Source organism: Streptomyces guryensis, from assembly GCF_021261325.1.
Lineage (GTDB): Bacteria > Actinomycetota > Actinomycetes > Streptomycetales > Streptomycetaceae > Streptomyces > Streptomyces guryensis.
In genome coordinates, this window is sequence record NZ_JAJSBI010000010.1 from 56,604 (window position 1) to 112,020 (window position 55,417).

The 55,417-nt window shown below is 70.5% G+C and carries 59 protein-coding genes (2 of these 59 only partly in view); 39 read left to right on the plus strand and 20 right to left on the minus strand.

The window, feature by feature from the left end:
• From LJ657_RS20855 to dhaM, 3 genes are all read right to left on the minus strand, one after another.
• A protein-coding gene (locus LJ657_RS20855; protein WP_232650265.1) for an ATP-binding protein crosses the window boundary here: on the minus strand, positions 1-430 show its 5' portion. The gene continues 26 nt to the left of window position 1, outside the view; the window shows 430 of its 456 coding nt (coding positions 1-430); its start codon is at positions 428-430; its stop codon lies beyond the left edge, outside the window.
• 76 nt (positions 431-506) lie between these two features.
• The gene (locus tag LJ657_RS20860; RefSeq protein ID WP_232650267.1) at positions 507-809 is read right to left on the minus strand and encodes an HPr family phosphocarrier protein; all 303 of its coding nucleotides are present in this window, start codon (positions 807-809) and stop codon (positions 507-509) included.
• A complete protein-coding gene (dhaM, locus tag LJ657_RS20865; RefSeq protein ID WP_232650268.1) occupies positions 793-1,185 on the minus strand; it encodes a dihydroxyacetone kinase phosphoryl donor subunit DhaM in 393 nt (130 codons plus the stop codon). Before dhaM ends, LJ657_RS20860 begins: the two co-directional genes overlap by 17 nt.
• Before the next feature lie 61 nt (positions 1,186-1,246).
• On the opposite strand from dhaM, the gene LJ657_RS20870 reads away from it, so the two are divergent.
• The 8 genes from LJ657_RS20870 (at position 1,247) to LJ657_RS49360 (ending at position 10,872) form a co-directional block, all read left to right on the plus strand.
• A complete protein-coding gene (locus tag LJ657_RS20870; RefSeq protein WP_232650270.1) occupies positions 1,247-2,026 on the plus strand; it encodes an IclR family transcriptional regulator in 780 nt (259 codons plus the stop codon).
• 338 nt (positions 2,027-2,364) lie between these two features.
• Positions 2,365-3,135 carry an MIP/aquaporin family protein gene (locus LJ657_RS20875; protein WP_232650271.1) on the plus strand — a complete coding sequence of 257 codons (771 nt, stop codon included), beginning with the start codon at positions 2,365-2,367 and terminating at the stop codon, positions 3,133-3,135.
• The gene (gene dhaK, locus LJ657_RS20880; RefSeq protein WP_232650273.1) at positions 3,132-4,130 is read left to right on the plus strand and encodes a dihydroxyacetone kinase subunit DhaK; all 999 of its coding nucleotides are present in this window, start codon (positions 3,132-3,134) and stop codon (positions 4,128-4,130) included. The genes LJ657_RS20875 and dhaK (LJ657_RS20880) overlap by 4 nt, the downstream gene beginning before the upstream one ends.
• 176 nt (positions 4,131-4,306) lie before the next feature.
• Entirely contained in the window at positions 4,307-4,954 is a 648-nt protein-coding gene (gene dhaL / locus LJ657_RS20885; RefSeq protein WP_232650479.1) for a dihydroxyacetone kinase subunit DhaL, read from the plus strand.
• Positions 4,951-6,636 carry a phosphoenolpyruvate--protein phosphotransferase gene (locus LJ657_RS20890; protein ID WP_232650275.1) on the plus strand — a complete coding sequence of 562 codons (1,686 nt, stop codon included), beginning with the start codon at positions 4,951-4,953 and terminating at the stop codon, positions 6,634-6,636. The genes dhaL (LJ657_RS20885) and LJ657_RS20890 overlap by 4 nt, the downstream gene beginning before the upstream one ends.
• 18 nt (positions 6,637-6,654) lie before the next feature.
• Positions 6,655-7,647 carry a dihydroxyacetone kinase subunit DhaK gene (dhaK, locus tag LJ657_RS20895; protein WP_232650276.1) on the plus strand — a complete coding sequence of 331 codons (993 nt, stop codon included), beginning with the start codon at positions 6,655-6,657 and terminating at the stop codon, positions 7,645-7,647.
• A gap of 67 nt (positions 7,648-7,714) precedes the next feature.
• A complete protein-coding gene (gene dhaL / locus LJ657_RS20900; RefSeq protein WP_232650278.1) occupies positions 7,715-8,368 on the plus strand; it encodes a dihydroxyacetone kinase subunit DhaL in 654 nt (217 codons plus the stop codon).
• A 470-nt stretch (positions 8,369-8,838) separates the two neighbouring features.
• A complete protein-coding gene (locus LJ657_RS49360) occupies positions 8,839-10,872 on the plus strand; it encodes a sensor histidine kinase (RefSeq protein ID WP_232650279.1) in 2,034 nt (677 codons plus the stop codon).
• A 408-nt stretch (positions 10,873-11,280) separates the two neighbouring features.
• Here the strand turns inward: LJ657_RS49360 and LJ657_RS20910 are convergent, their stop codons facing one another.
• Positions 11,281-11,919, minus strand: coding sequence for a hypothetical protein (locus LJ657_RS20910; protein WP_232650281.1), 639 nt, complete (start codon positions 11,917-11,919; stop codon positions 11,281-11,283).
• 399 nt (positions 11,920-12,318) lie between these two features.
• Here LJ657_RS20910 and hemL point away from each other — a divergent pair, with 399 nt between their 5' ends.
• The 8 genes from hemL (at position 12,319) to LJ657_RS20950 (ending at position 20,518) form a co-directional block, all read left to right on the plus strand.
• Entirely contained in the window at positions 12,319-13,635 is a 1,317-nt protein-coding gene (gene hemL / locus LJ657_RS20915; protein ID WP_232650282.1) for a glutamate-1-semialdehyde 2,1-aminomutase, read from the plus strand.
• 38 nt (positions 13,636-13,673) lie between these two features.
• Entirely contained in the window at positions 13,674-14,321 is a 648-nt protein-coding gene (locus LJ657_RS20920; RefSeq protein ID WP_232650480.1) for a histidine phosphatase family protein, read from the plus strand.
• 172 nt (positions 14,322-14,493) lie between these two features.
• The gene (locus tag LJ657_RS20925; protein WP_232650284.1) at positions 14,494-15,774 is read left to right on the plus strand and encodes a polysaccharide deacetylase family protein; all 1,281 of its coding nucleotides are present in this window, start codon (positions 14,494-14,496) and stop codon (positions 15,772-15,774) included.
• Positions 15,775-15,840: 66 nt separating this feature from the next.
• Positions 15,841-16,464 (plus strand): TlpA family protein disulfide reductase, encoded by a 624-nt coding sequence (locus tag LJ657_RS20930; RefSeq protein WP_232650285.1) that lies wholly within the window; start codon positions 15,841-15,843, stop codon positions 16,462-16,464.
• Between the two features lies 1 nt (position 16,465).
• A complete protein-coding gene (locus LJ657_RS20935; RefSeq protein WP_232650287.1) occupies positions 16,466-17,236 on the plus strand; it encodes a cytochrome c biogenesis CcdA family protein in 771 nt (256 codons plus the stop codon).
• A 3-nt stretch (positions 17,237-17,239) separates the two neighbouring features.
• Positions 17,240-19,006 carry a cytochrome c biogenesis protein ResB gene (gene resB, locus LJ657_RS20940; RefSeq protein ID WP_232650288.1) on the plus strand — a complete coding sequence of 589 codons (1,767 nt, stop codon included), beginning with the start codon at positions 17,240-17,242 and terminating at the stop codon, positions 19,004-19,006.
• Complete coding sequence (gene ccsB / locus LJ657_RS20945; protein WP_232650289.1) at positions 19,003-20,100, plus strand: c-type cytochrome biogenesis protein CcsB; 1,098 nt, start codon at positions 19,003-19,005, stop codon at positions 20,098-20,100. The genes resB and ccsB overlap by 4 nt, the downstream gene beginning before the upstream one ends.
• 25 nt (positions 20,101-20,125) lie before the next feature.
• Positions 20,126-20,518, plus strand: a complete 393-nt coding sequence (locus tag LJ657_RS20950) for an SRPBCC domain-containing protein (RefSeq protein WP_232650291.1) — start codon at positions 20,126-20,128, stop codon at positions 20,516-20,518.
• On the opposite strand, the gene LJ657_RS20955 is transcribed toward LJ657_RS20950, so the two are convergent.
• The 4 genes from LJ657_RS20955 to LJ657_RS20970 all read right to left on the minus strand — a co-directional run bounded on the left by LJ657_RS20955 (position 20,505) and on the right by LJ657_RS20970 (position 23,388).
• Positions 20,505-21,470, minus strand: coding sequence for an isopenicillin N synthase family dioxygenase (locus LJ657_RS20955; RefSeq protein ID WP_232650292.1), 966 nt, complete (start codon positions 21,468-21,470; stop codon positions 20,505-20,507). The genes LJ657_RS20950 and LJ657_RS20955 overlap by 14 nt on opposite strands.
• Positions 21,463-21,957 (minus strand): nucleoside deaminase, encoded by a 495-nt coding sequence (locus tag LJ657_RS20960; RefSeq protein WP_232650294.1) that lies wholly within the window; start codon positions 21,955-21,957, stop codon positions 21,463-21,465. Before LJ657_RS20960 ends, LJ657_RS20955 begins: the two co-directional genes overlap by 8 nt.
• A 117-nt stretch (positions 21,958-22,074) precedes the next feature.
• Complete coding sequence (locus tag LJ657_RS20965) at positions 22,075-22,974, minus strand: transglutaminase-like domain-containing protein (RefSeq protein ID WP_372487942.1); 900 nt, start codon at positions 22,972-22,974, stop codon at positions 22,075-22,077.
• A 105-nt stretch (positions 22,975-23,079) separates the two neighbouring features.
• Complete coding sequence (locus LJ657_RS20970; protein WP_232650297.1) at positions 23,080-23,388, minus strand: hypothetical protein; 309 nt, start codon at positions 23,386-23,388, stop codon at positions 23,080-23,082.
• A gap of 371 nt (positions 23,389-23,759) precedes the next feature.
• Between LJ657_RS20970 and LJ657_RS20975 the strand changes: the two genes are divergently transcribed.
• Positions 23,760-24,062: a hypothetical protein gene (locus tag LJ657_RS20975; protein WP_232650299.1), complete on the plus strand. Its 303-nt coding sequence runs from the start codon at positions 23,760-23,762 to the stop codon at positions 24,060-24,062.
• Positions 24,059-24,412: a hypothetical protein gene (locus LJ657_RS20980; RefSeq protein WP_232650301.1), complete on the plus strand. Its 354-nt coding sequence runs from the start codon at positions 24,059-24,061 to the stop codon at positions 24,410-24,412. Before LJ657_RS20975 ends, LJ657_RS20980 begins: the two co-directional genes overlap by 4 nt.
• A 214-nt stretch (positions 24,413-24,626) precedes the next feature.
• Here LJ657_RS20980 and LJ657_RS20985 read toward each other — a convergent pair whose 3' ends face one another.
• Entirely contained in the window at positions 24,627-25,604 is a 978-nt protein-coding gene (locus LJ657_RS20985) for a quinone oxidoreductase family protein (protein ID WP_232650302.1), read from the minus strand.
• A 135-nt stretch (positions 25,605-25,739) separates the two neighbouring features.
• On the opposite strand from LJ657_RS20985, the gene LJ657_RS20990 reads away from it, so the two are divergent.
• Both LJ657_RS20990 and LJ657_RS20995 read left to right on the plus strand, forming a co-directional pair.
• Positions 25,740-26,075, plus strand: coding sequence for an ArsR/SmtB family transcription factor (locus LJ657_RS20990; protein ID WP_232650303.1), 336 nt, complete (start codon positions 25,740-25,742; stop codon positions 26,073-26,075).
• 60 nt (positions 26,076-26,135) lie between these two features.
• Positions 26,136-26,765, plus strand: a complete 630-nt coding sequence (locus tag LJ657_RS20995) for a hypothetical protein (RefSeq protein ID WP_232650304.1) — start codon at positions 26,136-26,138, stop codon at positions 26,763-26,765.
• A gap of 51 nt (positions 26,766-26,816) precedes the next feature.
• On the opposite strand, the gene LJ657_RS21000 is transcribed toward LJ657_RS20995, so the two are convergent.
• On the minus strand, positions 26,817-27,215 hold the full coding sequence (locus tag LJ657_RS21000) for a PLD nuclease N-terminal domain-containing protein (RefSeq protein WP_232650305.1): 399 nt from the start codon (positions 27,213-27,215) through the stop codon (positions 26,817-26,819).
• Positions 27,216-27,449: 234 nt separating this feature from the next.
• Between LJ657_RS21000 and LJ657_RS21005 the strand changes: the two genes are divergently transcribed.
• From LJ657_RS21005 to LJ657_RS21020, 4 genes are read left to right on the plus strand one after another with little or no spacing between them, the layout of a single operon-like run.
• A complete protein-coding gene (locus tag LJ657_RS21005; protein WP_232650306.1) occupies positions 27,450-27,596 on the plus strand; it encodes a hypothetical protein in 147 nt (48 codons plus the stop codon).
• A 58-nt stretch (positions 27,597-27,654) separates the two neighbouring features.
• A complete protein-coding gene (locus LJ657_RS21010; RefSeq protein ID WP_232650307.1) occupies positions 27,655-29,106 on the plus strand; it encodes a menaquinone biosynthesis decarboxylase in 1,452 nt (483 codons plus the stop codon).
• Positions 29,103-30,005, plus strand: coding sequence for a menaquinone biosynthesis prenyltransferase MqnP (gene mqnP, locus LJ657_RS21015; RefSeq protein ID WP_232650308.1), 903 nt, complete (start codon positions 29,103-29,105; stop codon positions 30,003-30,005). The genes LJ657_RS21010 and mqnP overlap by 4 nt, the downstream gene beginning before the upstream one ends.
• Positions 30,006-30,059: 54 nt before the next feature.
• A complete protein-coding gene (locus LJ657_RS21020) occupies positions 30,060-30,626 on the plus strand; it encodes a Uma2 family endonuclease (RefSeq protein WP_308117069.1) in 567 nt (188 codons plus the stop codon).
• On the opposite strand, the gene LJ657_RS21025 is transcribed toward LJ657_RS21020, so the two are convergent.
• Positions 30,617-31,222, minus strand: a complete 606-nt coding sequence (locus tag LJ657_RS21025; RefSeq protein WP_232650310.1) for a rhomboid family intramembrane serine protease — start codon at positions 31,220-31,222, stop codon at positions 30,617-30,619. The genes LJ657_RS21020 and LJ657_RS21025 overlap by 10 nt on opposite strands.
• Before the next feature lie 92 nt (positions 31,223-31,314).
• Between LJ657_RS21025 and LJ657_RS21030 the strand changes: the two genes are divergently transcribed.
• The 7 genes from LJ657_RS21030 to LJ657_RS21060 all read left to right on the plus strand — a co-directional run bounded on the left by LJ657_RS21030 (position 31,315) and on the right by LJ657_RS21060 (position 36,169).
• Positions 31,315-31,998 carry a UbiX family flavin prenyltransferase gene (locus LJ657_RS21030; protein WP_232650311.1) on the plus strand — a complete coding sequence of 228 codons (684 nt, stop codon included), beginning with the start codon at positions 31,315-31,317 and terminating at the stop codon, positions 31,996-31,998.
• A gap of 59 nt (positions 31,999-32,057) precedes the next feature.
• The gene (locus LJ657_RS21035; RefSeq protein WP_232650312.1) at positions 32,058-32,513 is read left to right on the plus strand and encodes an Lrp/AsnC family transcriptional regulator; all 456 of its coding nucleotides are present in this window, start codon (positions 32,058-32,060) and stop codon (positions 32,511-32,513) included.
• 76 nt (positions 32,514-32,589) lie between these two features.
• Entirely contained in the window at positions 32,590-33,753 is a 1,164-nt protein-coding gene (mqnE, locus tag LJ657_RS21040; RefSeq protein ID WP_232650313.1) for an aminofutalosine synthase MqnE, read from the plus strand.
• A 109-nt stretch (positions 33,754-33,862) separates the two neighbouring features.
• Positions 33,863-34,510: a UdgX family uracil-DNA binding protein gene (locus tag LJ657_RS21045; protein ID WP_232650314.1), complete on the plus strand. Its 648-nt coding sequence runs from the start codon at positions 33,863-33,865 to the stop codon at positions 34,508-34,510.
• 16 nt (positions 34,511-34,526) lie between these two features.
• Complete coding sequence (locus LJ657_RS21050; RefSeq protein ID WP_232650315.1) at positions 34,527-35,051, plus strand: GNAT family N-acetyltransferase; 525 nt, start codon at positions 34,527-34,529, stop codon at positions 35,049-35,051.
• Between the two features lie 120 nt (positions 35,052-35,171).
• Complete coding sequence (locus LJ657_RS21055; protein WP_232650316.1) at positions 35,172-35,480, plus strand: DUF4229 domain-containing protein; 309 nt, start codon at positions 35,172-35,174, stop codon at positions 35,478-35,480.
• Between the two features lie 38 nt (positions 35,481-35,518).
• On the plus strand, positions 35,519-36,169 hold the full coding sequence (locus tag LJ657_RS21060; protein WP_232650317.1) for a TetR/AcrR family transcriptional regulator: 651 nt from the start codon (positions 35,519-35,521) through the stop codon (positions 36,167-36,169).
• Here the strand turns inward: LJ657_RS21060 and LJ657_RS21065 are convergent.
• On the minus strand, positions 36,164-37,018 hold the full coding sequence (locus tag LJ657_RS21065; protein WP_232650481.1) for a MaoC family dehydratase: 855 nt from the start codon (positions 37,016-37,018) through the stop codon (positions 36,164-36,166). The two genes, LJ657_RS21060 and LJ657_RS21065, sit on opposite strands and share 6 nt — an antisense overlap.
• Positions 37,019-37,312: 294 nt before the next feature.
• On the opposite strand from LJ657_RS21065, the gene LJ657_RS21070 reads away from it, so the two are divergent.
• The 5 genes from LJ657_RS21070 (at position 37,313) to kstD (ending at position 44,275) form a co-directional block, all read left to right on the plus strand.
• Positions 37,313-39,262, plus strand: a complete 1,950-nt coding sequence (locus LJ657_RS21070) for an AMP-dependent synthetase/ligase (protein WP_232650318.1) — start codon at positions 37,313-37,315, stop codon at positions 39,260-39,262.
• Positions 39,263-39,519: 257 nt separating this feature from the next.
• Positions 39,520-41,436: an AMP-dependent synthetase/ligase gene (locus tag LJ657_RS21075; protein WP_232650319.1), complete on the plus strand. Its 1,917-nt coding sequence runs from the start codon at positions 39,520-39,522 to the stop codon at positions 41,434-41,436.
• A 77-nt stretch (positions 41,437-41,513) separates the two neighbouring features.
• Positions 41,514-42,014: a RipA family octameric membrane protein gene (locus LJ657_RS21080; protein ID WP_232650320.1), complete on the plus strand. Its 501-nt coding sequence runs from the start codon at positions 41,514-41,516 to the stop codon at positions 42,012-42,014.
• Positions 42,011-42,310, plus strand: coding sequence for a DUF7701 domain-containing protein (locus LJ657_RS21085; RefSeq protein WP_232650321.1), 300 nt, complete (start codon positions 42,011-42,013; stop codon positions 42,308-42,310). The genes LJ657_RS21080 and LJ657_RS21085 overlap by 4 nt, the downstream gene beginning before the upstream one ends.
• Before the next feature lie 180 nt (positions 42,311-42,490).
• Positions 42,491-44,275, plus strand: a complete 1,785-nt coding sequence (kstD, locus tag LJ657_RS21090; protein WP_232650322.1) for a 3-oxosteroid 1-dehydrogenase — start codon at positions 42,491-42,493, stop codon at positions 44,273-44,275.
• Here the strand turns inward: kstD and LJ657_RS21095 are convergent.
• From LJ657_RS21095 to LJ657_RS21105, 3 genes are read right to left on the minus strand one after another with little or no spacing between them, the layout of a single operon-like run.
• Positions 44,272-44,973, minus strand: coding sequence for a class I SAM-dependent DNA methyltransferase (locus tag LJ657_RS21095; RefSeq protein ID WP_232650323.1), 702 nt, complete (start codon positions 44,971-44,973; stop codon positions 44,272-44,274). The genes kstD and LJ657_RS21095 overlap by 4 nt on opposite strands.
• A 56-nt stretch (positions 44,974-45,029) precedes the next feature.
• Entirely contained in the window at positions 45,030-45,326 is a 297-nt protein-coding gene (locus LJ657_RS21100) for an AzlD domain-containing protein (RefSeq protein ID WP_269786761.1), read from the minus strand.
• Between the two features lie 14 nt (positions 45,327-45,340).
• Entirely contained in the window at positions 45,341-46,024 is a 684-nt protein-coding gene (locus LJ657_RS21105; protein ID WP_232650325.1) for an AzlC family ABC transporter permease, read from the minus strand.
• A 92-nt stretch (positions 46,025-46,116) separates the two neighbouring features.
• On the opposite strand from LJ657_RS21105, the gene LJ657_RS21110 reads away from it, so the two are divergent.
• A complete protein-coding gene (locus LJ657_RS21110) occupies positions 46,117-46,683 on the plus strand; it encodes a helix-turn-helix domain-containing protein (RefSeq protein WP_232650326.1) in 567 nt (188 codons plus the stop codon).
• 100 nt (positions 46,684-46,783) lie between these two features.
• Here LJ657_RS21110 and LJ657_RS21115 read toward each other — a convergent pair whose 3' ends face one another.
• Positions 46,784-46,987, minus strand: a complete 204-nt coding sequence (locus LJ657_RS21115) for a cold-shock protein (RefSeq protein ID WP_003992177.1) — start codon at positions 46,985-46,987, stop codon at positions 46,784-46,786.
• A gap of 306 nt (positions 46,988-47,293) precedes the next feature.
• Here LJ657_RS21115 and LJ657_RS21120 point away from each other — a divergent pair, with 306 nt between their 5' ends.
• On the plus strand, positions 47,294-48,142 hold the full coding sequence (locus tag LJ657_RS21120; protein ID WP_232650327.1) for a menaquinone biosynthetic enzyme MqnA/MqnD family protein: 849 nt from the start codon (positions 47,294-47,296) through the stop codon (positions 48,140-48,142).
• A 66-nt stretch (positions 48,143-48,208) separates the two neighbouring features.
• A complete protein-coding gene (locus LJ657_RS21125; RefSeq protein WP_232650328.1) occupies positions 48,209-49,984 on the plus strand; it encodes a serine/threonine-protein kinase in 1,776 nt (591 codons plus the stop codon).
• Between the two features lie 12 nt (positions 49,985-49,996).
• On the opposite strand, the gene LJ657_RS21130 is transcribed toward LJ657_RS21125, so the two are convergent.
• The 4 genes from LJ657_RS21130 to LJ657_RS21145 all read right to left on the minus strand — a co-directional run.
• On the minus strand, positions 49,997-51,067 hold the full coding sequence (locus tag LJ657_RS21130; RefSeq protein ID WP_232650329.1) for a sugar ABC transporter substrate-binding protein: 1,071 nt from the start codon (positions 51,065-51,067) through the stop codon (positions 49,997-49,999).
• Between the two features lie 130 nt (positions 51,068-51,197).
• Positions 51,198-52,496, minus strand: coding sequence for a type I phosphoribosyltransferase (locus LJ657_RS21135; protein ID WP_232650330.1), 1,299 nt, complete (start codon positions 52,494-52,496; stop codon positions 51,198-51,200).
• Positions 52,486-54,516, minus strand: a complete 2,031-nt coding sequence (locus tag LJ657_RS21140; RefSeq protein ID WP_232650331.1) for a hypothetical protein — start codon at positions 54,514-54,516, stop codon at positions 52,486-52,488. The genes LJ657_RS21135 and LJ657_RS21140 overlap by 11 nt, the downstream gene beginning before the upstream one ends.
• Before the next feature lie 113 nt (positions 54,517-54,629).
• Positions 54,630-55,417: the end of a sigma-70 family RNA polymerase sigma factor gene (locus tag LJ657_RS21145; protein ID WP_232650332.1), read on the minus strand. It continues 1,012 nt past the right edge of the window; 788 of the gene's 1,800 nt are visible here — the last part of the coding sequence; the start codon falls outside the window, past its right edge; it ends in the stop codon at positions 54,630-54,632.

Here is a 55,417-nt window from a genome sequence, read left to right on the forward strand (position 1 = left end):
ATCTGGTGGTCCTGTCGGGGTAGCGGGATATTCCGTGTCGTTTGGAGAGGGTCGCGACGATGCCGGTCCCGCGACCGTTTTCGTTGTGTTCGGCGGGGTGGGGGCCGTCGGGCGACGGGCGTCGTTGAGGTACCGGCCCCGCGTCGGTGACCTCGATGCGGAGCGCGCGGCAGTCGCCGTCCTTTGGCATGGACAGCCGCAAAACTGCCGGTGGCAGTGCGTGGACGATCGCGTTGGTGGTCAGCTCGGAGATCATCAGGAGGGCGTCGTCGGCTGTCGGGGCGGGCACGCGCCACTGGGCGAGGACGGTGCGTGCCCGTCGGCGTACGGCCGAGACGGCCTCCGGGATGTGGGGCAGTGCGCAGACGTGCTCGGCCCGTGAGGGCGGGGCCGGATCGGCGTCAGGTGTGCTCGTGGCGGAGGCGCTCATCCTCGGCCACCTCCACTGGTCCTTGCTTCTCATGGCGGAAGCGGTGGCGGGTTCCGTGCCGCTGGTGGCGGTCGGGTTACTCGGCGGTGGCGAGGATCTGGGCCAACGCCGTGACGGCCTCTTCGGCGTCGTGGCCTTCGGCGCGGACGGTGACGGTGCTTCCGACCGTGGCACCCAGGCCCATGACGGCGAGGACGCCGGTCGGGTTGACCGTCCGGTCCTTGTACTCCAGTTGTATGGCACTGGTGAAGCCCGCTGCGGCGCGGGCGAGTTGGCCTGCGGGCCGGGCGTGGAGGTTGGCGGGCAGGACGACGGCCGTCTCGTGCGTGGACTCGGTCGTGGCGCTCGTGGTGGTCGTGGAGTCAGAGCTTGTGGACATGGCGGGCCTCCTTGGCGGCGTCGGCGACGGCCTTCAGGTCGGCGCCGGATGCGGCGGTGACGACGGCTGCGACTGCTCCTTCGACGAAGGGCGCGTCGACGATCAGCACGTCGGCGCGGGGATGGTCTTCCAGGACGGTGCGGGCGGTGAGGACGGAGCTACCGAGGTCGGGCAGGACGACGACGCCCTGACCGCGGTCGACGCTGCGGATGGCGTCGAGGACGAGGTCGTAGCTGGTGCCGATCCGGCCGTCGTCGGTGCCTCCGGCGGTGGCGAGGGGGACGGAGTCGGAGCCGATCTGCTCCACCAGCAGGCGAAGGCCCGCGGCGAGCTCGGCGCTGTGGGACACGAGTACGATGCCGACAGATGCGCTCATGAACAAGTACCGTAGATGTCGGAACGTTGTTCATCAATAGTGAACGAGGGAGAAGTTTTCGATGGTTCAGGCGGTGCAGCGGGCGGTGCAGATTCTGCGGGAGCTCGCGTCCACCGGTCCCCGGCTCGGAGTGACCGAGCTGGCCGACCGCCTGGGCGTGGCCAAGCCGACCGTGCATGCGCTGCTGCGCACGCTGGAGGTCGAAGGGCTGGTGGTGCAGGACCGGGACAGCTCGAAGTACCAGCTGGGCCCGCACCTGGTGCAGCTCGGCAACGCCTACCTGGACACCCAGGAGCTGCGGACCCGCTCGCTGACCTGGGCGGACCAGCTCGCGAACCGGACGAATGAGGCGGTCTGGGTGGCCGTGCTCACTGGCGACCACGTCCTGGTGGTGCACCATGCCTTCCGGCCTGAGGGGGCTGTGCAGATCCTCGAAGTGGGCGCCAGTATCCCGTGGAGCACGTGTGCCCTGGGCAAGGCCATCGTGGCCTTCCTTCCGGCCGGCGAGCGTGAGCGGCTGCTGGCGGGTGAGCAGGCGGTGCTCACCGGCGCCAGCATCACCGACCCGGAGGAACTGGCGGGTCAGTTGAAGGAGGTCCTGAGGACGGGTTACGCATTCGAGGACCAGGAGTCCGCCATCGGCGACGCGGGGATCGCCTCTCCCGTCTTCGACCGCTCCGGCGGGGTGGTCGGTGCTCTCGGCATTGTCGGCCCCGTCGAGCGACTGCTGGCTGAATCAGCACGTCAGGAGCTTGCGGTCGCTGTCCGGGAGACCGCCCGCAACCTCTCCCGCGACCTGGGCGCCCCCCGCGGGGCTGCCGCACGCGCCACCCTGACCTGACCTGACCTGACCGTGCAATTCCACGGCGGTCCGCCGCTTCCCCGTCCGCCCCTGATCCAGGCCCCTCGGCACGCCGCCGCGGGGCCTTCTTCGTGTCGATGGAACGGGAGTGTCTGCCGAACCTCTTGACAGGCCGGAAACGTGGCCTTAATTTCCGGAACAACGTTCATCGATGATGAACGGGTTGCCAGCCGGACGACTCAATCCGCCCGGCTTCCCCCTGAGCGGCCGCCAGGTTGCCCCGACCCTGATCAATCTGGCGGCCATCTCCCTTCACAGCCCGCTCCCCGCGGAGGAGGTGAGACGCCCAAGCCGCCGCTCGGCGCTGGGCGCCTTTCATGGAAGAAAACACCTATCCACAGAAGCTTGTGGCCGAGATGCTGGGTACCGCGATGCTGGTGTTCATCGGCGTCGGTTCGGTCCCCGCAACGCTCATCGTCAACGGCAAGGCCCCGTTCACCTTCGCCGACCTGGGCATGATCTCGCTGGCCTTCGCCACGGTCGTCATCGCGATGGTCTACGCGATCGGCCACATCTCCGGCTGCCAGATCAACCCGGCCATCACCCTCGCGCTCGCCGCGACGAAGAAGATGCCCTGGCGGGACGTTCCCGGCTACATAGCCGCCCAGGTCGTCGGCGCGATCCTGGGCACCCTGGCGATCGTCGGGGTGCTCGGCCACCAGGCCGTGACGGTCGGTCTGGGTATCGCCTCCTACGGCGGTCAGGTCAGTGCCGGCCAAGCCTCCTTCGCCGAAGCCGTCGGCACGGCCATCCTCGCTTTCGTCGTCTTCGGTGCCATCGACCGCCGCTCGGCCGGCGGCTTCGCCGGACTCGCCATCGGCCTGGCGGTGTTCGCCATCATCATGGTCGTCGGACCCGCCACCAGCTCCGCGATCAACCCCGCCCGTGTCGTCGGGCCCATGCTGGTCGGCCAGTTGTTCAACGGCACGGTCCACTGGAACCAGCTGCCCGTCTACCTGATCGCCGATGTCGTCGGCGCGGTCGCCGCCGGTTTCCTCTACGTCGCCCTGAACGCCCGCCGAGGCATCACCACCGTCACCGAGGCAACGACCGAGCCGGTCGCCGCCGCTGAAGGAGCCCTGTCATGAAGAAGCTGATCAACGCCCCTGAAGCGGTACTGGCCGAGGCGCTGTCCGGGATCGCCGCCGCCCACCCCGCACTGAAGGTCGACGCGGAGAACAAGGTGATCGCCCGCGCCTCGGCTACGAAGCCGGGCAAGGTCGCCCTCGTCTCCGGTGGCGGTTCGGGGCACGAGCCTCTGCACGGTGGCTTCGTGGGACGGGGCATGCTGGACGCGGCCTGCGCCGGTGAGGTGTTCACCTCGCCCGTGCCCGGTCAGATGGCGGCCGCGGCCCGGGCCGTGGACGGTGGCTCCGGGGTGCTGTTCGTCGTGAAGAACTACACCGGTGACGTGCTCAACTTCCAGATGGCCGCCGAGTTGGCCGCTGAGGACGGCATTACGGTGGAGACCGTCCTGGTCGACGACGACGTCGCCGTCCAGAACTCCACCTGGACCGCGGGGCGCCGCGGCACCGGTGCCACCGTCTTCGTCGAGAAGATCGCCGGAGCCCTCGCGGAGCAGGGCGGCAGCCTTACCCAGGTCGCCGAGATGGGCAAGCGGGTCAACGCCGCTTCGCGGTCCTTCGCTGTGGCGCTGACCGCCTGCACGGCCCCCGCCTCCGGCAAGCCCGGGTTCGACCTGCCCGAGGACGAGATGGAGGTCGGCGTCGGCATCCACGGCGAACCCGGACGGCGCCGGGAGAAGCTTCGCCCGGCCAGGGAGATCGTGGCGACCGCCCTGGACGCCATCCTCGGTGACCAGCCCCTCGACGCCGGTGACGAGACCATCGTCATGGTCAACGGCCTGGGCGGCACCCCGCTCATCGAGTTGTACGTGGTCTTCAACGAGGTTGCCGTCGCACTGGCGGACAAGGGCGTGGTCATCGCCCGCAACCTCGTCGGCAACTACGTGACCAGCCTGGACATGGCGGGTGTTTCTCTCACCGTGTGCAAGGCCGATGCCGACATGCTGTCCCTGTGGGACGCACCCGTGAACACCCCGGCGCTGCGCTGGGGCATCTGAACCGAGCCGGGGGCGGGGCCACGCGCGACGCGAGGGCCGGGGCCGGGGCCTTCCCGCTGTCCGCCCGCCCGGACCGCACCCCTCGCGTCTTCCCCCGCCCCCGGCTCACCCGACTTCCGACCAGCCCCGTACCGACACCGCCGATCAGCCCCGTACCGACCCCGAACGGAGATCCCGTGGACACCGACCTCGCCCGCACGTGGGTGCAGGCCATCGCAGCCGCTGTGGACCAGCACAAGGACCACCTCACCCAGCTCGACTCGGCCATCGGCGACGCCGACCACGGCACCAACATGCACCGCGGCTTCTCCGCCGCCGTCACGGCCCTGGCCGACTACGAGCCGGGCACCGTCGGGGCCGTACTGGTCAAGACCGGCACCACCCTCATCTCCACCGTCGGCGGCGCCTCCGGACCGCTCTACGGCGGAGCCTTCCGTGCCATCGGCAAGGCCCTGGACACCACCACCGCCGACGCACCACAGGTCGCCGCCGCGCTGGCGGCCGGCCTTGCGAGCATCGAGAAGCTCGGTGCGGCCGCACCTGGCGACAAGACCATGATCGACGCTTATGCCCCCGCGCTGGCCGCCTTCCGGCAACAGGCCGACGCCGGGGCCGACTTGGGCGCTGCGGCCGTGGCCGCCGCCGACGCCGCCGAGGAGGGCATGCGCGCCACCGCCCCGATGCAGGCCCGTAAGGGCCGTGCCTCCTACCTCGGTGCCCGCAGCATCGGTCACCAGGACCCGGGGGCCACCTCCACCGCCCTGGTCTTCCGCGCCCTCGCCGAGACGCTGGGCTCCCGCGCCGAGTCGCTGGGGGCCCGATGACCGACCGCCGCACCTACACCGGGTATGCCGCCGCACCCGGCATAGCCCTCGGCGTCGTCCACCGCACCGACCGGCCACTCACCAGAGCGGTGTTGCCCCACCGCGTCGGCGGCGATCCCACGCAACAGATCACGGACGCCTTCGACGCCGTCGCCGCCCGCCTGCTCGACCTGTCCACCTCGCTGCGCGAACAGGGCAAGGACGAACAGGCCGACATCATGGAGGTCAACAGCTACATCGCCCAGGACCAGGATCTGCGTGACCAGGCCGTCAAGAGGGCGAACGACGGCGAGCCGGTACCCGTCGCCGTCCGCCAGGCCATCGACACCTACGCCGGAACCATCGCCGCCCTGGACGACCCCACACTCGCCGAACGCGCCGCGGACGTCCGGCAGGTGGGCCGCCGCGTCCTGGCCCACCTCCACGGCGAGACCGGCCCCGCCCCCGACCAGCCGCTTGTCCTGATCGCCCACGAGATCGGCGCCGCCGACCTGCTGGAACCCGGCCTGACGGTGACAGCCGCCATCTCCGTGACCGGCGGCCCGAACTCCCACGCCGCCATTGTCGCCCGCTCGCAGGGCATCCCCTTCCTCCTGGCCGTCGATCCCCAGCTCCTCGAACTGCCGGACGGGCAGGAGATCCTGCTCGACGCGGATCTCGGCAACGCGGTCGCCCACCCTGACGACGAGGAGCGCACCAGGGCCCTGCACGTCATGGAGACCGCCCGAGCGCGCAGGCTCGCCCTCGCCGAAGAGCGGCACCTGCCCGCCGAGACACTCGACCGGCACTGCATCGTGCTGCGGGCCAACGTGGCCACCCCGGCCGAGGCGCGCGCGGCCGTGACCACGGGCGCCGAAGGTGTCGGCCTGCTCCGCACCGAGTTGCCCTTCCTCAACCATCCCGCCTGGCCGACCCGCGAACAGCACGCGGCAACCCTCGTCCCCGTCCTGCGCGCTCTGGCCGGGCAGGTGGTCACGGCGCGCACGCTCGACTTCGCCGATGACAAACTGCCGCCGTTCCTCGCCCGCCTCCAGGGCGCGCGGATCGGCCGCGGTCTCCCTCTGATGCTTGCCCAACCGCACGCCTTCGCCGACCAGTTCCGCAGCCTGCTCGGCGCCGGAGCCGACACCGACCTGCGCATCATGATCCCCATGGTCGCGAGCGTCGACGAACTAAGCGCCTGCCGCCGCCTTCTTGAGGAAGCGGCCACCGAAGCCGGCGTACCGGTGCCACCTCTGGGCATCATGGTGGAACTCCCCGAAGCGGTCGCCGCCGCCGACGACCTTGCCCGTGAAGCCTCCTTCTTCTCCATCGGCAGCAACGACCTCACCTGCCAGATCCTGGGCCTGGACCGGCGCGACCCCACCGCCACCCCCGCCATGGCGGCACACCCCGCCGTACTCGACGCCATCGCCCGCGTCGTCACCGCCGCCCACCGCCACGACCGTCAGGTCTCCGTCTGCGGTGACGCCGCGGCACACCCCCTCGTGACCCCCCTCCTCATCGGCCTCGGCTGCGACAGCCTCTCGGTCGGTCCCGCCGCGCTCGACGAGATCCGGGCCCGCATCCGACGACTCCGCCACGACACCTGCGCCTCCCTCGCCGCCGTCGCCCTGACCCGCGAAACACCTGAAGAGGTATGGCGACTCGTCGAGCAGTGCGGCCGGCCCTCGCTGCCCTGAGAAGAAGGCGCCTGAACCATGAAGAAACTCATCAACTCGCCCGATGAGGTACTTACCGATGCCCTCGTCGGTGTGGCCGCCGCGCACCCCTCGCTGACGGTCAACCCGTCCGACCGCTACATCGCCCGCGCGGGCGGGCCGACCCCGGGGAAGGTCGGTCTGGTGTCTGGCGGCGGATCCGGGCACGAACCGCTGCACGGCGGGTTCGTCGGATACGGAATGCTCGATGCGGCCTGTCCTGGTGAGGTGTTCACCTCTCCTGTGCCGGACCAGATCCTCGCCGCCACGCGGGCCGTTGACAGCGGGGCCGGGGTCCTGCACATCGTGAAGAACTACACCGGCGACGTGCTGAACTTCCAGATGGCCGCCGACTTGGCCGCCGACGACGGCGTGCGGGTGGAGGGCGTCGTGGTCAACGACGACGTCGCCGTGGAGAACAGCACATGGACGGCGGGCCGACGGGGCACCGGGGCGACCGTGTTCGTGGAGAAGATCGCCGGTGCGGCTGCCGAGTTCGGCGCGGATCTGGGCACGACGGCGGCTTTGGGACAGGAGGTCAACGACCGGTCCCGTTCCTTCGGGGTGGCGCTCACGCCCTGCACGGTCCCCGCCTCGGGCAAACCTGGTTTCCAACTGGGCGAGGACGAGGTCGAGCTGGGCGTCGGCATCCACGGCGAGCCCGGTCGCGCCCGCGGAAGGCTCACCTCCGCCAGGGAGATCGTCGGTGTCGCCTTGGACGCCATCCACGCCGACATGCCGCTCTCGGGCGACGTGCTCGTGATGGTCAACGGCCTGGGCGGCACCCCGCTGATCGAGCTGTACGTGGTGTACGCCGCGGTCGCCGAGTGGCTCGCCGGCCACGGCGTGTGGATCACCCGCAACCTGGTCGGCAACTACGTCACCAGCCTGGAGATGGCCGGTTGCACGATCACGGTGTGCCGGCTCACGCCACAGCTCACCCAGCTGTGGGATGCCCCGGTCGTGACCCCCGCGCTGCGCTGGGGACGCTGAGCGGCCGAGGCCATCGACGCCAGACCGTACGAGACCGTACAAGATCGTACGAGGGAGAGGGACGACGATGGACGCAAGCATGTTCCGGGCCTGGATCCATGAGGCCGCCCGATCGGTGACCGAGAACGCCGATCATCTGACCCGCCTCGACTCCGCTGTCGGTGACGCCGACCACGGCATCAACATGCGCCGTGGCCTGCAGGCAGCGGTGGTGATGCTGGACGAAACCAACCCGTCAACCCCCGGCGCGGTGCTCGCCGCCGTCGGCCGGGCACTGATCAGCAAGACCGGCGGTGCCTCAGGACCGCTGTACGGCACCGGGTTCCGGCAGGCCGCGCGAACCCTGGGCGACGAACCCGACGTCTCCGCCGCACAACTCGGTGCGGGGTTGGCGGCTGCCCTCACCGGCATCCAGCGGATCGGCGCGGCACTCGAGGGCGACAAGACGATGATCGACGCCCTCAGCCCGGCCGTGACCGCCTACCAGGCCGTCATCGATACCGGTGGCGACCTGGCCAACGCCACCCGCGCGGCGTCCGACGCGGCCGTACGGGGCCTGAAGCAGACCGCTGACATGCAGGCCCGGAAGGGCCGCGCGAGCTACCTCGGCGCCCGCACCATCGGTCACGAGGACCCCGGCGCGGCGTCGACCGTCCTCATTCTGTCCGCCCTCGCGACCGTCTGCTCGGCGGGCGAGCGGCGTGCGGAGGGTCATCAGTAAGCCCTGCACGTTTGGTTGGCCCGTGGCGGCGAGGACGGCCTCGCTGCCGGCACAGACACGGCAAACCTCACCGTCGATGCCAGGCCCCACCCCGCCGGGCACAGACGACGGACGACTGAGCCCCGGTACTGAGCGGATCGCCACAGCGACCGCCGAGGACGAAATCGTCGCGATCTCGAACAGTTCCGAGACCGACACGTAGTTCGCGTCCGCAAGGACCTGTCGGCGGACGCACGAGGCGATGCCCTCATTGATCGACGTCACGTTCAGCACGACACGACACGACACGACACGACACGACAAGCGCACTGCGCGATGAGCGGAGCGCCCGCGACGCGCGGACGCGCCCTGAATCGCGCACGTTCAAGGGCGGGGAGAAGGTGCGAGGACAAGTGCGAGGACAAGTGCAAGGACAAGTGCAAGGACAACGGGGCGGCAACCAGAGGCGGTTCACCCCGAGTAACTGGAGCGTGCGTACCCAACTGCTGGCCGTGGTGGTCATCCCGATCGTCACCGCGCTCGTATTGGGCGGCCTGCGGGTCGGATCCGCCGCACAGAACGCACAGGACGCCGACAACGCCCGCCAACTCGTCCGTGTCGTCGACAAGGGCACGGCGCTGTTGCAGAAGATCGAGGACGAACGCGATCTCACCGCCCTCTACGTCGCTGCAGGCCGTACGGGCGACACGAGCCGAATCGACACACAGCACTCGAAGACAGACGCGGCGCTGGCCCAGGTCCGTGCGGAGACCGCTCATGTCCACGGAACGACGAATTCGGTCCTGGCCACCCAGCTCGCGGTGCTCGACGCCTTCGGTCCCAAGGTGGCGTCACTGCGCCACACGGTGACCCGGTCGACGATGCGCTGGCCGACCGTGGTCGACGTATACACAGCCTTGATCACTCAGCTCACGCACGCCCTTGACCTTCTCGCACCGGATATCGCGGGCCACGTCCTTGTCATCAGGGTTGGCACACTCGAGACCTTCGCCCAGGCCACGGAGAAAGCGTCTCAGCAACGCGCACTGCTCGGCGGCGTACTGGCCGAGGAACACTTCGATGCGAACGAGGCCCAGAGTCTGGCCCTTGCCGCCCGGCAGCAACAGGCATTGACCGACCAGTTCCTGTCCAGTGCGCCGGCCGCCCAGCGCCAGTTCTACGAGCACACCGTCACCGGAAGAGACGTCGACAAGGCCGACACGCTCCAGAAGCAGACACTCGCCCTCCAGGGCACCAGCCGCCCCAGCCTCGACGCCGACACGTGGTTCGACACCATGACGAGCAAGCTGGACCTGATGCGACGGGTCGAGCAGAGCCTCGTCGGATCTGCCGAGGACGAGATCTCGCACGAGCAGCGCCAGGCCGAACGCTCACTGCTCACAGCCTCCCTCGTCGAGCTGTTGATCCTCCTGCTCGTGCTCGCTGTGACGCACGTCCTGGTCCAGTCGATCGTCGGCCCGCTGCACACCCTGCGTGCCTCCACCCTCGATATCGCACAACGCCGCCTGCCCGAGGTGGTCCGGTTGCTGCGGGAGTCCAGCGGCGCGCACCTGAAGCCCATCGAGGTCGAATCCACGGCCGTCGACTCGACCGACGAGATCGGTCGTGTCGCCCGCGCGTTCGACGACGTCCATCGCGACTCCGTACGGCTGGCGTCCGAACAGGCGCAACTGCGTGGCCGCATCAACACGATGTTCGTCAACCTCTCGCAGAGAGGCCAGAGCCTCGTGGAACGGCAGCTGAAGCTGATCGACCACCTGGAGAACCGCGAACAGGACCCCGACCTGCTCGCCAGCCTCTTCAAGCTCGACCACCTGGCCACCCGCATGCGCCGCAATGAGGAGAACCTCCTCGTCCTCGCGGGTGAGAAGGCGGGCCGCCGCTGGAGCGCTCCGGTCCGGCTCGTGGACGTCCTCCGGGCCGCCATCAGCGAGATCGAGCAGTACCAGCGAGTGCAACTGCGCGGACTGGTCACTGCCGACGTCGACGGCCGGGCGGTGAACGACGTCGTTCATCTCATCGCGGAGCTGCTGGAGAACGCGACCACGTTCTCCTCGCCGGACACCGAGGTGCTCGTCACGTGCCTGCTGCTGTCCGGCGGTGGAGCGAAGGTCGAGATCCAGGACAGCGGCATCGGCATGTCCACCGAGGACCTCGCGGAGGCCAACGAGAGGCTCCTGAACCCGCCGGTCGTCGACGTCGCGGTGGCGCGGCGCATGGGCATGTTCGTCGTCGGCCGGCTCTCCGGCCGCCACGACATCCGCGTCCAGCTCCGCGGGTCATCGCCCCACGGCGTCACAGCAGTGGTCATGCTGCCCCAGAAACTGGTCCGGGAACACGAAGATCACATGGATCCTCCGGGCCTGTCAGCCAGGTACAACGCGCAAGGACGCCTCACCGGCTGGCGCAACTACGACACGGTCGAGCAACTCGACGAGAGCGCGTCGGCCAGCCGTGTACACCGAACACACCGTCATGGCGCCCGCTCGGCCGGCAACGGGTAAGTGTCGTCGGCTGTGGAGCATGGGCGGCTGCTGCCCTCCGGATCGGAGCGTCGACGCCGGGGCGGTGGCTCATTCACCTCATGACGCCACTCTGTCCGCTCACGCATACGGCCCCGGACGAGGAGTCCTAGGCCGAACGGAGCGCCTTCCTGGGGGAGAAACCCCAGGTCAGCGGCGCAATATGATGTGCCCCGGCAGGATTCGAACCTGCGACAACCGCCTAGGAGCGGGATCTCCCAGATCGTCCTTCCCAGTCGGGGAGAACCACCGGTGGAGGCGGAGTGCCCCTACCGCTCCCCCTGACGATCAACTGCAGCCCGTCTATGCCGACTTGAGGGCAGCCTGGCAAGCTCGTGATCAAAAAGGGCGAGGCCCGAAGACCCCGCCCGCTACCAGCGAAACCCCAGCTCAGGGCCACACAAGGCAATAAGGCTGATGCCCCGCCTCATGCAACCGATGGCTGAAGTCCTGCCACTCGTGCAGCAGTTGGTACACATTGAACGCATCCCGCGGCCCCCCGCGGTCCGGCACCGTCGACCAGATGAACGCCGCCGCGCCCACCGCCTCCTCGCCTATGCCGCGCAGCGGGTCGACGACCGTCATGGGGAGTTTGACCACGGCGTAGTCGGGGTGCAGGACGACCAGTTCGAGGGGCGGGACCTTGTGGAGGGGGACGCCTTCGATGCCCGTGAGGACCATGGCCGCCATCGTCTCGGGCTTGATCTTGGTGAACATGCCGTTCATGCCGAGCTCGTCGCCGCCGAGTTCCTCGGGGCGCATCGAGATCGGGACGCGGGCCGCGGTCGCGCCGTCCGGCGCGCCGAAGTACTTGTACGTCACCCCCACCCGACCACCATTCCTGCTCCCCGCCCGGAGCGCGTCGCCCCGGCGGTCGGTCCGCCGGTCGAGCTGCTCGGGCTCGCTCGGTGCACCCTGTCCCTGACGTGCCTCGGTAGCTTCCTCCGCCTCGCGTCGGTGCCTTCCTCGATGGGCACGTCGAGGACCCAGGTCATCAGTCCCCTCGCCCAGTCCGCCACCGCGATGCATATCTCCACCCGACTGCTTTTCTAGGACGCGTGGCCCCCGCCGCGCAACCCGATCATCGTGTCAGTGACCTCCCCCACGGCCGCCCGCCGAAACGTGCGTTGAAACACCTGTCCGCAGGATCTTCGCAGCCTCTGAACAAGCCTCCGTACACCTCGTCGTACACCTGGCCGCGCACCCGGTCGTAGATCCGTCCGTACACCTATACGTACGCCAGGCCGTATGAGCTGTGTGTGTCAGGTCCCAGTTTCCAGGACCCAGTTTCGCAGATCGTGCCGGGCGGTGGCTGTCTCTCGGGTCAGCAGCAGCGCCCGCTGCCGCCCGTGCCCCCTGGCCTACCCTGAGGAGGTCACTGGCAACCGGAGCCCGAGAAGTCGGAGAAGGTCGGAGAAGTCGCAGGTCATGAGCGAACTGCCTTATTCATACGAAGCGCCTGTCTCGCAGGCCCTATTCGACCGTGCCTCGGCCGTCACGCCCGGCGGCGTGAACTCCCCGGTGCGCGCGTTCCGGGCCGTGGGCGGTACGCCCCGGTTCATGGTGTCCGGTACCGGTCCGTATCTGACGGATGCGGACGGGCGGGAGTACGTCGACCTGGTGTGTTCCTGGGGGCCCATGATCCTCGGGCACTCCCACCCGGAGGTCATCGCCGCAGTTCAGGACGCCGTCTCGCGCGGTACCTCCTTCGGTACGCCCGGTGAGGGCGAGGTCGCGCTCGCGGAGGAGATCGTCGAGCGGGTCGGGTCCGTGGACCAGGTGCGGCTCGTCAGCAGCGGTACCGAGGCCACCATGAGTGCGATCCGGCTGGCCCGCGGGTTCACCCGCCGCACCAAGGTGATCAAGTTCGCCGGGTGTTACCACGGTCACGTCGACTCGCTGCTCGCCGCCGCCGGGTCCGGGGTCGCCACGTTCGCCCTGCCCGACACTCCCGGCGTCACGGGCGCCCAGGCCGGCGACACCATCGTGCTGCCGTACAACGACCTGGAGGCCGTGCACGAGGCCTTCCACCGGCACCCCGGTGAGATCGCCTGCGTGATCACCGAGGCCTCGCCCGGGAACATGGGTGTCGTGCCGCCCCGGCCCGGGTTCAACCAGGGGCTCAAGGACGCCTGCTCCAAGAACGGTGCCCTGTTCATCTCCGACGAGGTCATGACCGGGTTCAGGACCAGTCGTGCGGGGTGGTTCGGGATCGACGGGGTCACGCCGGATCTCATGACCTTCGGGAAGGTCATGGGGGGTGGCTTCCCCGCCGCCGCCTTCGGCGGGCGGGCCGACGTCATGGCGCATCTCGCGCCCGCCGGGCCCGTCTACCAGGCCGGCACCCTGTCCGGGAACCCGGTCGCCACCGCGGCGGGCCTCGCCCAGCTGCGCCTCCTCGACGACGCGGCGTACGACAAGGTCAACGCCGTGTCGGAGAGCATTCAGGGGCTCGTGACCGAGTCCCTGAGCAAGGAAGGCGTCGCGCACCGGCTGCAGCGCGCCTCCAACATGTTCTCCGTCTTCTTCACGGATCGGGAGGTCCGCGACTACGAGGACGCCAAGAAGCAGGAGTCCTTCCGCTTCACCGCGTTCTTCCACTCGATGCTGGCGCAGGGCGTCTATCTGCCGCCCTCGTCCTTCGAGTCCTGGTTCGTGTCCACGGCCCACGACGAACAGGCCGTACAGCGCATCGCCGACGCCCTTCCGGCGGCGGCCCGAGCGGCGGCGGAGGCAACCGCGTGAGCGAGAACACCAACGGCGACATCACCGTCGTCCACGTCATGCGGCACGGTGAGGTCGCCAACCCGGACGGGGTCCTGTACGGGCGGCTGCCCGGCTACCGGCTGTCCGAGCTGGGGCGGCAGATGGCCGACCGGGTCGCCGAGCACCTCGCCCCCCGCGACATCACCTACGTCTGCGCCTCCCCGCTGGAGCGGGCCCAGGAGACGGCCACCCCGATCGCCAAGGCACACGGGCTCGGCCTCGCCAGCGACGAGCGGCTCATCGAGGCCGACAACGTCTTCCAGGGCAAGACCTTCGGGGTCGGGGACGGCGCGCTGAGGAAGCCGGGCAACTGGAAGCACCTCGTCAACCCGTTCAAGCCGTCGTGGGGCGAGCCGTACGTCGACATCGTCGTACGGATGATGCAGGCGCTGGACTCCGCCAAGGACCAGGCGCGGGGGCACGAGGCCGTCCTCGTCAGTCACCAGCTGCCGATCTGGATCGTGCGGTCCTACGTCGAGAAGCGGCGGCTGTGGCACGACCCGCGCAAGCGGCAGTGCACGCTTGCCTCGCTGACGTCCTTCACGTATCAGGGCGACAAGCTGGTGGCCGTCGGCTACAGCGAGCCGGCCCGCGATCTCGTCCCCGTCCATCTCCTCGCGGGCGCCAAGCCGGCGAAGGGGAAGACCAAGGCCTTCGGCGCCTGAGGCTCCCTTTGGGGAAGTCATGGGGCGCCATTGGGGGATGGGGAATCCCCTTTGGGATTCCATGACACGTTCGTGACAATTGTTGCCAGATCAGCGTGATCGTGAGGAACCACCCCCTTCGTCATGTCCTCTGAATGGGTGACCACCACAGCACATGACGATCGGGGTTGGAATGAGTGCTCTCACTCGAAGGGGAATGCTCGGGCTCGGCGCGGGCGCCGCGGCCGCCGTCGGACTCTCCGGATGCGGCACCCTCACGCCGTCAGACGGGTCGACCCATGGTTCAGGTTCCAAGGGCGGTGCATCCGGCAAACCGTCGCACCCCGCGCGCCCCATCGGCGACGGCTCGACCTCCTTCACCGGCAAGCAGCCCCACCAGCCCGCGAAGCCCGAGCCGTTGGAGCCGGGGCAGACCCCGCCGCAGTTCGTGATCTTCTCCTGGGACGGGGCGGGCGAGGTCGGCAACGGGCTCTTCCCGCGCTTCCTCGACCTCGCCAAGCAGCACCAGGCGTCCATGACCTTCTTCCTCTCCGGGCTGTATCTGCTGCCCGAGTCGAAGAAGCGCCTCTACAACCCGCCGAACAACCCGCGCGGGGCCTCCGACATCGGCTACCTCACCGACGAGCACGTCAAGGCCACCCTCACCAACGTCAACCGCGCCTGGCTCGAAGGGCACGAGATAGGCACCCACTTCAACGGCCACTTCTGCTCCGGCTACGGCACCGTCGGCAACTGGACGCCCGCGCAGTGGAGGAGCGAGATAGCGCAGGCCAAGGCCTTTGTGAAGGAGTGGCGGACCAACACCGGCTGGACCGACATGCCGTCCCTGCCCTTCGACTACGACAAGGAGCTCGTCGGCGGCCGCACGCCCTGTCTGCTCGGCCAGAACAACCTGCTGCCCACCGCCAAGAAGCTCGGCTGGCGCTACGACGCCTCCTCGCCCGGCGGCCGCCAGGTCTGGCCCGAGAAGAAGCACGGGCTCTGGGACCTGCCGCTGCAGCAGATCCCGTTCCCCGGGCGCAGCTTCGAGGTCCTGTCGATGGACTACAACATGCTCGCCAACCAGTCGGTCAACTCGACCAAGGCACCGGCCTACAACTACCCGGGGTGGCGCACCCAGGCCTCGAAGGCCTACATAGCAGGCTTCCAGCGGGCATACGAGACAAACCGCGCACCCTTCTTCATAGGCAACCACTTCGAGCACTGGAACGGCGGCATCTACATGGACGCCGTCGAGGAGGCGTTCAAGCACATCGCGCAGGAGAAGGAGAAGGGCGCGGACGTACGCCTCGTCTCGTTCCGGCAGTTCGTCGACTGGATGGACGTGCAGAAGCCGGAGGTGCTCGCCAAGCTGCGGACGCTGGAAGTCGGCCGGGCGCCGGTGGGCGGCTGGAAGACGTTCCTCAAGGAGACGCCGACCTCCTCTTCCTCGCCCACCGGACAGGCTGCCTGAAATGCGGGTTTCTCCCCGCAAGGGGGGTGCGCACGACCCCGGGAACGGGCATGCGAAACTTTTCACATGAGTGCCGCCAGCCGCGCCCCCGTGCGCCCGAACCGCGCACGTCGCCGAGCCGTCCTGACCACCGCCGGTGCCGCGGTCGCCACGCTGCTGATGTCCGCCTGCTCGTCCGGAGGGACCTCCGGCGGGGGCGGTGACACCAACTTCGTCTTGGGCAAGGACGGCATCTCCACCGCGAAGAAGGGGGAGCGGGCCGAGGCGCCCGACCTGTCCGGCAAGACGGTCAACGGGGGACAGCTCGACGTCGCCGCCTACAAGGGCAAGGTCGTCGTCCTGAACGTATGGGGCTCCTGGTGTGCCCCCTGCCGTGCCGAGGCACCCAACTTCGAGAAGGTCTACCAGGACCTCAAGGCCAAGGGCGTCCAGTTCGTCGGCATCAACACCCGCGACACCAGCACCCAGAACGCGGTCGCCTTCGAGAAGCAGCAGGGCATCACCTACCAGAGCCTGTACGACCCCACGGGCAAGCTGATGCTCCGCTTCAAGAGGGGCACGCTCAACCCGCAGGCGGTCCCCTCCACGCTCGTCCTCGACCGGGAGGGCAGGATCGCCGCCCGCTCGCTGGCCGCGCTCAGCGAGGACAAGCTGCGCAAGATGATCGCCCCGGTCCTCGCGGAGAAGTGACGTGACCTCAGTCACCACGCTCGCTGCGGCGGACGTCAACGACACGGTGCTCAACGGCGCCCTGCTGCTCGCCCTGCCCATCGCGATCCTCGGCGGACTCGTCTCCTTCTTCTCCCCGTGCGTCCTGCCGCTCGTCCCCGGCTATCTGTCGTACGTCACCGGGGTCGCCGGCACCGACCTGGCCGAGGCCCGGCGCGGGCGGATGGTCGCCGGGGCCTCCCTCTTCGTGCTCGGCTTCACCGCCGTCTTCGTCTCCGGCGGGGCCCTGTTCGGTTCCTTCGGGTACACCCTCCAGGAGCACAAGGGCGTCCTCACGAAGGTGCTGGGCGTGCTCATGATCCTCATGGGCGTCTTCTTCATGGGCCTGATGCCCTGGATGACCCAGCGGGAGTTCCGGTTCCACAAGAGGCCCGTGGCAGGGCTCGTCGGCGCCCCGCTGCTCGGCGCTCTGTTCGGCATCGGCTGGACCCCCTGCATCGGCCCCACCCTCGGCTCCGTGCTGACCCTGTCCGCCCAGCAGTCCAGCGCGGGCCGGGGCGCCATACTGACGGTCGCCTACTGCCTCGGTCTCGGCGTACCGTTCGTGCTCGCCGCGGTCGCCTTCCGCAAGGCGCTCGGCGTCTTCGGCTGGGTCAAGCGCCACTATGTCTGGGTGATGCGGATCGGCGGCACGATGATGATCGTGACCGGTCTGCTGCTGCTCACCGGCGTCTGGGACCAACTCGTGCAGGACATGCAGTCCTGGTCCGCCGGCTTCACTGTGGGGATCTGATCGATGAGCAAGACCACCGCCACCGGTACGCCCCCCGAGCGGGCCGACGACCCGGACCTCGGCGCCGCCGGCTCCCAGCTCTCCACCGCGCCCCGGGAGGAACTGGCGAACCTGCCCGCCCTGGGCGTCATCGGCTGGGCCCGCTGGTTCTGGCGGCAGCTCACCTCCATGCGGGTCGCGCTGCTGCTGCTCCTGCTCCTCTCGCTCGGCGCGATCCCCGGCTCGCTGATCCCGCAGTCCGGCATCGACGAGACGAAGGTCGCCGACTTCCGCAAGGCGCACAGCTTCCTGGCGCCGGTCTACGACAAGCTCGGCCTCTTCCACGTCTACAGCTCGGTGTGGTTCTCCGCGATCTACATCCTGCTGTTCGTCTCCCTCATCGGCTGCATCATCCCGCGCACCTGGCAGTTCATCGGCCAACTTCGCGGCCGCCCCCCGGGCGCCCCCAAGCGCCTGACCCGGCTGCCCGCCTACACCACCTGGCGCACCGAGACCGAGCCCGAGCAGGTCCGCGAGGCCGCCCTCGCCCTCCTCAAGAAGCGCCGCTTCCGCGCGCACCTCGCCGGTGACGCCGTCGCCGCCGAGAAGGGCTATCTGCGCGAGATCGGCAACCTCGCCTTCCACATCGCGCTGATCGTGCTGCTGACCGCCTTCGCCTGGGGGCAGCTCTTCAAGTCCGAGGGCAACAAGCTCGTCGTCGAGGGCGACGGCTTCTCCAACACCCTCAGCCAGTACGACGACTTCAAGTCCGGCAACCTCTTCAGCAGCGACGACCTGGTGCCGTTCAGCTTCAACCTGGACAAGTTCACCGGCACCTACGAGACGAGCGGCCCCAACCGGGGCACCCCGCGCACCTACCAGGCCGCCCTCACCTACAGCCAGGGCGCCTACGGCAAGGACAAGAAGGACCTCGTCAAGGTCAACGAGCCGCTGGAGATCGGCAACGCCAAGGTCTACCTCACCGCCCACGGCTACGCTCCCCTCATCACGGTCCGCGACGGCAGGGGCAGGGTCGTCTACCGTGACGCCGTACCGCTCCTCCCGCTCGACTCCAACGTCACCTCCACCGGGGTGGTCAAGGTCCTCGACGGGTACAAGAACGCCAAGGGCGTCAGCGAACAGCTGGGCATCTCGGCCTTCTTCCTGCCGACGTACACCAAGGGCAGCGAGACGGCCTCCACGTTCCCCGCGCTGCAGAACCCGGTTCTGAACCTGACGCCGTACCACGGCGACCTCGGCGTCGACTCCGGTATCCCGCAGAGCGTGTACCAGCTCGACAAGTCGCATGTGAAGGAGTTCAAGGACTCCAAGGGCGCCCAGCTCAGGGACAACCTGAAGCCGGGCCAGACCATGCAGCTCCCGAACGGTGCCGGCACGGTCACCTACGAGTCCACCAAGGAGTGGGCGAACTTCCAGGTCGTCCAGCAGCCCGGCACCGACTGGGCACTCGGCGGCGCACTCGTCGCCATCTTCGGCCTCGCCGGCTCCCTGTTCATCCAGCGCCGCAGGGTGTGGGTCCGGGCCGTCAAGGGGGCCGACGGCGTGACGGTCGTGGAGATGGCCGGCCTCGGCCGCAGCGAGTCCGCCAAGGTGCCCGAGGAACTCGGCGACCTCGCCGGGATCCTGTACGACGGGGCGCCGGGCGCGCCCGAGCCCGATGACGACACAGACGACCACTCCGACGCCGAACCCGACGCCGGCTCCTCAGACCAAGACGACACCACCACCCCCGACACCGAAGTCGTACCTGCCGAAGGGGCTGAGAAGTGACTCTCGCCGCCGGAACCGAGTTGGCCACGGCCACCAACGAACACCTCGCGAACATCAGCAACACGCTGATCTACTCCGCGATGGCCGTCTACACCCTGGCCTTCTTCACCTACATCGCGGAATGGATTTTCGGCAGCCGCAGCAAGATCGCCCGCACTGCCAACGCGCTCACCGCCGGCAAGGCGGCGGCGAAGGCACCCGTGGTCACCGTGAACAAGGCCGGCGGCACCGCCGTACTGGAGCGGCCCAAGGTCGTCGTACGGGCCTCGGCCGGTGCGCGGGACGTGCCCGACGGGCCCGGCGCGCACGGCGGGGACGAGCAGGGCGACCTCTACGGGCGTATCGCCATCTCGCTCACCGTGCTCGCCTTCCTCATCCACCTCGGTGGTGTGGTCGCCCGCGCGGCCTCGGTGGAGCGGGCGCCGTGGGGCAACATGTACGAGTTCAACATCACCTTCTCCACCGTCGCCGTCGGCGTGTACCTCACGCTGCTCGCGCTGAAGAAGAACATCCGCTGGCTCGGGCTGTTCCTGATCACCACGGTCCTCCTCGACCTCGGCATCGCCGTCACTGTCTTGTACACCGCCAGTGACCAGTTGGTTCCCGCCCTGCACTCGTACTGGCTCTACATCCACGTGTCCACCGCCATCCTGTGCGGCGCGGTCTTCTACGTGGGCGCCGTCGGCACGCTCCTGTACCTCTTCAAGGACTCGTACGAGACCAAGCTGGAGAACGGCGGCACCCCCGGCCGCTTCGCGACGTCCTTCCTGGAGCGCCTGCCCGCCTCGTCCTCCCTGGACAAGTTCTCGTACCGCATCAACGCGGCCGTCTTCCCACTGTGGACGTTCACGATCATCGCGGGCGCGATCTGGGCCGAGTCGGCCTGGGGCCGCTACTGGGGCTGGGACCCGAAGGAGACCTGGGCGTTCATCACCTGGGTCGCCTACGCCTGCTACCTGCACGCCCGCGCCACCGCCGGCTGGAAGGGCCGCAAGGCCGCCTATCTGGCGCTGATCGCCTTCGGCTGCTGGCTCTTCAACTACTACGGAGTCAACATCTTCGTCTCCGGCAAGCACTCGTACGCGGGCGTCTGAGGTACCGAGGGCCGACACTGGTGTCATGAGCGGTTCCATCGCACAGGGCACCAGTCAGACCCACGGGAACACGCACATGCTCCACTTCCTGGTGCGGGTTCCCCGGCGCATGGAGGACGTCTGGCCCGCGGTGGCCACCCCGGAGGGGCTCGCGGAGTGGTTCACCGCCGCAGACGTCCTCGAACCCCGGCTCGGCGGCGCGGTCACCCTGCGTGACCTGGGCAGCGGTCGGGTCACCGCGTGGGACGTGGACCGGGTCGCCGAGTACACGCTGGACGACGGCGGCCGGGTCCGCTTCCACCTGGAGCGGGACGGCGACGAAGGCACGGCCCTCCGCTTCACCCATGAGTACCGGGGCGACGCGGCGTCGGCGCCCGGCTGGCGGGCCCGCTTCGAGAAACTGGTCAGCCGACGGTGATCGAGTCCAGCTTCTCCCGCAGATAGACGTGCGAGTCGACGGGCCCGTACGCCACCCGCCCCACCGGGGCCGGCACCGACTCCACGATCGTTCCCGGCGTGCACTCGCCGAAGTACACGAGCGACATCAGCTCCTCGGCGGGCGCGTCCGCGGGCGGCGGCAGCACCCGGTGCCGCCCCGACCGCCATCTGTCACCGGTCCAACGGGCCATCAGATCCCCGACGTTGATGGTGAGGGCCGCCGGATCGAAGGGCGCGTCCTGCCAGCCGCCCTCGTCCGTCCAGACCTGCAGCCCGCCCTTCCCCGCCTGCCGGTCCAGGATCGTGACCGTACCGAAGTCGGTGTGCGGGCCGATCCGGAACTGGCCCGGCTGCGGCTCCCCGACGACCTCGGTGCCCGGGTACCAGTTGATGTTGAAGCCGTACGTCGGATGGTCCATGTGCCGGGAGAAGAAGTCCGGTTCCAGGCCGAGCGCCTCGCCGAGCAGGGAGAGGAGCTGCTTCTCCAGCTCACCCATCCGTTCCAGGTACTGCTCGCACAGCGCCCGGAGTTCCGGCACTTCCCGTGGCCACACGTTGGGCGCGTACCACTCCGCGTTGACGACGGGGTCCTCGAAGGGCTCGTGCGTCGCGAACGTCAGCGACTCCTTCAGGTCCGGCGGGGTCTGCGTACCCTCCGAGTAGCCGTTGGCCTCGGCGCCCGGGCCGAGCCAGCCGCGGCCCCCCACCTTCGCCGCGTACGGCTGCTTGGTGCCGGCGGGAAGCCGGAAGAACGCACGAGCCGCCTCCCGGATCGCGGACCGCAGCACCGGATCCACCCCGTGCCCGGTGACCAGCAGGAATCCGGCGGTCTGCAGGGCCTCGTCTACGGTGCGGGCGATGGCGGCGCGGGCGTCCTCGCCGCCATCGAGCCAGGGCCGCAGATCGATGGTCGGAATACGCGGGTCACTCACCGATGTCCTCGTTCCACAGTGCCGGATGGTTCTTGATGAAGTCGCGCATCATCCCGGTGCACTCGGCGTCGTCCAGCAGCACGATCCGCACGCCGTGCTCGGCCAGCCAGTCGTGCCCGCCGTGGAAGGTGGCCGCCTCGCCGACCACCACCCGCGAGATGCCGAACTGGCGGACCAGACCGGAGCAGTACCAGCACGGCGAGAGGGTCGTGACCATGGTCGTACCGCGATACGAGCGCTGCCGTCCCGCATCGCGGAACGCGGCCGTCTCCGCGTGCATCGAGGGGTCGTCGTCCTGGACGCGCCGGTTGTGGCCGCGGCCGAGCAGGCTGCCGTCGGCGCCGTAGAGCGCGGCGCCGATCGGGATGCCGCCCTCCGCGAGGCCGGCGCGGGCCTCCGCGACGGCGGTGGCGAGCCAGCTCTGTGCGGTTGCCTGACCCGAAGGGTCCGAAGGGTCCGAAGGGTCCGAAGGGTTCACAGGGTGCATGTCCTCACTCTGCTGTGGCCGCAACACGCGGGCAACGTGTGCGTACGCGCCCAGTGGTCGGCTGCGGCGCCGTCGTGGCCGGCCGCGCAGTTCCCCGCGCCCCTTTCGGGGCTGCTCCTAGCGCAGGGTGACTTTGCTCGGGCCGTTGTAGGGCGCCGAGCACAGCACCGTCCTCGGGGTGCGCAGGGTGTCCTCCTCGGCGAACAGCTTGCGGGCCTCGTCGAAGGGGACCTCGTCGTCGGCGACCGAAGCGGCGCGGTCGTAGAGCTCGCGGGCGGTTTCGGAGAGGGGTGTGCCCGGCTGCCCCTCGTCCAGGCCCCACTCGTCCCACAGCAGCGTCTCGACCTTGTTCAGCATGGCGAGGTCGAGGCGGATGTTGCCGGCCACGAACCGTTCGCCCCAGAACGGTCCCTGCTCCGGCGGATGCAGCCCGAAGGTCCTCGGGTCCGCAGCGCCCGCGCGGATGGTCCGCCACGCCTTGCCGGCCACCAGGAAGCGGTCGCGCGGGACGTCCATCGGGTCGAAGCCGGCGTTCCAGTGGGCGGTGAGGCGGGGATCGGCGAGCTGGGCGTCCGCGAACAGCCAGCCCCGTTTCTCGTCCCAGTACTCGGTGACCACGTGGTCGCAGTGGAAGCCGTCGGAGCCGAAGTAGTCGGCGAAGCCGGAGCGGATACGGGCCGGGACGCCCGCCTGTCGCAGGAACGAGCAGAGCAGCAGCGAGAAGTCCCGGCAGGTCCCCACGAAACGGTCGCCGACCTCGCGCCGCACGTGCAGCGGGGCGTCGTTCCGTGCCACCAGGAGCCGCAGGATGTCGTCGACGTAGCGGGTCTCGGCGTCGTTGTGCAGGCGGTCGGCCGGGTGGGTGTGGCCGAACAGGTCGCCTTCCAGTCGGTGGACGAGCAAGTCGCGGGAGATACGGGCGAGTCGGCCGGGGGCGCGCGGTAAGTCGGCGTAGTGCTCGGCGAGTTCGTCGGGGTCGGAGAACGTGCTGTGGGTGGCGTAGAAGGCAAGTGACACGGCAGGCCTCCCGGATGTCCGGAGTCGTGTGGTCATGGAGTCGTCGACCATGAGTTCGAATGTGGGCCGGTGTGCCTCACCGTGTCAAAATTCGCCGGGAAATGTCTAGTCCGCGAGCTGCCACACCGTCACCGCGAGGTCGATGTGGTCGGCGTCCGGGGTGCCGGTCACTTCGGCGTAGCCGACCCGCATGTTCTCCGTGCGGAAGCAGGCCCGGTCGCCCTTCCCGACGTCCAACGACTGCTGTCCGAGCCGGGTGTTGAGCAGGGTGGCGCACTCCGCGCGAGCCGGCGGCCGGGAATCGGTCCAGCGGGCGAGGGCGTAGGCGCCGTAGAGCTGGTCGGCCCCCTGGATGGCGAGGTCGCCCACCGGGGCCCGGCCGGGCGGTACGTCGTCGAAGAACCAGCCCCGCACTCCTGTCGAAGAACCGGCCCCGCACTCCTGCCGTGCCGTCCAGGCGCAGGGCGCCCTGCCGGCGCACCCGGCTCTCCGCGGCGACGGTGGGGCTCGGGGTGGGGGAGGGGGTGTACGGGGGTGTGGACGGCGCAGTGGTCGTCGGTGCGGGCGGGTCCGGGTGTGGGGTGCTCGTCGTCGGGTCGGAGGCCGGGGTGTCCGAGGCGGGCGTGGTGCTGGGTGGTGTGGAGGGCCTCTCGTCCCCGATGGACCGTCAACTGTACGGCTGTGCAAGCGGATGGAGCCGGTGGTCACCGTTGCCGGATCTTCACGAACAGGCGGATTCCCGATGGAAACCGTACGAGGTCGACCCCGTCCCCTACGGTGAGGTGGTGGACGAAGAAGAGGACCATCGCCTGGCCGCCCTAGCCCCGGAGGTGTCCCGTCTCTCCATCGCCCTCCTGCGCAGGGCGGCCGGCGCCTACCCGGCCGAACGCGTGGCCCAGGAGGCCCTGGACTGTGCCGACGACGTCATGGACCGGTACGGCCCGGACGGCCTCCGCGTCCTCGTCATGAGCCTCACGTGCTGGGCGACGGTACAGGTGGAGATCAACGCGAAGACCTCCGGCCGGACCCTGGAGTCCCTGCTCGACGACATGCAGCTGACGTGGCTGGAGGCGAACCCGGAGGTGTGACCCGGCCGGGTTCGCCACGTCTGCGCAGGGTGTCGGCGGCCTCGCGCGTGGTCGGCGCCGACTGCGGTGCCAACTCGCCCGGCAGGCAGCGGAGGCAGCCGAGTCAGCCGAGTCAGCCGCGCGAGCGCCGGGGCAGCCGCGTCCTGTTCGCCGTCGCCCCCGTCGCCCCCGTCGTCGGCACGACAGCCGCCATCCGCCTCATGCCGTACGTGTCCTCCTCGGACGACGGAGCCCACGCCGCCCCGTCCGTCTCGGCGTCCGTGGCGGCGCGGGTCACCCCGTCGGAGAGCACCTCGGCCTCCGTGAGGCCGGCACCCGTCCGCGTCTCCCTCCAGCCGCTCGTGCGGTGACAAGGAGACAGCCGGGGGTGGTGGCGGAGGAAGAAGCGGGGCCGTGGGCTCGGGCAGCTCCGACACCGCCGGTGGCCCGGGAGGCTCGAAGGGCGGCGGCAGCGGCGGACGAGCGGCTCCGGCAGTACGGCGAGTCCTCCGGCCGGCCGGTCACCTCGGCCTGCGTGTCCGGCACGACGTCCCAGCGCTGGACGAGGATGTGGCGCCGAGGCCCTCAGCCGCCCGCGACCCGCAGCAAGAGCTTCCCGGTGCTGGTCCGCGTCCCCATCAGCCGGTGCGCCTCCGCCGCCTCCTCCAGTCCGAACTCGGCGGTGACCGGCAGGGAGACCGTGCCGTCCACCGCCTTCTCGAAGGCCCGCTCGGTGAGGGCGCGCAGCTCGTCGGGGGCCGTCTTCGCCAGCGTCAGGATGGAGAAGCCGCCGACGGACACTCCGGTGGGGTAGAGCTCCGGCTGCCCCACGTTCCACGCCGGCGCCGAACTCGCGTTGCCGAAGGAGACCAGGCGCCCGAAGACCGCGAGCGAGGCCAGGCTGTTCCGGAACGTCTCGCCGCCGACCGGGTCGAGCGCGAGGTCGACCCCACGGCCGCCGGTGGCGGCCCGCACCGCCTCCGTGAACTCGCCGACGAACACCTCGTCGTAGCCGTACTCGCGTGCGTACGCCGCCTTGGCCGCGCCCGACACCACGCCGTACACGGCCCCCGCGCCCGCCGCCTTCGCCAACTGCCCCACCGCCGTACCGACGCCGCCCGCAGCGCCCTGCACGAGCACCGTCTCGTCCGGCTGCAGCCGGCCCAGCGCGTGGACGAGCACGTACGCCGTCGGCAGCACGGTCGGCAGGGTCGCCGCCGTACGCAGACCGATGCCGGCCGGGACCGGGAAGACCGTCGCGGCGTTCGCCAGCACCACGTCCGCGTAGGCGCCGCCCTCCGTCAGCGCCGTCACCTCCTGGCCGACGGACAGACCCGTGACTCCCTCGCCGAGCGCGCGGATGTGCCCCGACGCCTCGAGCCCGGGAACGAAGGGCAGCTGCGGCACCCGGTAGCCCTCGCCGCGCGCCTTGAGATCGGCGAAGTTCACGCCTGTGTACGCCACGTCGAGGCTCACCTGCCCCGGGCCGGGCTCGGGGATCTCCGCCTCCACGACCTTCAGGACCTCGGGCCCGCCGTACTCCTGGAACTCGACCGCACGCATGCCGCACCACCCTGACTGTTCAGTCCACGACTGTTCAATGAAAAGCGAACAGTCGGAGTGTATGCTTTTCATCGAACACTCGGCAAGGTGTGAACACTCGGCACGGCTACGGCGTATGGCGTGAAGGAGCCCCGCATGGCGCAGCGCACCAGCCATCGGGCCGCCCCCGAGCACACCCACCCCGACGACGTCTCCGTGCAGACGGCACTCGCCGCGCTCGCCGATCCCGTACGCATCAGCCTCGTCCGGGAGCTGGCGGGCTCGCAGGAGTGGTCGCGCAGTTGCGGCAGCTTCGACGTGCCGGTCGGCAAGGCGGCGCTCAGCCATCACTTCGTGGTGCTGCGGGGCGCGGGCCTGGTCGAGCAGCGCGACGAGGGGCCCCGGCGGGTCAACCGCCTGCGGCGGGCGGAGTTCGAGGCCCGCTTCCCGGGTCTGCTGGACCTCGTCCTGCGGGACGAACCGACGGTCTGAACCTGTTCGCCCCCTCCGGCGTCACAGTGCTGACGGCAACGGACGGGATCGGAGGGGGACATGCGCAGCAACCGCACCTGGACCGCATCGGCCGGCGCGACCGTCGCGCTGGTGGTGGCCGCGGGCCTGTACGCCCAGGCGCTGCAGACCGCCCACAGCGACGGAGACCTCCGGGCGGATCCCGGCCGGATCAAGTCGGCCACCGCGGACCGGAGTTGTGCCGGCACCCGCCCTGTCGACAGCCTCCCCGGCCGCGACGACGGCACTCCGCTGACGCGCCTGGTCGTACACGTCGACGACCTGGCCCGGAAGAAGTACCCCGACGTCTACACGGGCGTTTCGGTCGACGAGAACCATCAGTCCGCCGACGTCTGGCGCATGCCCTCCGCCGCCTTCGACGACGAGATCTGCGGGGCGGCCGTGCGGGGCGTGACCGTACGGCTGCACGACACCGACGTCAGCGGAAGGACCGTCCACGCCCTCTCCGAGCGGATCGGCGACGACATGCACCGCTGGGACGGCACCTTCGAGATGCGCGAGGTCGCCGCGGACGAACGGGGCTTCGTCACCATCGGGGTCGACGATCCCGGCAAGGCGGAACCGATCCTCAGGAAGGCCTACGGCGAGCACGACAGCCGGTACATCAGGGTCGAGCACGCGGACCGGGCGGAACCGGTGGACGGGGGCTGAGCGAGTTCGCCGACCGACGCCTGCGCGGCTCGCCCCCGGCCCGCCTCGGCGTCAGTCGGCCCGGGGCTCCTCGCCGCGCTCACGCCGCCGCAGCTCCTCCTCACGGCGGCGCAGATCGGCCTCCCAGTCCTTGAGCAGGGCCTCGTCCTTCTTGTTCTCTTCCTTCAGCGACTTCAGGAACTCGGGATTGTCGTCCGGCGCGACGAACTGCGCGCGGTGGTTGCGGTGCCACTCGGCGGGCGTGGAGCCGGCGGCCGGGACGGGCCCGCGGTACCTGCCCGCGACCAGCCAGGCGATCGGCCCGACCAGCACCTCCCCGAACAGCAGGATGACGATGACCCAGACCACCTTGGGCAGCCCGCGCACCTGCTCCTCAGGAGTGTTCAGACAGTCGATGAACGCATAGATCCACAGCGCCAGGACCAGCAGGAACGGCAGATACCTGATCATGGTGGTGCGATCCCCCAGAAGACGGTGACGGGACGCTCGAGGCCCCGGTGACGGGGTCAGGGTAGCGGGTGGCCAAAATCTCCACGATCGGGCTGTCGGCAGCCGTCGAAGAACGTTTCCGCTCCGGTACGGACAGGCTCAGGAGCCGGGGTGCCGGCCTGCTCGGCCTGGCCGCGTTCCTGTGGGGCTACGCCGCCGGCAGCTGTTCACGCCGTACGAGCTGCGCTACGGGAGGTGCGGCAGCACGGACTGCACGGCGCCGTGACCGCCCTCGTGCCGGCCACCCCGCTTGCCGCCGTCGCAGGTGTGCTGCTCGCCACGGGTGTGGTGAGCGATCGGCCGCGGGGCCACGAGCCGGAACCGGCACGGGCCAGGGGCTGACCCCCGGCCGGGCGGGGCGGGCGTCGGGGCCGCGGAGGGCTCGGCGATACTGGGACGCATGGCTTACGACGATCTTCGCTCCCTGCTCAGGGCACTGGAACGCGAGGGCGACCTCAAGCGCATCAAGGCCGAGGTGGACCCGTATCTGGAGGTCGGGGAGATCGTCGACCGGGTGCAGAAGTCAGGGGGCCCGGCGCTGCTCTTCGAGAACGTGAAGGGCTCCGCCATGCCCCTGGCGATGAACGTCTTCGGCACCGACCGGCGCCTGCTCAAGGCCCTCGGCCTGAAGTCGTACGGCGAGATCAGCGAGAAGATCGGCGGCCTGCTCCGCCCCGAACTCCCGCACGGCTTCGTCGGCGTCCGCGAGGCCTTCGGCAAGCTCGGCGCGATGACCCACGTACCGCCGAAGAAGGTGAAGGAGGCCCCCGTCCAGGAGGTCGTCCTCACCGGCGACGACGTGGACCTGGACCAGCTGCCGGCGCTCTTCACCTGGCCGCAGGACGGCGGGTCCTTCTTCAACCTGGGCCTCACCCACACCAAGGACCCGGAGAGCGGCATCCGGAACCTGGGCCTGTACCGGCTGCAACGCCACGACAAGCGCACCATCGGCATGCACTGGCAGATCCACAAGGACAGCCGCAACCACTACCAGGTCGCGGCCCGGCGCGGCGAGCGGCTGCCGGTCGCGATCGCCTTCGGCTGCCCGCCCGCCGTGACGTACGCGTCCACCGCCCCGCTCCCCGGCGACATCGACGAGTACCTCTTCGCCGGGTTCATCGCCGGAAAGCGGATCGAGATGGTCGACTGCAAGACGGTCCCGCTGCAGGTGCCGGCGCAGGCCGAGGTCGTCATCGAGGGCTGGCTGGAGCCCGGTGAGATGCTCCCCGAGGGGCCCTTCGGCGACCACACCGGTTTCTACACCCCGCAGGAACCCTTCCCGGCCCTCACCATCGACTGCGTGACGATGCGGAAGCGGCCGCTGCTTCAGTCGATCGTCGTAGGCCGCCCTCCGACGGAGGACGGACCGCTGGGTCGTGCGACGGAGCGCTTCTTCCTGCCCCTCCTGAAGATCATCGTGCCGGACATCGTGGACTACCACCTGCCCGAGGCGGGCGGCTTCCACAACTGCGCGATCGTCTCGATCGACAAGAAGTACCCCAAGCACGCCCAGAAGGTGATGCACGCGATCTGGGGGGCACACATGATGTCCCTGACGAAGCTGATCGTGGTCGTGGACTCCGACTGCGACGTCCACGATCTGCACGAGGTCGCGTGGCGCGCGCTCGGCAACACGGACTACGCCCGTGACCTCAGCATCGTCGAAGGCCCCGTCGACCACCTCGACCACGCCTCCTACCAGCAGTTCTGGGGAGGCAAGGCCGGCATCGACGCGACGAAGAAGTGGCCCGAGGAGGGCTACACGCGTGACGGCGGCTGGCCCGACATGGTGCTGTCCGACCCCGATACGGCGGCGAAGGTCGACCGCCGCTGGAAGGAGTACGGCCTGTGAGCAGCGCCTCCGCCGCGATCCCGCAGCCAGGACGCACCAAGGCGTTCCTCCGCCTGGTGATGATCGAGCACTCGGTCTTCGCCCTGCCCTTCGCCTACATCGCCGCGCTCACCGCGATGTTCCAGTGGGACCGGAACATCCACTGGGGGCGGCTGCTCCTGGTCACCATCTGCATGGTGGGCCTGCGGACCTTCGCGATGGCGGTGAACCGGATCATCGACCGGGAGATCGACGCCAGGAATCCGCGGACGGCGCAGCGGGAGCTGGTCACCGGCGCGATGTCGGTGAAGCACGCCTGGACCGGCGCGCTGATCGCGGTCGTCGTCTTCCTCGGGTCGGCGGCCCTGCTCAACCCGCTCTGCTTCGCCCTGGCCCCCATCGCGGTGATCCCGATGGTGGTGTACCCGTACGGGAAACGCTTCACGAACTTCCCCCAGGCCATCCTCGGGCTCGCCCAGGCGATGGGCCCGGTCGGCGGCTGGCTGGCGATCAGCGGTGAGTGGTCCTGGGACGCCACGATCCTGGGCCTGGCCGTCGGCATCTGGATCGGCGGCTTCGATCTGATCTACGCCTGCCAGGACGTCGAGACGGATCGCGAGACCGGTGTCATGTCGGTCCCGGCGCGCTTCGGCATCCCGGCGGCGATCTGGGGCGCACGGGTCTGCCACACGGTGGTGACGGCACTGCTCGTCTGGTACGCCGTGGTGACGGACGCGGGCGGCTTCTTCTGGGTGGGCCTGATGATCGTCGCGGGTGCTTTCGTGTACGAGCACAACATCGTGCGCCCGCACGACCTGTCCCGCCTGAACAGGGCGTTCTTCAGCGTCAACGGGTTCATCGGGATTGCCCTGTTCGTGTGTGCGCTGCTGGATCTCTTGGTTCGCGGTCTGACCGTGTAAGTACGGTGCGGCCTACCATCGAGGGCAGGACCTCAGGAGGCCACCGTGACTGTCATTCCGGGCCTTGACCGCCTGCACTCGCAGCTCAGCAAGCTGGAGGACATGTCCCCCGGCTATCTGACGGAGATTGTCGAGGGCAGCATCGTGATGAACCCGGTCAGGCCGTTTCACGGGACGACGATCCGGAGGGTGTCCACGGGTCTGGAAACGCAGCTTGCGCCAGTGTGGGAGGTGGCGAGCGATGTCGCGTTCCCCTTTGACGACGCCAACGGGTTCTGCCCGGACATCGCGGTCATCCCGGCCGAGGCGGAGGACGAGAACCGCGGTGCGTACTCCCCAGACCTGATCGAGTTCGTGGCCGAAGTGGTGTCGCCGGAAAGTGTCCGCCGCGTCTACGAGATCAAGCCACGTTGGTACGCCTCCCGAGGCATCGCCAACTACCTGATCCTCGACCCGTTGAAGGGGCACGCCGTCACGATGTGGAACCCGGGTCCCGACGGCTACCGAGGCCGCGACACCGTTGCCTACGGCCCGGACCTGACCGTCGACTCCCCGCTCGGCAAGCTGACGATTCGCACCGCTCACCTACCGATCGACCGGAAAGCCCGCCCTCAGCCCTGAACAGCGCGGGGCTCTGCGGCCCGCCGCCGGAACCAGAACGCCGCCGCCACACCCGCCGCCAGGCCGATCAGATGGGCCTGCCAGCTGACCCCTGACTGCAAGGGGGAGAGGCCCAGCAGGATCGAGCCGCCCCATATCGCGCCGATCAGCAGCCCGACCAGCACACCCAGCGGCCGACGCTCCACGAAGCCGCTGACCAGCAGGAAGCCGAAGAGGCCGAAGATCAGACCGGAGGCGCCCGCGGTGTTGGTGTGCGCCGGGGCGACGAGCCACACCCCGAGTCCGTCGGCCACGATGACGACCAGGCACAGCGCGGCGAACCGGCGTATCCCACCGAGCGCCGCGAGGAAGCCCATGACCAGCAGCGGCACGCTGTTGGCGGCCACATGGGCGAAGCCGAAGTGGATGAACGCGGCGGGGACGACATCCAGCAGCTCGGAGGGTTCGCGCGGTGTGATGCCCAGCCCGTCCAGCGCATGGCCGCTGAGCACGTCGACCACTTCCAGCAGCCACAGCAGCGCGACCCAGCCCACCATCAGCTTGGCCGCGGCCTTCGCCCGGTCCCCGCGCGACCACTCCAGCTCGCTGTCCGACATGGCAACCCCCACTGTCCGCCCGTCCCCGCTTGAAGAACGCCCGAGCCCCCTCGACCGGTTCCCACCCTGCGACGCCGGATAGGCTCGGTGTTGTGAACCCAGCCAAGCCAGGAGAGACGGCGCGTACACCTTGGATCGTAGGGGTGTCCGGCGCCTCCGGCACGCCTTATGCCGCGTCGGTGCTGCGCGCCCTCCTGGAGGCCGGCGAGAGCGTGGACCTGGTCGTCAGCCGGGCCTCGCGGCTCACGCTGCTGGACGAGACCGGGATCTCGTTCCGGGACGCCCACTGGCAGGACGACCTGCGGGAATGGCTCGGACGGGGTGCCGAAGGCAAGCCCGGGATCTTCGAGACGGACATCAGCGGGGTGCGGTACTGGCCGGCCGGGGACCTGGCCGCGGGGCCGTCCTCGGGCTCGTACCCGACCAAGGGCATGCTGATCGTGCCCGCCTCCACCGCCTGCGTGGCCGGTGTCGCCCTCGGCCTCTCCAAGGACCTGCTCCAGCGCGCGGCGAGCGTCACGCTCAAGGAGCGCCGGCCGCTGGTCGTGACCGTACGGGAGACCCCCTTGAACGGTCAGACCCTGCGGCACCTCGTCGCGCTCGACGACGCGGGCGCGACCGTGGTGCCCGCCTCGCCCGCCTTCTACGCGGGTGCCACCCACATCCAGGACCTGGTGGACTTCGTCGCCGGGCGGGTGCTGGACGCGGCAGGCGTCGAGCACGGCCTGTACCGGCGCTGGAACGGCGAACTGGGCGGCGGAAGCGGCGGCCGGTAGGGGCACGTCGCAGTACCTCTCATCAACTCGGGAATCTTCAGCGGAAGGCATCGAATCGCATGGACGCGGTGGACAGGCAGCTCATCCAGGCCCTGAGGGAGAACGGCCGGGCCTCGTACGCGGAGCTGGGGCGCCTCGTCGGCCTGTCGGGACCCAGCGTCACCGACCGCATCAACCGGCTGGAGGCGGCCGGTGTCATCACCGGCTACCGCGCCACCGTGGACGCCGCCTCGCTCGGCCTCGGCGTCACCGCCCTGATCGGCATCTCGCTGTCCGACGCCGCCGACCACGAGGACGTGGCCCAGCGGATGAAGGAACTCAGCGAGATCGAGGACTGCTGGTTCATCGCGGGGGACGACTCGTACATGCTCAAGGTGCGGGCGAACGACGTGGACGGTCTGGAGAGGATCATCCGGCGGCTCAGCGGCACCAAGGGCGTCTCCCGCACCCGTACGACGATCGTGCTCTCCACGAAGTGGGAGAACCGGGTCGGGGAACTGCCCGAAGAGGTCTAGTCGTACGGTTGTCGAAGTCGTCGGAGAAAAACGTCGGTGCCGTCGGAGATCGGTGTCGCCGGAGAAGGGTGTGGGCATGGACGTCGGGCTCAAGCGCGACCTGGAGGACAAGGTCAGGGCCGGTGAACGGCTGACCCGCGAGGACGGCATCGCGCTCTACGAGTCGGACGACCTGGCGTGGCTCGGCGGCCTCGCCCACGAGGTGCGCACGCGCAAGAACGGTGACGTGGTCCATTTCAACGTCAACCGCCACCTCAACATGACCAACGTCTGCACCGCCTCCTGCGCCTACTGCTCCTTCCAGCGCAAGCCGGGCGAGAAGGACGCGTACACGATGCGCATCGAGGAGGCGGTGAAGCTCGCCAAGGCGATGGAGGGCGAGAACCTCACCGAGCTGCACATCGTCAACGGGCTGCACCCGAACCTGCCGTGGCGCTACTACCCGCGCTCGCTGCGGGAGCTGAAGGCCGCCCTGCCGAACGTCTCGCTCAAGGCGTTCACGGCGACGGAGATCCACCACTTCGAGACGATCTCCGGGCTGAGCGCGAGCGAGATCCTGGACGAACTGATCGACGCGGGCCTGGAGTCCCTCACCGGCGGCGGCGCCGAGATCTTCGACTGGGAGGTCCGGCAGCACATCGTCGACCACCGCACCCACTGGGAGGACTGGTCGCGCATCCACCGCCTGGCGCACGAGAAGGGTCTGAAGACCCCGTGCACCATGCTGTACGGCCACATCGAGGAGCCGCGGCACCGCGTCGACCACGTGCTGCGCCTGCGCGAGCTCCAGGACGAGACCGGCGGCTTCCAGGTCTTCATCCCGCTGCGGTACCAGCACGACTTCGTGGACATGAAGGACGGGAAGGTCCGCAACCGCCTTCAGGCGCAGACGCAGATGGCGACCGGCGCGGAGGCCCTGAAGACCTTCGCGGTCTCCCGGCTGCTGTTCGACAACGTCCCGCACGTCAAGGTCTTCTGGGTCATGCACGGCGTCCAGACCGCGCAGCTCGCCCTCCAGCACGGTGCGGACGACATGGACGGCTCGGTCGTCGAGTACAAGATCACTCACGACGCGGACAACTACGGCACGCCGAACAAGCTGACCCGTGAGGATCTGCTGGACCTGATCCGGGACGCGGGGTTCCGGCCGGTGGAGCGGAACACCCGGTACGAGATCATTCGGGAGTACGACGGTCCTGACGCGGCTCGTCGGGAGTCGCCGCAGCCGATGCGGGTGTGACGGTTCCAGGTTGTTCTTCGGCCGCGGGTGCGTGGGGGCTGGTCGCGCCCCGCGGCGGAGCCGCAAAAGGAACGCGGTCCCGCGCCCCCAGGTGGGGTACCCGGGGCGCATGGCTACGAAGGCACCCGAGGCCGCCTATAGCGCCGAACCGTTTCTCCCCGAACGTGGCGGGCTCTCCTCCCTGCGCAAGGCTGCGGCCGAGTGCAGGGGGTGCCCCCTGCACCGCGCCGCCACGCAGACCGTGTTCGGCGCGGGTGCCGCGCACGCGCGCGTGATGCTCGTCGGGGAGCAGCCAGGGGACCAGGAGGACCGCCAGGGGAAGCCGTTCGTCGGCCCGGCGGGCAAGCTGCTCGACCGGGCTCTCGCCGAGGCCCGCCTGGATCCCGCGGACGCGTACGTCACGAACGCCGTCAAGCACTTCAAGTTCACCCGGGCCGAGCCCCGCAAGCGCCGTATCCACAAGGCGCCGAGCCTGCGGGAGATGACGGCGTGCGGGCCGTGGCCGGCCGCCGAGCTGGCGGTGGTCGAACCCGAGCTGATCGTGGTGCTGGGGGCCACCGCCGGGAAGGCGCTGCTGGGCTCCTCGTTCCGGGTCACGCAGGTGCGCGGGACGGTCCTGGAGGAGGAGATCCACGGCAGGCGGGAGCGCCTGGTGCCGACCGTGCACCCCTCGGCCGTCCTGCGGGCGGACGACAGGGAGGCGGCCTACCGGGGCCTCGTCTCGGATCTGGAGGTGGCGGCGCGGGCGCTGTCGTAATGCGTACCATTGTCCGGTGCCCCTTACCTTCACTCTCGACCCCGCCGTCACTCCCGCCCTGCGCGACGGGATCCTCGACCTGTGGGCCGACGTCTCGAACGCGGGCGGCTCGGTCGGCTTCGTACCGCCGGTCACGGCCGAGGAGATACGGCCGGAGCTCGTGAAGCACCTCGTCGCGATGGCGGAGGGGCGGACCCGGCTGCTGGTCGGCCTGGACGAGTCCGGCGCGGTCGCGGCCACCGCCTTCTTCAGCTTCAACACCCACCGGCTGATGACGCACTGGGTATGGCTGTACACGGTGATGGTGCACCCCCGTCACCAGGGCAGGGGATACGGCCGGGACCTCCTCGCCGCCGCCGAGGGCGCGGCCCGCGGCTTCGACGGCATCGACGCGATCCGGCTCACCTGCCGCGGCGGGAACGGCCTGGAGCGGTTCTACGGCTCCTGCGGCTACAAGGAGGTCGGACGGGTCCCGGACGCCATCCGCGTCGCCCCGGACGACTACCGCGACGACGTCTTCATGCTGCTCCCGCTGGGCTGAGAACGGTGAACAAAGGCCGTGCGGCCTGGCACACCCCCCTGCAAGATCGGGTCCCGGGCGTGCTTCACTGGACGGTGCCCTTTGGGAATGTTCGTACCGTTGACGGAAGAGTGGATTGAGATGCTCCGCTACACGCTGATGCGCCTCGGGATCTTCGCGGGCTGCTTCGTGGTCGTCTGGGGCCTCGTCTACTCCGGCATCGTCCCGCGCGGCTACGGCGCCTCCAACTTCATGTGGCTCTGTCTGCTGGCGCTGGTGATCTCCGCCCCCATCAGCTTCGTCGTCCTGCGCAGGGAGCGCGACCGCGCCTCCGTGAAGGTCGTCGAGCGGGTGGACCGGATGAAGGCCGGCTTCGCGGCGAACGCCGCCCAGGAGGACGAGGCGGACGACGCGAGCCGCGCGCAGGGCCAGGCACCCCAGGCTTCCTAGCGGGGTTGAGGGGGCCTGCTCCCAATTACCCTTGCCCCATGGGTGCCGTGAAGACCAAGCGCATGCCGCGGGCGGTCCGTGAGCAGCAGATGATGGACGCCGCCGTGCGCACCTTCGGGCAGCGTGGGTACATGGCCGCGTCGATGGACGAGATCGCCGAACTGGCGGGCGTGTCCAAGCCGTTGGTGTACCTGTACCTGAATTCGAAGGAAGACCTGTTCACGGCCTGCATCCGCCGGGAGGCGACGGCGCTCGTCGAGGCGGTCCGGACCGGTGTCGTGCCCGATCTGCCCGCCGACCGCCAGCTGTGGGAAGGGCTGCGGGCGTTCTTCACGCACACCGCGCAGAACCCGGACGGCTGGGCGGTGCTGCACCTTCAGGCCCGTACCCGCGAACCCTTCGCGGCCGAGGTCACCGCGATGCGCGAGGAGATCGTCGCGTTCGTGACGCAGCTCATCGTCGTGGCGGCCAGGGAGGCGCACCGGGATCCGAACCTCCCCGAGCGGGAGGTCGCCGGGCTCGCCGAGGCCCTGGTCGGCGCCGCCGAGTCCCTCGCCGCCTGGGCCAACGCCACCCCGGGCGCCTCGGCCCGGCAGGCCGCGGCCACCCTCATGAACTTCGCCTGGGCGGGCCTGGGCAACCTCATGGAGGGACGGCCCTGGTCGCCGCCGGCCACGCAGGAGTCATGACGTGGCGTCAGCCGCCCCGAGGCCGCTGACGCTTCCGCTCAGATGGACGCGGTCCCCGCTCCCGCGCAGCTCGAACCGGCCCCCGTCCGCCGCATACGTCACCGTCCCCGGCAGCAGCACCGGCGCCCTGAACCGCGCCTCCACCCGGGCGCGTTCGGGCACCCCGTGCGCGGCGAGGCAGCGGGCCACCGTCCACATGCCGTGCGCGATGGCGCGGGGGAAGCCGAAGAGGCGGGCGGTGAGCGGGTGCAGATGGATGGGGTTGCGGTCGCCGGACGCGGCGCCGTACCGCCGCCCGACGTCGGCGGCCAGCCGCCACTCGGCGACAGCGGGCAGCCGTTCCCGGTCGTCCCCGGTCGCCCCGCCGGAATGCTGCGTCCGGTGCCGCGCCAGATACGTGCTCCGCGACTCCCATACGACGTCGCCGTCGGCCCGCATCTCCGTGATCACCGAGGCCTCGGTGCCGCGCCGATGCGGCTCCAGCCCGCCCACGTGCACGGAGAGTTCGTACTCCCCGGTCGCCGCGGGCGCCCGCCGCTGCGTGATCTCGATCGACGTGTGGACCAGGCCGAGCAGCGGCAGCGGGAAGCCCCGGGCGCTCATCAGCCGCATGGCCAGCGGGAAGCCCAGCACATGCGGGTAGGTCGCCGGCAGCGCGTCGTCGCCGGTCGCGAAGCCGCACACCCGCTCGTACGCCGCCAGCCGCGCCAGGTCGATGCGCAGTCCGGGCAGGACGAGCCGGCTGCGGGGGAAGTCGGCGTCCGGGCGCGGGCGTTTGAAGGGGGACAGCAGGGCACCGCGGGCCAGCAGGGGCGCGAGGGCGGGGGCACCGGGCAGGACGACGGGCATCGACATTCCGAAAACTCCCCACGGGCGCTCTGCTTGGTCTGCTTACTCCGGAGTCAGGTTACCCGAGGTAAGGCCAGGTGGGGGCAGGTCAGAAGATGAAAAATGTTCACCATGCCGTCCGGTAGGGCCTTATCGGCAAGAAAGGCCACGAGATTGCACATCCCCGACGCATCCCCGACGCCGGACCACCTTGGAACCCACACCGGCTCATCACGGGCGCGCCGTACGATCACCTCCCCTTGACCTGCGGTAACTCCCCCGCAGGGCAGCTCTGGTGAACGTCTGGAGTCGCCCGTGTCCACCTCGCAGCCGTCCGCGCCCGCCGCCGTCCACGCCACGACGTACGACGGCACGCCGGTTCTCGTGGAGCCCGTGATCCGGCGGCTGGACGGGGCGGTGCGCGAGGTCTCCGTGCCGCCCTTCGTCCCGCCGGTGACCTACGGCTCGCTCGCCGACCTGCCCTTCGACAACGCGCGCATCGCGCCCGACGACAAGGTGCTCAGCCGCCGCACCGAGTCGGGCCCGTGGGCGGACGTGACGGCGGCCGACTTCGCCGACGAGGTGCTGGCGGTGGCGAAAGGGCTGATCGCCGCGGGGCTGGCACCGGGGGACCGTATCGCCGTGATGGCGCGGACGATCTACGAGTGGACGCTCCTCGACTTCGCCGCATGGGCCGCCGGCCTGGTCACCGTCCCGATCTACCCCACATCCTCCGTCTTCCAGACCCGGTGGATCCTCCAGGACTCCGGCGCGGTGGCCCTGGTGACGGAGACCCCCGGGCAGGCGGCGGCCCTCGGCCCCGAACTCGACCGGGTGCCGGACCTGCGGCACCTCTGGGTCATCGAGAAGGGCCATGTGGAGCGGCTGGCGGAGCGGGGCGTCCAGGTGCCGGACCAGGAAGTGGACGTACGGCGCGGGATGCTGAGCCCCGACACGCTCGCCACCGTCGTCTACACCTCGGGCACGACGGGCCGCCCCAAAGGCTGCGCGATCACGCACGGCAATTTCTTCGCCGAGGTCGACAACGCCATCGAGCTCCTCTACCCGGTGTTCCGGTCCCGGACCAGCGAAGAGGCGTCCATCCTGCACTTCCTGCCCATGTCGCACATCTTCGGCCGCATGGTGGCGGTCGCCTGCATACGGGCCCGGGTGCGGCTGGGCCACGCGCCGAGCCTGAAGTCGGAGGATCTCCTCCCCGACCTGGCGAGCTTCCGCCCGACCTGCCTCGTCGCCATCCCGTACATGCTGGAGAAGGTGTTCAACGTGGCTCGTGCGAAGGCCGAGACCGGCGGCCGGGCCACCTCCTTCGACCGCGCGGCCGGCGTGGCCCGCCGGTACGGGGAGGCGACGGAGGCCCGCCACGCCGGCACGGGTCCCGGCCCGAGCGCCGCGCTGAAGGCCGCCCGCACCTTCTACGACCCGCTCGTCTACCGCCGTATCCGGGGCGCCATGGGTGGCAGGGTCCGCTACATGATCTGCGGCGGCTCCCCGCTGGGCCGCCGGCTGGCCGCGTTCTACGCCGGGGCGGGCATAGAGATCTACGAGGGCTACGGCCTCACGGAGGTGACCGGCGCCTCCACCGTGACCCCGCCCCTCAAACCCCGCCTGGGCACGGTGGGCTGGCCCCTGCCGGGAACGAAGGTCCGTATCGCCGCCGACGGCGAGATCCTGCTGGCCGGCGACCACGTCCTGCGCGGCTACTGGGACCCGAACGCGGGCGGCATCGTCCCGGCGACCGTCGACGGCTGGCTGGCCACCGGCGACATCGGCCGCCTGGACGAGGAGGGCTACCTCTACATCACCGGCCGGAAGAAGGAACTGCTGATCACGGCGGGCGGCAAGAGCGTCGCCCCGGCCCCGCTGGAGAACTGGCTCCGCGCCCACCCCCTGATCTCCCAGGTCATGGTCGTCGGCGACGCCCGGCCCTACGTCGGCGCCCTGGTCACCCTGGACATGGAGGGCGTCAGCCACTGGCGCCGGATGCACGGCAAGTACCCCGTCCCGGCCCAACTGCTCCTGGACGACGACGACTTGAGGCAGGTCCTGCAGCGAGCGGTGAACGAGGCCAACAAACTGGTCTCCCGCCCGGAGTCCATCCGCCGCTTCACCATCCTCCCGGTCGACTTCACGGAGGAGGCGGGACATCTGACCCCGTCGATGAAGCTGAAGAGAGAAGCGATAGCGGAGGAGTTCGCCACACAGATCGAGCAGCTCTATGACCCCGCGGGTGCAGGAGCGCCCTGAAGGGGCGCGGGGCTGTATCGATACGCGGCTCCGCCGCGTGAGCGTGATCAGCCACGACGGCGCGTCAGACGACAAACCACGGCACAACCCCACCCCAAAACCCCCGGAGGGCCCGCACCAACTCGACACGCCGGCCCCGTACGATCGCCGTTCTAACCCGCGGTAACCCCGAAGCCGCACACCGCTGGTGAACGTCTCGGTACGCGCAGTACGTACAACAGCAGAGCGGAACCGAGCTGCACGCCCCAGGAGCTGCCATGTCCGTGCCCGTGCCCTACCCGTCCGCGTCCGACTACGACGGTGTGCCCCAGCTGGTGGAGCCCGAGATCCGGCGGCTGGACGGCGAAGTACGTGAGGCCTCGGTCCCGCCGCTGGTCGCGCCGCCCACCCACGGCTCGCTCGCCGACCTGCCGTTCGACAACGCGGAGGCGGCACCCGACGCCCGCGTCCTCAGCCGCCGTACGGAGGACGGGGACTGGGCGGATGCCACGGCGGCGGAGTTCGCGGAGCAGGTCCTGGCCCTGGCCAAGGGCCTGATCTCGGAAGGGCTGGTGGCCGGCGACCGTATCGCCGTCATGGCGCGGACGATCTACGAGTGGACGCTCCTCGACTTCGCCGCATGGGCCGCCGGCCTGGTCACCGTCCCGATCTACCCCACCTCCTCCGTGTACCAGACCCGGTGGATCCTCCAGGACTCCGGCGCGGTGGCCCTGGTGACGGAGACCGCCGGGCAGGCGGCGGCCCTCGGCCCCGAACTCAGCCGCCTGCCCGATCTGCGGCACATGTGGATCGTGGAGAAGGGGCATCTGGAGCGGCTGGCCGAACTCGGCGTGCCCGTCCCCGACCAGGAAGTCGCCGTACGCCGCGGGATGCTGGTCCCCGACACGCTCGCCACGGTCATCTACACCTCGGGCACCACCGGCCGCCCCAAGGGCTGCGTGCTCACCCACGGCAACTTCCTCTCCGAGGTCGACAACGCGACCGAACTCCTCTACCCCATCTTCAAGTCGAAGGCGGAAGACCCGGCCACCCTGCTCTTCCTCCCCATGTCGCACGTCTTCGGCCGCATGGTGGCGATCGCCTGCATCCGTGCCCGGGTCCGCGTCGGCCACGCCGCGAGCCTGCAGGCGGACGACCTCCTGGCCGATCTGGGCGCCTTCCGCCCGACCTTCCTCCTGTGCATCCCGTACATGCTGGAGAAGGTCTACAACAACGCCCGCGCCAAGGCGGAGGTCGGCGGCCGGGTCTCCGCCTTCGACCGGGCGGCAAGCGTGGCCGTGCGCTACGGCGAGGCGATGGAGGCCCGCCACGCCGGCACCGGCTCCGGCCCGGGCGCCGCCCTCAAGGCGTCCCGCGCCTTCTACGACCCGCTCGTCTACCGCCGCATCCGCAACGCCATGGGCGGCCGCATCCGCCACATCATCTCCGGAGGCTCCCCCCTCGGCCGCCGCCTGGCCGCCTTCTACGCGGGCGCCGGCATGGAGATCTACGAGGGCTACGGCCTCACCGAGTCCACCGGCGCGGCAACGGTCACCCCGCCCCTCAAACCCCGCCTGGGCACGGTGGGCTGGCCCATGCCCGGCACCAAGGTCCGCATCGCGGCCGACGGCGAGATCCTCCTCCAGGGCGGCCAGGTCTTCCGCGGCTACTGGGACCCGCAGGGCGGCGGACTGATCCCGTCCTCCACGGACGGCTGGTTCCCGACCGGCGACATCGGCCGCCTCGACGACGAGGGCTACCTCACGATCACCGGCCGCAAGAAGGAGATCCTGATCACGGCGGGCGGCAAGAACACCGCGCCGGCACCCCTGGAGAACTGGCTCCGTTCACACCCCCTGATCTCCCAGTGCATGGTCGTCGGCGACCGCCGCCCGTACATCGCCGCACTCATCACCCTCGACATGGAGGGCGTCAGCCACTGGCGCCGGATGAACGGCCGGCACCCCGTCCCCGCGGAACTCCTCGTCGAGGACGACGAGTTGAGGGCGATCCTGCAACGCGCGGTCGACGAGGCCAACAAACTGGTCTCCCGCCCGGAATCCATCCGCCGCTTCGCCATCGTGCCCCAGGACTTCACGGAGGAGGCGGGCCACCTGACCCCGTCGATGAAGCTGCGACGGGAGGCGGTCATGCGGGACTTCGCGGCGGAGGTGGAGGGGCTGTACGACAGGTAGCGCCCCGCAGGCAACGAGGGGTGCCGCGTCACGGCCGCCGAGGTTAGATGCAACTCGGGCCAGGGCATCAGGAGTTGGTGACGTCCGAACCGGCTGCCCCCGACGGGGATCCCGCCCGCACGGAAGTGCCCGCCCCCGCACCGGAACTGCTCGACCTCTACAAGATGGCCGTCGAGATGTCGGACCGCGTCTCCGCCCGGCGCGGTGCCGCGAACGCCTTCTTCCTCTCCGTTCAGACCGCTTTCATCGGCGCGCTGGGCATCACCGCCACCGACGGCCAGAGTGTGCCGTGGTGGGCCGCGCTCGTACTGACGCTCGCCGGAATCTCCATCTCCGTCGTCTGGTGGCTCCAGTTGCGCAGTTACCGCGTGCTCAACCGCGCGAAATTCGACATCATCAATGCCGTGGAACCGCAACTTCCGCTGCAAATCTTCAGCAAGGAATGGGAGATACTGACGGAGAATTCCGGCGGACCGTGGTGGGCCAGCTACACCGAGTTGGGGGAGACCGAAAGGAAAGTCCCCTGGGTATTTGCGGCATTGCACGCAGGTCTGTTCATCGGCATACTCTGCACGTGAGTTATCTGAGCGCGGACGCCGGTCTGATCCGCGAACTTCTGCCGCCGCAGGCCCGGCCCGCGGAGGACTCCGACGGCCTCTTCCTGCTCTACGCCGTCCTCATGCGGGCCAAAGGGGAACAAGTCACCGCGGCCGATGTCCACGACGCCTGGACCGCCTGGATGCAGCTCAGGAACCCGGACCACGCCGCGCTCGTCCCCTTCGACGAGCTCTCCCCGGTCACCCGGCGCGAGGACGAGCCCTACGCCCAGGCCATCCAGGCCGCGGCCCGGGTCCGGTCAAAAGACAGGTCCTGAAACGCGTGAATGGCCGGCCCGGAAAGCAGGGCGGCAATAAGGGATTTGATTGACCCGGCAGCGCGCGGCTCTTGACTTCCCAAGACCCCCGCGCCACATTCCCACCCCGTACTTCCGCACGTCCGCACCTCCGCACCTGCGCACCTCACCCCACCCCTCGTCCGGTTGGAGCGACCCGCCATGGCCACGAGCGCGGAACCTGCGAGACGTACAGCACGACCCACCCGGAGACAGGTACTCGGTACCACGGCCGCCACCGGTCTCGCCCTGGCCGCCGGCACCGGCACCCGCACGGCCGCCGCCGCCGACCTCCCTCTCCTCGGCACCTATGACGTCGTCGTCATCGGCTCCGGCGCTGCCGGCATGACCGCCGCGCTCGCGGCGGCCAAGCAGGGGCTGACCACCGTCGTGGTCGAAAAGGCCCCGACGTTCGGCGGGTCCGCGGCCCGTTCCGGTGCCGGCATCTGGATCCCCAACAATCCCGTGCTGCTCGCCGCCGGGGTCCCGGACACCCCCGCCAAGGCCGCCGCCTACCTCGCCGCGGTCGTCGGCCCGGACGTTCCCGTGGCCCGGCAGAGCGCCTTCCTGGCCCACGGCCCCGCCATGATCTCCTTCGTCATGGCCAACAGCCCGCTCCGCTTCCGGTGGATGGAGGGCTACAGCGACTACTACCCGGAGCTGCCGGGCGGTCTGCCGGGCGGCCGCTCCATCGAGCCCGACCAGTTCGACGGCAACCTCCTCGGCGCCGAACTCGCCCATCTCAATCCGCCGTACATGCAAGTCCCCTCCGGCATGGTCGTGTTCAGCGCCGACTACAAGTGGCTCGCCCTCGCCGCCGTGAGCGCCAAGGGCGCCGCCGTCGCCACCGAGTGCCTGGCGCGCGGTACGAAGGCGGCGGTGCTGGGGCAGACGCCGTTGACCATGGGGCAGTCGCTGGCCGCCGGACTGCGCAAGGGGCTGCTGGACGCGGGCGTCCCCGTCCGCCTCGGCACCCCGCTCACCGACCTGTTCGTCGAGAGCGGCGCCGTCACCGGGGCGGTGGTCGTCAAAGACGGCACCCTCGCTCTCGTACGCGCCCGCCGTGCCGTGATCGTCGGCTCCGGCGGCTTCGAGCACAACGGTGCCATGCGCGCCCAGTACCAGCGGCAGCCCATCGGGACGGAGTGGACGGTCGGCGCGAAGGAGAACACGGGGGACGGCATCCGGGCGGGGCGGCAACTGGGCGCCGCACTCGGTCTGATGGACGACGCCTGGTGGGGACCGGCCATCCCGCTCCCCGGCCAGCCCTACTTCTGTCTCGCCGAACGCACCCTCCCCGGTGGCCTCCTCATCGACGCGGCGGGCTCCCGCTTCGTCAACGAGGCCGGCCCCTACAGCGACGTCGTCCACACCATGTACGACCGCAACCCCGCCGACCCCGACATCCCGGCCTGGCTGATCGTCGACCAGAACTACCGCAACCGGTACCTGTTCAAGGACGTCGCCCCGACCCTCGGCTTCCCCGACGACTGGTACACCTCGGGGGCGGCGCACAAGGCCTGGACCCTCGACGCCCTCGCCGCCTCCGTCGGCGTCCCGGCCGCGGCCCTGCGCGCCACGGTCGACCGCTTCAACTCCCTTGCCCTGAAAGGGACCGACAGTGACTTCCACCGCGGCGACAGCGCTTACGACCACTACTACACGGACCCCTCCGTCCTCCCGAACTCCTGCCTCGCACCCCTGTGGCTGCCGCCGTACCACGCCTTCCGCATCGTCCCCGGGGACCTGGGCACGAAGGGCGGGCTGGTCACGGACGAGCGGGCGCGCGTCCTGCGGGCGGACGGCTCGGTGATCCCCGGCCTGTACGCCGCCGGGAACGCCAGCGCCGCCGTGATGGGGCACAGCTATGCCGGCGCGGGGTCGACCATCGGCCCCGCGATGACCTTCGGCTACATCGCGGCGCTGGACATCGCCGGGACGCTCTAGGAGGCCACCGCTGCCGGCTTGCGGGCTATGAGGAAGGCCTGCGGCGACGTCTCGTCCAGGCTTTCCTCCGGCTCCCGCACCGTCCGCGAGAGGAGTGTGAAGCCCGCGTCCGCCAACAGCCGGATCATGTCCTCGGGCTTGCGGCGCTGGAAGGTCAGTGAGACCGGGCGGCCCCAGGGGCGGTCGTGGTGGCGGTGCCTGTCGCCCGCCTGGAAGCCGACGAGGAGATGGCCGCCGGGTGCGAGCACGCGGTGGAGCTCGGCGAACAGGGCGGGCAGTTCGTCCACCGGGGTGTGGATGGAGGAGTACCAGGAGAGCGCCCCGGCCAGCGTCCCGTCGGGAATGTCCAGGTCCAGCATCGAGCCCTGCTCGAAACGCATCCCCGGATTCTCCCGGCGGGCGACCGCCAGCATCGACTCCGACAGGTCGAGGCCGAAGACGTCCAGTCCGAGCGAGGCGAGCCGGGCCGTCGTCCGGCCGGGACCGCACCCCAGGTCGGCCACCGGCCCCTCGCCGCCCACGAGTTCGGCGAACACCTGGATGATCGCCCGCTCCAGCGGCCTGTCCGCGAGCTCGCGCTCGAACAGGGCGGCGTAGTCCTCGGCCACCGCGTCGTAGAACGTCCGGGTGCTGATGAGGAAGTCGGGTTCGGGCGCGGTCTCGTCGCCGTTCCGGGTCTCGTCACGGGTCTCGGTCATGGTCAGAACCGTAGCGACCACCACTGACAATCGACCGCCTCCTCGACCACCCGTGCTCAGGCCACCCCGACGGCTCGCAGCACCGCCGCCGTCCCCGCCGCCCCCAGCACCACGACCACGAACGGCGCCCTTCGCCACGCCAGCCCACCCCCGACCAGCACCCCCAGCGGCCGCGCCCACCCCGCGAAGCCCCCGCTCTCCGTGAGCGCGCCCGTCGCCAGCAGGGCGGCCAGCAGCACGATCGCCCCCGCCGACAGCAGCTCCTGCACCCGCGCCGGAAGTTCCACGCGCCCGTGCAGCGCGGGACCGGCCAGCCGGAAGAGGTATGTCCCGACCGCCAGGGCCAGGATCATCGCGACCGTGGCGTTCACGCGGAGGCCTCCTTGCGGCCGTGCAGGACCAGCCCCGCCAGCGCCAGCAGCACCGGCACGCCCGCCGGGACGGTCGGCGTCACCGCGAGGGCCAGGGCGGCGCCGAGCAGCGCGCACCGCCGTATCCGGGGGTCCGCGCGCAGGGTGGGCAGTATCAGGGCCACCAGGACCGCGGGGAAGGCCGCGTCCAGTCCGTAGGTCGCCGTGTCGCCCAGCGCGCCTCCGGCCAGAGCTCCGGCCAGGACACCCAGGTTCCATACGGCGAACAGACCGATCCCCGAGACCCAGAACGCCCTCCGCCGCCGTACCGGGTCGGCCTGCGCCAGGGCGAAGGCCACCGTCTCGTCGGTGACGAGGTGGGCGCCGAGCAGACGGGTGAGGCGGCCCGGGCCGAGGGTGTCGGCGATCGCGAGGCTGAAGGCGGCCGTACGGGTGTTGAGGAGCAGACCGGTGGCCGCCGCGGCGATCGGGCCGCCCCCGGCCAGCAGGACGCCGACCGCGCTGAACTGGGCGGAGCCCGCGTAGACCACGAGGGACATCACCACCGGCACCCACACCGGCAGACCGCCGGCCACGGCGATGGCGCCGAAGGAGACACCGACGATGCCGCTGGCGAGCCAGACGAGGGAGGCGTCGCGGATCAGGTCCCTCGGCGTGGTGAAAGTCGATGGCCGGGGCATGTGGGGCGTTCGCCGTGCCGTACGCATGTTCTCTAGAGTGAACAGGAGAGCCCCTGTTCGTCAAGGCGAACGGTCGTACCGATGGAGCGAACATGACGTCCGATGTGCCACCCCGGCTTCCCCTGGACTGGATCGCGGCCGCGCTGCGGCGCGAGCGCACCCGTGCCGGGCTGTCCCTCTCCGAGCTGGCCAAGCGGGCCGGGATCGCGAAGTCGACCTTGTCGCAGCTGGAGGGCGGGAGCGGAAATCCGAGCGTGGAGACGCTGTGGGCGCTGGGGGTGGCCCTGGGGGTGCCGTTCAGTGTGCTGGTGGAGCCGCCCGCCCCTGCCGTGCAGGTGATCCGGGCGGGCGAGGGGCCCGCCGTGGCCTCCGAACGGGCGGACTACCGGGCCACCCTGCTGTCGGCGAGCCCGCCGGGCGCCCGGCGCGACATCTACCATCTGCGCGCGGAGCCGGGGCCCGCCCGCGAGTCGGAGCCGCACATCCCGGGCACGACGGAGCATCTGATCGTGAGCACCGGAAGGGTGAAGGCGGGGCCGGCGGGGGAGACCGAGGAACTCGGGCCCGGGGACTACATGACGTATCGCGGGGATGTGCCGCACTCGTACGAGGCACTGGCTCCCGGGACGACGTTCGTGCTGGTCATGCAGCATGTCTGAAGGGACGCCGGGAAAGGCAGGAGCCCCGCTGCCTTGCGGCACGGGGCTCCTTGGGTACTGCTCTCAGTTCCGGATCAAAGCACCAGGCTCCGAGACCGAATCAGACGGGGGTGACGTTCTCCGCCTGCGGGCCCTTCGGGCCCTGGGTCACGTCGAAGGAGACCTGCTGGTTCTCCTCCAGCGAGCGGAAGCCGCTCGCGTTGATGGCGGAGTAGTGGACGAACACGTCCGGGCCGCCACCCTCCTGGGCGATGAAGCCAAAGCCCTTTTCGGCGTTGAACCACTTCACGGTTCCGGTAGCCATAAGCCCTCCTTGGGCCCAAAGGGTTGCCCTGCTCCAGAACCTGCAAGTGTGAAAACAGTGCTGCACAACTGCATACGTCTGAAAACGACGAGAGCCTGCGGTTACATGCTCCGCAGGCTCTGTACTGCAAGGGAAACCAAACTGCAACTTGCGGCGAGCCTAGCACGCGGGCAGCCGAAAGCAATAGAGGGCAAGATCACGTCACCCGGACGTTTGAAGGCTTGGAATGGGATTGACGGGACACCGGTGACGTCGCCGCACCACCCTGAAGGCTGCACCGTACCTCATAGGGTCTAGCCTCGCGATGTGGACAATTCTCGCACCCGGCCGCGCGTCGGCCACATCCAGTTCCTGAACTGCCTGCCCCTGTACTGGGGGCTTGCGAGGACGGGCACGCTCCTCGACTTCGAGCTGACGAAGGACACCCCGGAGAAGCTCAGCGAGCAGCTGGTGCAGGGAGATCTCGACATCGGGCCCATCACCCTGGTCGAGTTCCTCAAGAACGCGGACGACCTGGTCGCCTTCCCGGACATCGCGGTGGGCTGCGACGGCCCGGTGATGTCCTGCGTGATCGTCTCGCAGGTCCCGCTGGACGAGCTGGACGGCGCCCGGGTCGCGCTCGGCTCGACCTCGCGCACCTCAGTCCGCCTCGCGCAGCTGCTGCTGGCCGAGCGCTACGGCGTCCAGCCCGACTACTACACCTGCCCGCCCGACCTCAGCCTGATGATGCAGGAGGCCGAGGCGGCCGTGCTCATCGGGGACGCGGCCCTGCGGGCGAACCTGCTCGACGGCCCGCGGTTCGGCCTGGAGGTGCACGACCTCGGCACGCTGTGGAAGGAGTGGACCGGACTGCCGTTCGTGTTCGCGGTCTGGGCGGCGCGCCGGGACTACCTGGAGCGCGAGCCCGTCATCACCCGTCGCGTCCACGAGGCCTTCCTCGCCTCCCGCAACCTCTCCCTGGAGGAGGTCGGCAAGGTCGCCGAGCAGGCGGCCCGCTGGGAGGAGTTCGACGAGCGGGTCCTGGAGCGGTACTTCACGACGCTGGACTTCCGCTTCGGCGGGCCGCAGCTGGCCGCGGTCGCCGAGTTCGCCCGGCGGGTCGGGCCGACGACCGGCTTCCCGGCGGACGTGAAGGTGGATCTGCTGCAGCCGTAGCGGTACGGGAACGGGCCACTACCCTTTTCTCGTCGTTACGGGGGATACGGGGGAGGGGTGGACGTCATGCAGCCGCTCGGAGCCGACGAGCCCACCGTCGTGGGGCCCTACCGGCTGCTCGGCCGGCTGGGCTCCGGCGGGATGGGACGCGTCTACCTGGGGCGCAGTGCCGGGGGCCGCACGGTCGCGGTCAAGATCGTGCACCCGCACTTCGCGCTGGACGAGGAGTTCCGCGCCCGCTTCCGCCGCGAGGTGGACGCCGCGCGGCGGGTGGGCGGCGCCTGGACCGCGCCGGTGCTCGACGCGGACCCCGCGGCGGCCGTCCCCTGGGTGGCCACGGCGTACGCGGCGGGTCCGTCGCTGGCCGGGGCGGTCGCGGACGGCGGCCCGCTGCCGGCTCATTCGGTACGGGTGCTGGGTGCCGGGCTGGCGGAGGCGCTGGCGGCGGTGCACGAGCTGGGTCTGGTGCACCGGGACGTGAAGCCGTCCAACGTCCTGCTGACGCTCGACGGTCCGCTGCTGATCGACTTCGGCATCGCGCGGGCCACGGACGGTACGGCGTCCCTGACGTCCACCGGTGTGTCCATCGGCTCGCCCGGTTACATGTCGCCCGAGCAGATCCTCGGCCAGGGGGCCACGGGGGCGGCCGACGTCTTCTCGCTGGGCGCGGTGCTGGCCTGTGCGGCGACCGGGGAGCCGCCGTTCCCCGGGGACTCGTCCGCGGCCCTGCTCTACAAGGTCGTCCACGAGGAGCCCGAACTCGGTTCGCTGAGCGGGGATCTGCGGGACGTGGTGGAGGCGTGCCTGGTCAAGGAGCCGGGGCAGCGGCCGACGCCCGGTGAGGTGGCGCGGCGGCTGGCTCCCGAGGGGGCGGCGCGGATGGTGGCGGGCGGGTGGCTGCCCGGAGCGCTGGTGGAGCAGGTGAGCCGCAGCGCCGTGAAGCTGCTGAATCTGGAGGCGGGGGACGAGGCACCGTCCGGGCCGGTGGGGTTCAGCAGCCCTTCGGTCGGGGATGCGGTGACCGCCGGCGGGGAAGGGGCCGGGCGGGCCGCGGCCGGCCGGGAGGTGGCGGTGGCGGGGTTCGGGCCGGCGCCGGTGATGCCGGGGGCCGCGCCTGTCTCCGGGGCCGCGGTTTCGGCGCCTCCGCCTGCAGCTCCCCTTTCTTCGCCCACGCCGTCCGTGTCCGTGTCCGTGCCCGAGCCGAGGGACGCGCCGCCCGTCGAGCGGCGTCCGGGCAGGCTCACGGTATCCGTGGCGGCAGCCTCCGCGCCGGGGGACGGTGGGCGCGGTCGGCGGCTGAGCTGCACGGTGGCGCTGGCGGTAGCGGGGGCCCTGGCGGCCGTGACGGTGGGGTCGGTGTTCGTGTTCGACCTGTTGCCGGGCGACACCGAGAACGGCGCGGGCGGTTCCAGCCGCGGTGCGTACTCCCCTGAGCCGGGCGCGACCGCGAGCGCCTCGATCACCGACGGCTCCACCGCCGCCGAAGGGAGTGCCGTCCCCGCCGGCTACCTCGGAACCTGGGAGGGCCAGGGCCTCGTCCTCGACGGCGCACTGCCCGCGGGCACCTTCCGGGTGACCGTCCATCAGGCGGGCGTGGGCGAGGAGGTGGGCAGAGTCCGGCAGACCGACCAGCTCGGGGGCGTCTGCAACGACGTACTGACCCTGAAGAAGGTGACGAAGAAGGAGATCGTCACGACCTCGGTGGGCGCCGGGTCCAATCACGCGGGGTGCAACCCGGTGGCGCACACGGTGCGGTTGTCGCGGGTGGGGGACGACCTGAAGTACGTGTCGGACAGTGACGCGGAGGGGAAGCCCACGGCTCGGATGTCGAAGGTCAAGTAGGCGAAGGCCGGGTCAGCGGTTGTTGCCCCAGAGGGAGGTGTCGTCGCTCCTGAGGCTGGGAACCCCGCCGTAGGTCCCGCCGCCCGCGGTCACCAGCGGGGCGGAGAGCTGGTCCTCCAGCACACCCTCGCGGACCTGGATGATCGTGCTGTCGTGGTCGGTCCGGCCCGGCTTGAACGTCCTGCCTGCGATCGCCGCCTTCAGGTAGGAGAGGGCGTACTTGGCGTAGAGGTCGGCGGGCTGGGAGACCGTGGCGTCGATCTTGCCCTGGGCGATGTCCGCGAGCTCCCTGGGGATGCCGTCGTTGGAGACCACGAACACGTGCCTGCCGTCCTGCGGAGCGACCAGCAGGCCCTGCTGCCTGAGTACCTGCACGGTGCCGGAGAGCATGGAGCTGGCCTCCATGTAGACGCCCTTGATGTCCGGGTGAGCGGTGAGATCCGTCTGAAGCTTCCGGGCCGCGACCGCCCCGTCCCAGTTGGTCGCCTCGCCGAAGACCTCGATCTTGGGGTAGTTCTCCTTCATGCACCCGTTGAACCCGGCGGTGCGGTCCCGGGCATTGATCGAGGCGAGGTCACCTTCGAGCATGACGACCTTGCCCTTGCCGCCGAGCTTGGTGCCGAGGAACCGGCAGGCCTTCTCGCCGTACGCGCGGTTGTCGGCGCGGACGATCATGTAGACGTGGCCGGTGTCGGGGCGGGTGTCCAGGGTGACCACGGGGATCCTCTGGGCGGCCAGCTGCCGGAGGACGGGCCCGATCGCGCCGGTGCTCTGCGGTGCCATGGCCACGCCCTTCACCCCGTGGATGATGAACGTCTGCACGTTGGCGGCGAGATTGCCGACGTCGTTCTGCGAGTTGGTCGTCTCCAGCCTCAGGCCGAGCTCCTTGGCGAACCGAGGGGTGTACTTGATGTACGACGTCCAGAAGTCGGTGTCGGAGCGGGGATAGTCGACGCCCACCACCGGGGCACCGTTCGCGCCCGTCCCCGGGGCGGCACCGGAGCCGCCGCAGGCGCTGAGCGCGGTGACGGCGAGGGCGATGACGGCGCCGAGGCCGCGATGTCCGAGGCATCGGGTCGTCACGGCGGGTTCTCCTTGCGGAGGGCTCGCGAGGTACCCGAGCCGGTGTGGTATCCGCTGCTCATCAGGCCTCCTCGTCCCCACTGTAGACGCCGCGCCCACCCGGCCGACGGGTCTCGGCGGGCCCCCGGTCTCAGCCGCTCCCGTCGCCGGCACTCCGGGTGAAGTCCCCCCGCGCCACCCGCCCCACCAATCCGTCCCCGCCCCCCAGCAACGACCCGTACCCCGTGGCCGCCCACATGCTCCGCTCCGCCGGCACCTCGAAGTACGGCACCGGGCCCCCGCTCTCCGCCACGTCCGTGAGGACCTCCGGCGCCCTGCGCGCACGCACGGCCGCGGCGCATGCGGGACAGACCGCCACCTGGGCCCGGTCCCGGCGGCCCAGCGGGCGCCAGGTCGTGCGGCGTACGGCGCGGCCGTGCAGGGGGTTGAAGAAGCAGAGGGGGAGGGCGGACCGGGAGCCCGCCAGGGCGTCGCGGCCCTCCGCCACCAGGGCCAGGACGCCCGCCAGGTCGGGCAGGCCGCGGGCGGCGTCGAGGACCGTCCCGGCAGCGGCGTAGGCGTCCAGCGCGTGCTGGAGGCCGGGGGTGCCGGACACGTCCGCCGCCTCGGCCGACTTGCCCAGCGCCAGGACCTCCGCCTCCGCCCGGCGGCGCAGGGCCGCCTCGTCGGCGTCGCGGGCCGCCGCGAAGACGGCCTGGGGGTGGGCGAAGGGGGAGGGGCCGGGAGCACGGCCGTACCTCCCCGTGCGGCGGTGTCGTACGAGGGCCAGGGTGCCGGCGGCCAGCAGTGCGAGCGCCGTCACGGCTGCCACGGCCGGCCAGGCGCTCCATGTTCCCTCGTCCGAGCCCGGCTCGGGGGAGGGCGAGGGTGAGGCCGGGGTGCTTCCTCGCAGGTTCTTCGTCGCCTCCTCGTACACCTTGGTTCCGTCGCCCTCCGCCACCAGCTGCACGGCCTTGGCCGTCAGGTCCGCCAGGCCCGCGTCCCGCATCTCGTCCAGGAACCCCACCGCGGACACGGCGTCACGTGTCTGGTGGGTGTCGCTCGGCCACTCGTAGCCGTTGAGGGAGTCGGCGAAGCTGTTGTCCATCGTGATGAGGATGAGGTCGCGCAGGCCCAGGCGGTCGTGAACGACCGCTGCCAGGTCGTCGGCGTCGCCGTTGAAGGAGTCGCCCTTGGTGAGCGGGGTGAGGACGACCTTGATCGGCAGGCCCGTCCTCCTGATCTGCTCGGCCAGTTGCCGCTGACGCGCCCGCGGTACCGCTGTGGCGTACGCCGCGTCGACGTAGACGGGGGAGGCGCGCAGGGCGTTCGCGATGCGTTCGCCGGGGCTCGGGGCGGCGTCCGTGGCCGCCCGGGCCGTGGTGGCGCAGACCGCCAGCAGCAGTACCGCCAGCAGAACAGAGGCCATGCGCCTGACGTCAGCGGACATGTGCGGACTTCCTCACATCGTCGACAACCCGCGAGATCCCCCCGAGCAGGGCGCACAAGGGGCTGTCGTACTCCTCGTACGGCACGCGCGTCCGCCGCCCCTGGCCGGGCGGGGCGGGAAGGGTCAGCCACTGCTTGCGGGCCTGGGGCGCGTCGCGGCACACCTCGCAGACCGGTAGTCGGGGCTTGCGGGCCACCGCGGGGCCGTGCAGCGGGTTCACGCCGCAGAACAGGTCGTTGTCGTCGCCTGCGAGGGCCTGGCGGGCGGCGCGGGCCAGGACGATGACCGTGACCAGGGTCGCGGGGTCCGCGTGGCCGGACCGCCGGAGGGCGGCGTCGGGGTCGTCGTCGACCAGGAGCAGCGCCGCGTCGAAGCGGTCCTGGGCACGCGGGTCCACTTCGCTCCCCGCGGCGAACTCGGCTGCCAGCGCGCGGAGTTCGACCCGCGCCGTGTGCCGCAGATACGACTCCGACGGCTCCCTGGGGGACACCGACGGCAGCGACCGCGTGGGCCATGGGGCCGGATTGCGGCGCAGCAGCACCCTGCGGACGATTCCCAGCGCGGCCGAGACCAGACCGAGCAGCAGCGCGGCCGCGACGGCGCCCATGAACAGGCCCGGCCAGAAGTCGGTGGAGAAGAGCGGGGGGAGGTCGTTCCCGGTGACGGGGTCCGTCACCGGGTGCGCGTCGCCGGTGGTGGCCGGATCGGCCGTGCGCCTGGTCTTGTCGAGGACCGTCATGACGGCGTCGAGGCGTGCGCCCAGGAGGTGGTCGTCGGCCCGGTCCGCCGCGTGGTCCCCGTACGCGACGGAGTCCGGCAGGTCGAGACTGTAACTGTCCAGCCACAGGCCGTAGTTGAAGACGTCGATGAAGCCGATCTCGGGGTCGGCGACGACGTACACCCCGTCCTTGCCCAGCTTGTCGTGGACCGCGGCGGCGAACGCCCTCTCGTCGCCGCCCGACTCGTCCTGAGCTGTCTGCGGGACCAGCGAGACGAAGACCGGTCCGCCGCCCTCGGACTCCTCGAACGTGCGGATGCGGGAGTGAAGTCGGTTCAGCCGGGTCGGGTCCAGGACCCGCGGGCTCTCCGGGTCCTGGTACACGGGGTCCTGGGCCAGGCCCGCCGCGACCCGCTCGATGCGGGCGGTGAGGTCGGACGCCCGGGGTGGGGGAGCCGCACTCGACCTGGTCTGGTCGAAGGTGAGGGCGGCGGTCACGGCGATCGCGGCCGCGGCGGTGAGGGCGAGTGCGGGGGCGATCCAGCGGGTCGCGCGGGCGCGGGGCGCGTCCTTGGCCGTCCCCGCGGCTCCCGGCAGCCGGCGCCGCCACCGGCGTACGTACGGGATGAGCCACAGAATCAGCAGCGGTACGACGGTGAGCAGGAACCCCGTGAGGAAGGACTGGTTGCGGCGGTCCGTCGGCCCGATGTACAGGTTCGCGGGCTGTTCGCCGCTGTGGCCGTACCTCTCGCGCGCGGCCTCCGCCCGCGCCGCGGCTTTCGCGCCGCCCTCTGCGATGACCTCGGTGAACCGCTCGAAGCTGCGCAACGGGCCTGCGTCATAGGGGAGTTCGTACGTCGCGACGGTGGCGGCGTCCTCGGCGGGCGCACGTACCCCGTAGGTCGTGGCAGCGGCGACCGACGAATCGTCGACCAGCACGTACAGCCCGTTCCTGCCGAGCCGGTCGTGGACCGTGGCGAGCAGGGTCCGGCTGTCGGTGAGCTGGACGGGGAGGACGAGCACGTACGTCGGGACGCCGGTGCGTTCGGCCAGCCTGGCGAAGTCCGGGGCCGTGGACCGGGGTATCTCACGGGGGAGCTGGTCGGTGACGTAGACCGGGTCGGCGCGGAGGCGGTCGGCGAGGTAGGCGGACTGGGAGGCGGGGATGCCGGAGGCCGCCCTGGCCGGGGCGGTGGCGGCGAAGAGGGCGGCCAGGGCGCAGAGGGCGAGGAGTGCGCGTGCGGTGTGGGTGCGCAGGGGGTGCGGAGGCCTGCCTGTGCCGTATGCCGTGACTGTGCCCACCGCTGCCTTTCCCCCGTGCTCCGCCCGCCGATGTCGCTCGCGGCACTCTACTGAGCGCTTCGCCGGCGCGGAACGGTGGCTGGGACGAGGCGGGCTCGGCGCAGGACTCGCGTCTACTCCGGGCCGTGCCCTGCGCTGCCGTGCGGGTTCCCGCAGCCGTCTGCGGGAGGAGTGGAGACCGGTGGTGCGGCGGGCCCGGTGCCGGTGGGGCTGGGCGTGGCCGGTGACGGGTCCTGGGCGGGCGGTGCGACCGGGGTCGTGCCGGTGTCGTCCGCCGAGGGGGCCGGGTCTTCAACAGGCTCGGGTGCCACGGGAGTCGGGTCCTCGGGCTCCGATGCGGGCGGCGACGAGGGCGTGGGTGCGCTCGGGGGGTCGGCTTCGGGGGTGTGATCGGAGGGAGCCGCCGGAGTCTTGGGAGAGTTGTCGTCGGAGGGGGCGGCGGGGGGTTCCGGCGTCTCCTTGGCCGGAGGCGCCGGGGGCTGTTCGCCTGGAGCCGGGGGGTTCGGGTACGGGTCGGAGGGCGTGGGCGGGGCCTCCGGCTGCTGAGCCGTCCCGCCGGTCTCCGGGGGAGCCGGATCCGTTCCCTTCGGTGCGGGCTCGGTCGGTGCGGGCTCGGTGGGTGCGGGCTCGCTCGGTGCGGGCTCGGTGGGTGCGGGCTCGGTGGGTGCGGGCCCGGTGGGCGGCGGTGTGTCCACCGTCCTGCCCCCGGTCGTGTCCCCGGCCGGAGCCGGCGCGGGCTCATCGGCGTCACGGTGCTTCGGTGCGGCCGTCGTGGTCCTGTCGGTGTCGTGCGTGCGCGCCCGCTCGCTGCCCTGGACGCCGGCTCCATGGGCCGACGTACCGTCCTTCTTCGGAACGGCGGTGAGTGCACCCGTCGACGGCGGCCCCGCCGGCGCCTGGG

Excerpts from the sequence above, each read along its gene's own strand:
- LJ657_RS21105 (WP_232650325.1), bottom strand. The coding sequence starts at position 46,024 with ATGCCCCGGCCATCGACTTTCACCACGCCGAGGGACCTGATCCGCGAC.
- LJ657_RS21110 (WP_232650326.1), top strand. The coding sequence starts at position 46,117 with ATGACGTCCGATGTGCCACCCCGGCTTCCCCTGGACTGGATCGCGGCC.
- LJ657_RS20910 (WP_232650281.1), bottom strand. The coding sequence starts at position 11,919 with ATGCATCGCGGTGGCGGACTGGGCGAGGGGACTGATGACCTGGGTCCT.
- LJ657_RS20860 (WP_232650267.1), bottom strand. The coding sequence starts at position 809 with ATGTCCACAAGCTCTGACTCCACGACCACCACGAGCGCCACGACCGAG.
- mqnE (WP_232650313.1), top strand. The coding sequence starts at position 32,590 with ATGGACGTCGGGCTCAAGCGCGACCTGGAGGACAAGGTCAGGGCCGGT.
- LJ657_RS21000 (WP_232650305.1), bottom strand. The coding sequence starts at position 27,215 with ATGATCAGGTATCTGCCGTTCCTGCTGGTCCTGGCGCTGTGGATCTAT.
- LJ657_RS20990 (WP_232650303.1), top strand. The coding sequence starts at position 25,740 with ATGGCGCAGCGCACCAGCCATCGGGCCGCCCCCGAGCACACCCACCCC.
- LJ657_RS20950 (WP_232650291.1), top strand. The coding sequence starts at position 20,126 with ATGAGCGGTTCCATCGCACAGGGCACCAGTCAGACCCACGGGAACACG.
- LJ657_RS20870 (WP_232650270.1), top strand. The coding sequence starts at position 1,247 with ATGGTTCAGGCGGTGCAGCGGGCGGTGCAGATTCTGCGGGAGCTCGCG.
- LJ657_RS21115 (WP_003992177.1), bottom strand. The coding sequence starts at position 46,987 with ATGGCTACCGGAACCGTGAAGTGGTTCAACGCCGAAAAGGGCTTTGGC.
- LJ657_RS20985 (WP_232650302.1), bottom strand. The coding sequence starts at position 25,604 with ATGCGTGCGGTCGAGTTCCAGGAGTACGGCGGGCCCGAGGTCCTGAAG.
- LJ657_RS20875 (WP_232650271.1), top strand. The coding sequence starts at position 2,365 with ATGGAAGAAAACACCTATCCACAGAAGCTTGTGGCCGAGATGCTGGGT.
- hemL (WP_232650282.1), top strand. The coding sequence starts at position 12,319 with ATGAGCGAACTGCCTTATTCATACGAAGCGCCTGTCTCGCAGGCCCTA.
- LJ657_RS21100 (WP_269786761.1), bottom strand. The coding sequence starts at position 45,326 with ATGATCCTGGCCCTGGCGGTCGGGACATACCTCTTCCGGCTGGCCGGT.
- LJ657_RS20925 (WP_232650284.1), top strand. The coding sequence starts at position 14,494 with ATGAGTGCTCTCACTCGAAGGGGAATGCTCGGGCTCGGCGCGGGCGCC.
- dhaM (WP_232650268.1), bottom strand. The coding sequence starts at position 1,185 with ATGAGCGCATCTGTCGGCATCGTACTCGTGTCCCACAGCGCCGAGCTC.
- dhaK (WP_232650273.1), top strand. The coding sequence starts at position 3,132 with ATGAAGAAGCTGATCAACGCCCCTGAAGCGGTACTGGCCGAGGCGCTG.
- LJ657_RS20960 (WP_232650294.1), bottom strand. The coding sequence starts at position 21,957 with ATGCACCCTGTGAACCCTTCGGACCCTTCGGACCCTTCGGACCCTTCG.
- LJ657_RS21010 (WP_232650307.1), top strand. The coding sequence starts at position 27,655 with ATGGCTTACGACGATCTTCGCTCCCTGCTCAGGGCACTGGAACGCGAG.
- LJ657_RS20995 (WP_232650304.1), top strand. The coding sequence starts at position 26,136 with ATGCGCAGCAACCGCACCTGGACCGCATCGGCCGGCGCGACCGTCGCG.
- LJ657_RS21045 (WP_232650314.1), top strand. The coding sequence starts at position 33,863 with ATGGCTACGAAGGCACCCGAGGCCGCCTATAGCGCCGAACCGTTTCTC.
- LJ657_RS20890 (WP_232650275.1), top strand. The coding sequence starts at position 4,951 with ATGACCGACCGCCGCACCTACACCGGGTATGCCGCCGCACCCGGCATA.
- LJ657_RS21075 (WP_232650319.1), top strand. The coding sequence starts at position 39,520 with ATGTCCGTGCCCGTGCCCTACCCGTCCGCGTCCGACTACGACGGTGTG.
- LJ657_RS21135 (WP_232650330.1), bottom strand. The coding sequence starts at position 52,496 with ATGTCCGCTGACGTCAGGCGCATGGCCTCTGTTCTGCTGGCGGTACTG.
- LJ657_RS21065 (WP_232650481.1), bottom strand. The coding sequence starts at position 37,018 with ATGCCCGTCGTCCTGCCCGGTGCCCCCGCCCTCGCGCCCCTGCTGGCC.
- LJ657_RS20930 (WP_232650285.1), top strand. The coding sequence starts at position 15,841 with ATGAGTGCCGCCAGCCGCGCCCCCGTGCGCCCGAACCGCGCACGTCGC.
- resB (WP_232650288.1), top strand. The coding sequence starts at position 17,240 with ATGAGCAAGACCACCGCCACCGGTACGCCCCCCGAGCGGGCCGACGAC.
- dhaK (WP_232650276.1), top strand. The coding sequence starts at position 6,655 with ATGAAGAAACTCATCAACTCGCCCGATGAGGTACTTACCGATGCCCTC.
- LJ657_RS21055 (WP_232650316.1), top strand. The coding sequence starts at position 35,172 with ATGCTCCGCTACACGCTGATGCGCCTCGGGATCTTCGCGGGCTGCTTC.
- LJ657_RS21125 (WP_232650328.1), top strand. The coding sequence starts at position 48,209 with ATGCAGCCGCTCGGAGCCGACGAGCCCACCGTCGTGGGGCCCTACCGG.
- dhaL (WP_232650278.1), top strand. The coding sequence starts at position 7,715 with ATGGACGCAAGCATGTTCCGGGCCTGGATCCATGAGGCCGCCCGATCG.
- kstD (WP_232650322.1), top strand. The coding sequence starts at position 42,491 with ATGGCCACGAGCGCGGAACCTGCGAGACGTACAGCACGACCCACCCGG.
- LJ657_RS21025 (WP_232650310.1), bottom strand. The coding sequence starts at position 31,222 with ATGTCGGACAGCGAGCTGGAGTGGTCGCGCGGGGACCGGGCGAAGGCC.
- LJ657_RS20920 (WP_232650480.1), top strand. The coding sequence starts at position 13,674 with ATGCGGCACGGTGAGGTCGCCAACCCGGACGGGGTCCTGTACGGGCGG.
- LJ657_RS21095 (WP_232650323.1), bottom strand. The coding sequence starts at position 44,973 with ATGACCGAGACCCGTGACGAGACCCGGAACGGCGACGAGACCGCGCCC.
- LJ657_RS21035 (WP_232650312.1), top strand. The coding sequence starts at position 32,058 with ATGGACGCGGTGGACAGGCAGCTCATCCAGGCCCTGAGGGAGAACGGC.
- LJ657_RS21060 (WP_232650317.1), top strand. The coding sequence starts at position 35,519 with ATGGGTGCCGTGAAGACCAAGCGCATGCCGCGGGCGGTCCGTGAGCAG.